This window comes from Roseomonas sp. USHLN139, assembly GCF_037145735.1.
Lineage (GTDB): Bacteria > Pseudomonadota > Alphaproteobacteria > Acetobacterales > Acetobacteraceae > Pseudoroseomonas.
Genome location: NZ_JBBCWY010000007.1, coordinates 167,678 through 222,674, shown reverse-complemented (window position 1 = coordinate 222,674; position 54,997 = coordinate 167,678). Strand labels below are relative to the sequence as shown.

General features: G+C 71.8%; 51 protein-coding genes (2 of these 51 cut by a window edge). 26 read left to right on the top strand and 25 right to left on the bottom strand.

Features of this window, described 5'->3' with window-relative positions:
- The 6 genes from WFI16_RS19385 to WFI16_RS19360 all read left to right on the top strand — a co-directional run.
- Positions 1 to 311 carry the end of an acyclic terpene utilization AtuA family protein gene (locus tag WFI16_RS19385; protein WP_419899502.1) on the top strand. The gene continues 1,051 nt to the left of window position 1, outside the view, so only the last 311 of its 1,362 coding nucleotides appear in the window; the start codon falls outside the window, past its left edge; its stop codon occupies positions 309 to 311.
- Positions 312 to 325: 14 nt separating this feature from the next.
- On the top strand, positions 326 to 643 hold the full coding sequence (locus WFI16_RS19380) for a DUF4387 domain-containing protein (protein ID WP_419899501.1): 318 nt from the start codon (positions 326 to 328) through the stop codon (positions 641 to 643).
- A 99-nt stretch (positions 644 to 742) separates the two neighbouring features.
- Entirely contained in the window at positions 743 to 1,984 is a 1,242-nt protein-coding gene (locus WFI16_RS19375) for an MFS transporter (RefSeq protein ID WP_419899500.1), read from the top strand.
- Positions 1,985 to 2,033: 49 nt separating this feature from the next.
- Entirely contained in the window at positions 2,034 to 3,671 is a 1,638-nt protein-coding gene (locus tag WFI16_RS19370) for a (2,3-dihydroxybenzoyl)adenylate synthase (RefSeq protein WP_419899499.1), read from the top strand.
- Between the two features lie 23 nt (positions 3,672 to 3,694).
- On the top strand, positions 3,695 to 3,943 hold the full coding sequence (locus WFI16_RS19365) for a phosphopantetheine-binding protein (RefSeq protein ID WP_419899498.1): 249 nt from the start codon (positions 3,695 to 3,697) through the stop codon (positions 3,941 to 3,943).
- Between the two features lie 5 nt (positions 3,944 to 3,948).
- Entirely contained in the window at positions 3,949 to 7,794 is a 3,846-nt protein-coding gene (locus WFI16_RS19360) for an amino acid adenylation domain-containing protein (protein ID WP_419899497.1), read from the top strand.
- 63 nt (positions 7,795 to 7,857) lie between these two features.
- Here WFI16_RS19360 and WFI16_RS19355 read toward each other — a convergent pair whose 3' ends face one another.
- Positions 7,858 to 8,925, bottom strand: a complete 1,068-nt coding sequence (locus tag WFI16_RS19355; protein WP_419899496.1) for a YncE family protein — start codon at positions 8,923 to 8,925, stop codon at positions 7,858 to 7,860.
- A 205-nt stretch (positions 8,926 to 9,130) separates the two neighbouring features.
- On the opposite strand from WFI16_RS19355, the gene WFI16_RS19350 reads away from it, so the two are divergent.
- The 5 genes from WFI16_RS19350 to WFI16_RS19330 are packed head-to-tail and all read left to right on the top strand — an operon-like array spanning position 9,131 to position 13,586.
- Positions 9,131 to 10,330, top strand: a complete 1,200-nt coding sequence (locus tag WFI16_RS19350) for an ABC transporter substrate-binding protein (protein ID WP_419899495.1) — start codon at positions 9,131 to 9,133, stop codon at positions 10,328 to 10,330.
- A gap of 4 nt (positions 10,331 to 10,334) precedes the next feature.
- Positions 10,335 to 11,207 carry a branched-chain amino acid ABC transporter permease gene (locus WFI16_RS19345; RefSeq protein WP_419899494.1) on the top strand — a complete coding sequence of 291 codons (873 nt, stop codon included), beginning with the start codon at positions 10,335 to 10,337 and terminating at the stop codon, positions 11,205 to 11,207.
- A gap of 23 nt (positions 11,208 to 11,230) precedes the next feature.
- Positions 11,231 to 12,142: a branched-chain amino acid ABC transporter permease gene (locus tag WFI16_RS19340; protein WP_419899493.1), complete on the top strand. Its 912-nt coding sequence runs from the start codon at positions 11,231 to 11,233 to the stop codon at positions 12,140 to 12,142.
- The gene (locus tag WFI16_RS19335) at positions 12,139 to 12,888 is read left to right on the top strand and encodes an ABC transporter ATP-binding protein (RefSeq protein WP_419899492.1); all 750 of its coding nucleotides are present in this window, start codon (positions 12,139 to 12,141) and stop codon (positions 12,886 to 12,888) included. Before WFI16_RS19340 ends, WFI16_RS19335 begins: the two co-directional genes overlap by 4 nt.
- A complete protein-coding gene (locus tag WFI16_RS19330; protein WP_419899491.1) occupies positions 12,885 to 13,586 on the top strand; it encodes an ABC transporter ATP-binding protein in 702 nt (233 codons plus the stop codon). The genes WFI16_RS19335 and WFI16_RS19330 overlap by 4 nt, the downstream gene beginning before the upstream one ends.
- On the opposite strand, the gene WFI16_RS19325 is transcribed toward WFI16_RS19330, so the two are convergent.
- From WFI16_RS19325 to WFI16_RS19290, 8 genes are all read right to left on the bottom strand, one after another.
- Positions 13,533 to 14,387, bottom strand: coding sequence for an alpha/beta hydrolase (locus WFI16_RS19325; RefSeq protein WP_419899490.1), 855 nt, complete (start codon positions 14,385 to 14,387; stop codon positions 13,533 to 13,535). The two genes, WFI16_RS19330 and WFI16_RS19325, sit on opposite strands and share 54 nt — an antisense overlap.
- Positions 14,388 to 14,391: 4 nt before the next feature.
- Positions 14,392 to 15,153, bottom strand: coding sequence for a 2,3-dihydro-2,3-dihydroxybenzoate dehydrogenase (locus WFI16_RS19320; RefSeq protein ID WP_419899489.1), 762 nt, complete (start codon positions 15,151 to 15,153; stop codon positions 14,392 to 14,394).
- A gap of 17 nt (positions 15,154 to 15,170) precedes the next feature.
- Positions 15,171 to 16,289, bottom strand: coding sequence for a YncE family protein (locus WFI16_RS19315; protein WP_419899488.1), 1,119 nt, complete (start codon positions 16,287 to 16,289; stop codon positions 15,171 to 15,173).
- 38 nt (positions 16,290 to 16,327) lie between these two features.
- Complete coding sequence (locus WFI16_RS19310; protein ID WP_419899487.1) at positions 16,328 to 16,651, bottom strand: DUF3325 domain-containing protein; 324 nt, start codon at positions 16,649 to 16,651, stop codon at positions 16,328 to 16,330.
- Complete coding sequence (locus WFI16_RS19305) at positions 16,648 to 18,210, bottom strand: PepSY-associated TM helix domain-containing protein (RefSeq protein WP_419899486.1); 1,563 nt, start codon at positions 18,208 to 18,210, stop codon at positions 16,648 to 16,650. The genes WFI16_RS19310 and WFI16_RS19305 overlap by 4 nt, the downstream gene beginning before the upstream one ends.
- Positions 18,207 to 18,524 (bottom strand): DUF3649 domain-containing protein, encoded by a 318-nt coding sequence (locus WFI16_RS19300; RefSeq protein ID WP_419899485.1) that lies wholly within the window; start codon positions 18,522 to 18,524, stop codon positions 18,207 to 18,209. The genes WFI16_RS19305 and WFI16_RS19300 overlap by 4 nt, the downstream gene beginning before the upstream one ends.
- A gap of 7 nt (positions 18,525 to 18,531) precedes the next feature.
- Positions 18,532 to 20,790 carry a TonB-dependent siderophore receptor gene (locus WFI16_RS19295; RefSeq protein ID WP_419899484.1) on the bottom strand — a complete coding sequence of 753 codons (2,259 nt, stop codon included), beginning with the start codon at positions 20,788 to 20,790 and terminating at the stop codon, positions 18,532 to 18,534.
- A gap of 351 nt (positions 20,791 to 21,141) precedes the next feature.
- A complete protein-coding gene (locus WFI16_RS19290) occupies positions 21,142 to 22,149 on the bottom strand; it encodes a Bug family tripartite tricarboxylate transporter substrate binding protein (RefSeq protein ID WP_419899483.1) in 1,008 nt (335 codons plus the stop codon).
- Positions 22,150 to 22,276: 127 nt separating this feature from the next.
- Here WFI16_RS19290 and WFI16_RS19285 point away from each other — a divergent pair, with 127 nt between their 5' ends.
- The 3 genes from WFI16_RS19285 to WFI16_RS19275 all read left to right on the top strand — a co-directional run bounded on the left by WFI16_RS19285 (position 22,277) and on the right by WFI16_RS19275 (position 25,531).
- Entirely contained in the window at positions 22,277 to 22,966 is a 690-nt protein-coding gene (locus WFI16_RS19285; protein ID WP_419899482.1) for a GntR family transcriptional regulator, read from the top strand.
- On the top strand, positions 22,957 to 24,060 hold the full coding sequence (locus WFI16_RS19280; protein ID WP_419899481.1) for an isocitrate/isopropylmalate dehydrogenase family protein: 1,104 nt from the start codon (positions 22,957 to 22,959) through the stop codon (positions 24,058 to 24,060). Before WFI16_RS19285 ends, WFI16_RS19280 begins: the two co-directional genes overlap by 10 nt.
- A gap of 88 nt (positions 24,061 to 24,148) precedes the next feature.
- Entirely contained in the window at positions 24,149 to 25,531 is a 1,383-nt protein-coding gene (locus WFI16_RS19275) for an autotransporter strand-loop-strand O-heptosyltransferase (protein WP_419899480.1), read from the top strand.
- A gap of 9 nt (positions 25,532 to 25,540) precedes the next feature.
- On the opposite strand, the gene WFI16_RS19270 is transcribed toward WFI16_RS19275, so the two are convergent.
- Complete coding sequence (locus WFI16_RS19270) at positions 25,541 to 27,064, bottom strand: putative bifunctional diguanylate cyclase/phosphodiesterase (RefSeq protein ID WP_419899479.1); 1,524 nt, start codon at positions 27,062 to 27,064, stop codon at positions 25,541 to 25,543.
- Between the two features lie 420 nt (positions 27,065 to 27,484).
- Between WFI16_RS19270 and WFI16_RS19265 the strand changes: the two genes are divergently transcribed.
- Both WFI16_RS19265 and WFI16_RS19260 read left to right on the top strand, forming a co-directional pair.
- Positions 27,485 to 27,796 (top strand): hypothetical protein, encoded by a 312-nt coding sequence (locus WFI16_RS19265; RefSeq protein WP_419899478.1) that lies wholly within the window; start codon positions 27,485 to 27,487, stop codon positions 27,794 to 27,796.
- Positions 27,797 to 27,908: 112 nt separating this feature from the next.
- A complete protein-coding gene (locus WFI16_RS19260) occupies positions 27,909 to 29,201 on the top strand; it encodes a DEAD/DEAH box helicase (protein WP_419899477.1) in 1,293 nt (430 codons plus the stop codon).
- Between the two features lie 98 nt (positions 29,202 to 29,299).
- Here WFI16_RS19260 and WFI16_RS19255 read toward each other — a convergent pair whose 3' ends face one another.
- The 4 genes from WFI16_RS19255 to WFI16_RS19240 all read right to left on the bottom strand — a co-directional run bounded on the left by WFI16_RS19255 (position 29,300) and on the right by WFI16_RS19240 (position 32,812).
- Positions 29,300 to 30,097, bottom strand: coding sequence for an enoyl-CoA hydratase/isomerase family protein (locus WFI16_RS19255; RefSeq protein WP_419899476.1), 798 nt, complete (start codon positions 30,095 to 30,097; stop codon positions 29,300 to 29,302).
- Between the two features lie 47 nt (positions 30,098 to 30,144).
- On the bottom strand, positions 30,145 to 30,927 hold the full coding sequence (locus WFI16_RS19250; protein WP_419899475.1) for an SDR family oxidoreductase: 783 nt from the start codon (positions 30,925 to 30,927) through the stop codon (positions 30,145 to 30,147).
- A gap of 4 nt (positions 30,928 to 30,931) precedes the next feature.
- The gene (locus tag WFI16_RS19245) at positions 30,932 to 31,915 is read right to left on the bottom strand and encodes a Bug family tripartite tricarboxylate transporter substrate binding protein (RefSeq protein WP_419899474.1); all 984 of its coding nucleotides are present in this window, start codon (positions 31,913 to 31,915) and stop codon (positions 30,932 to 30,934) included.
- Positions 31,916 to 31,996: 81 nt separating this feature from the next.
- On the bottom strand, positions 31,997 to 32,812 hold the full coding sequence (locus tag WFI16_RS19240) for an enoyl-CoA hydratase (protein ID WP_419899473.1): 816 nt from the start codon (positions 32,810 to 32,812) through the stop codon (positions 31,997 to 31,999).
- Between the two features lie 102 nt (positions 32,813 to 32,914).
- Between WFI16_RS19240 and WFI16_RS19235 the strand changes: the two genes are divergently transcribed.
- Complete coding sequence (locus WFI16_RS19235; RefSeq protein ID WP_419899472.1) at positions 32,915 to 33,640, top strand: GntR family transcriptional regulator; 726 nt, start codon at positions 32,915 to 32,917, stop codon at positions 33,638 to 33,640.
- Positions 33,641 to 33,873: 233 nt separating this feature from the next.
- A complete protein-coding gene (locus tag WFI16_RS19230) occupies positions 33,874 to 34,404 on the top strand; it encodes a hypothetical protein (RefSeq protein ID WP_419899471.1) in 531 nt (176 codons plus the stop codon).
- Between the two features lie 59 nt (positions 34,405 to 34,463).
- On the opposite strand, the gene WFI16_RS19225 is transcribed toward WFI16_RS19230, so the two are convergent.
- From WFI16_RS19225 to WFI16_RS19205, 5 genes are all read right to left on the bottom strand, one after another.
- On the bottom strand, positions 34,464 to 36,041 hold the full coding sequence (locus WFI16_RS19225) for an ABC transporter substrate-binding protein (protein WP_419899470.1): 1,578 nt from the start codon (positions 36,039 to 36,041) through the stop codon (positions 34,464 to 34,466).
- A gap of 31 nt (positions 36,042 to 36,072) precedes the next feature.
- The gene (locus tag WFI16_RS19220) at positions 36,073 to 36,828 is read right to left on the bottom strand and encodes an SDR family NAD(P)-dependent oxidoreductase (protein ID WP_419899469.1); all 756 of its coding nucleotides are present in this window, start codon (positions 36,826 to 36,828) and stop codon (positions 36,073 to 36,075) included.
- Positions 36,829 to 36,838: 10 nt separating this feature from the next.
- Positions 36,839 to 37,672 carry a polysaccharide deacetylase family protein gene (locus WFI16_RS19215; protein ID WP_419899468.1) on the bottom strand — a complete coding sequence of 278 codons (834 nt, stop codon included), beginning with the start codon at positions 37,670 to 37,672 and terminating at the stop codon, positions 36,839 to 36,841.
- Between the two features lie 27 nt (positions 37,673 to 37,699).
- A complete protein-coding gene (locus WFI16_RS19210) occupies positions 37,700 to 39,304 on the bottom strand; it encodes an ABC transporter substrate-binding protein (RefSeq protein WP_419899467.1) in 1,605 nt (534 codons plus the stop codon).
- An 82-nt stretch (positions 39,305 to 39,386) separates the two neighbouring features.
- On the bottom strand, positions 39,387 to 40,148 hold the full coding sequence (locus tag WFI16_RS19205; protein ID WP_419899466.1) for an SDR family NAD(P)-dependent oxidoreductase: 762 nt from the start codon (positions 40,146 to 40,148) through the stop codon (positions 39,387 to 39,389).
- A gap of 108 nt (positions 40,149 to 40,256) precedes the next feature.
- Between WFI16_RS19205 and WFI16_RS19200 the strand changes: the two genes are divergently transcribed.
- From WFI16_RS19200 to WFI16_RS19180, 5 genes are all read left to right on the top strand, one after another.
- Positions 40,257 to 41,051, top strand: coding sequence for an IclR family transcriptional regulator (locus WFI16_RS19200; protein WP_419899465.1), 795 nt, complete (start codon positions 40,257 to 40,259; stop codon positions 41,049 to 41,051).
- A 78-nt stretch (positions 41,052 to 41,129) separates the two neighbouring features.
- On the top strand, positions 41,130 to 42,212 hold the full coding sequence (locus tag WFI16_RS19195) for an ABC transporter ATP-binding protein (RefSeq protein ID WP_419899464.1): 1,083 nt from the start codon (positions 41,130 to 41,132) through the stop codon (positions 42,210 to 42,212).
- A 26-nt stretch (positions 42,213 to 42,238) separates the two neighbouring features.
- Entirely contained in the window at positions 42,239 to 43,525 is a 1,287-nt protein-coding gene (locus tag WFI16_RS19190) for an ABC transporter substrate-binding protein (RefSeq protein ID WP_419899463.1), read from the top strand.
- 23 nt (positions 43,526 to 43,548) lie between these two features.
- Positions 43,549 to 44,418 (top strand): carbohydrate ABC transporter permease, encoded by an 870-nt coding sequence (locus WFI16_RS19185; protein WP_419899462.1) that lies wholly within the window; start codon positions 43,549 to 43,551, stop codon positions 44,416 to 44,418.
- The gene (locus tag WFI16_RS19180; protein WP_419899461.1) at positions 44,415 to 45,236 is read left to right on the top strand and encodes a carbohydrate ABC transporter permease; all 822 of its coding nucleotides are present in this window, start codon (positions 44,415 to 44,417) and stop codon (positions 45,234 to 45,236) included. Before WFI16_RS19185 ends, WFI16_RS19180 begins: the two co-directional genes overlap by 4 nt.
- 6 nt (positions 45,237 to 45,242) lie before the next feature.
- Here the strand turns inward: WFI16_RS19180 and WFI16_RS19175 are convergent, their stop codons facing one another.
- The 5 genes from WFI16_RS19175 to WFI16_RS19155 all read right to left on the bottom strand — a co-directional run bounded on the left by WFI16_RS19175 (position 45,243) and on the right by WFI16_RS19155 (position 49,971).
- A complete protein-coding gene (locus WFI16_RS19175) occupies positions 45,243 to 46,049 on the bottom strand; it encodes an MBL fold metallo-hydrolase (RefSeq protein WP_419899460.1) in 807 nt (268 codons plus the stop codon).
- A 130-nt stretch (positions 46,050 to 46,179) separates the two neighbouring features.
- Positions 46,180 to 47,193, bottom strand: a complete 1,014-nt coding sequence (locus WFI16_RS19170; protein WP_419899459.1) for a Bug family tripartite tricarboxylate transporter substrate binding protein — start codon at positions 47,191 to 47,193, stop codon at positions 46,180 to 46,182.
- A gap of 74 nt (positions 47,194 to 47,267) precedes the next feature.
- Positions 47,268 to 48,158, bottom strand: coding sequence for an isocitrate lyase/PEP mutase family protein (locus tag WFI16_RS19165; protein WP_419899458.1), 891 nt, complete (start codon positions 48,156 to 48,158; stop codon positions 47,268 to 47,270).
- Between the two features lie 32 nt (positions 48,159 to 48,190).
- On the bottom strand, positions 48,191 to 48,691 hold the full coding sequence (locus WFI16_RS19160) for a LeuD/DmdB family oxidoreductase small subunit (RefSeq protein ID WP_419899457.1): 501 nt from the start codon (positions 48,689 to 48,691) through the stop codon (positions 48,191 to 48,193).
- Complete coding sequence (locus WFI16_RS19155) at positions 48,688 to 49,971, bottom strand: 3-isopropylmalate dehydratase large subunit (protein ID WP_419899456.1); 1,284 nt, start codon at positions 49,969 to 49,971, stop codon at positions 48,688 to 48,690. The genes WFI16_RS19160 and WFI16_RS19155 overlap by 4 nt, the downstream gene beginning before the upstream one ends.
- A gap of 176 nt (positions 49,972 to 50,147) precedes the next feature.
- Here WFI16_RS19155 and WFI16_RS19150 point away from each other — a divergent pair, with 176 nt between their 5' ends.
- The 3 genes from WFI16_RS19150 to WFI16_RS19140 all read left to right on the top strand — a co-directional run bounded on the left by WFI16_RS19150 (position 50,148) and on the right by WFI16_RS19140 (position 53,954).
- Entirely contained in the window at positions 50,148 to 51,266 is a 1,119-nt protein-coding gene (locus tag WFI16_RS19150; RefSeq protein WP_419899455.1) for a LacI family DNA-binding transcriptional regulator, read from the top strand.
- Positions 51,267 to 51,414: 148 nt separating this feature from the next.
- Positions 51,415 to 52,758 (top strand): NAD(P)/FAD-dependent oxidoreductase, encoded by a 1,344-nt coding sequence (locus tag WFI16_RS19145; RefSeq protein ID WP_419899454.1) that lies wholly within the window; start codon positions 51,415 to 51,417, stop codon positions 52,756 to 52,758.
- Positions 52,759 to 52,820: 62 nt separating this feature from the next.
- A complete protein-coding gene (locus WFI16_RS19140) occupies positions 52,821 to 53,954 on the top strand; it encodes a serine hydrolase domain-containing protein (protein WP_419899453.1) in 1,134 nt (377 codons plus the stop codon).
- 6 nt (positions 53,955 to 53,960) lie between these two features.
- Here the strand turns inward: WFI16_RS19140 and WFI16_RS19135 are convergent, their stop codons facing one another.
- A protein-coding gene (locus tag WFI16_RS19135; RefSeq protein ID WP_419899452.1) for an amidase crosses the window boundary here: on the bottom strand, positions 53,961 to 54,997 show its 3' portion. Its footprint extends 439 nt past the window's final position; 1,037 of the gene's 1,476 nt are visible here — the last part of the coding sequence; its start codon lies off the right edge, out of view; its stop codon occupies positions 53,961 to 53,963.

Here is a 54,997-nt window from a genome sequence, read left to right as displayed (position 1 = left end):
TCCGCACCTATGGCAAGGATGGCGTGATGGCCGCCTGGGAGCCGGTGAAGCAGATCACCTCGCACGAGCTCGGCTTCGTCATCGAGGTGATCGGCAAGACCCAGGACATCGCCAATGCGGTGATCGCCATGGCGCGCACCTCGATGCTGCATGCCGACTTCCCCGGGCGTTTGTGCAAGGAGGGCAACATGGCCTTCCCCTTCAGCCCCTCGGATATCGAGCTCGGCCCGATGTTCCGCTTCAGCGTCTTCCACACGGTGGCGCCGAAGGATCCCTGCGAGATGTTCCCCATCGAATACGAGACCGTCTGAAAAGGCCCGGAAGAATGCCCCGCATCCGCGACATCGCGCAGATCTGCAAGAGCAAGAATGCCGGCCCCTTCATGGTCACCATCGACGTGCTGTTCGAGGACCATGAGCGCTACCGCCAGGTGAAGGCCACCGGCGTGCTGAACGCCGCCCTCTTCGCCCGCCTCTACGGCGTGGCGGAGGCGGATGTGCTCTTCACCCCCTACGACACGGCGGCCGCCTTCAAGGCGACGCTGCCGCGGCTGGTGCCGGCCGGCGACATCGGCGACACCGATGTCTATGGCGCGCAGCAGCACGCCCCGCTGCTGGATGTCGAGGTGCCGATCACCCTCTGACCCACCGCGCGGCGGCGGCAGCCCCGCCGCCCCGCGCTGTTGCGAATGGATCGCATCCAGGGCTATAGCCCGCCCGGCATGACGGGAAAGGATGCGACCATGGCGGACCCCGCGGATGCCGCCCCGCCGCCGCGGCTGCGCGACCCGGTGCTGCTGGCGCTGATGGTCGCCACCTTCTCCGGCAGCCTGGCGATGATGGCCTTCGTCGCGCTGATCGGCCCGGTAGCCCGCGTCGCCGGCCTCGCCCCCTGGCAGGCCGGCCTGGCGGTCACCGCCTCGGGCATCCTGTGGATGCTGGGGGCGCGGCCCTGGGGCCTGGCCAGCGACCGGCTGGGCCGCCGCCGGGTGCTGCTGATCGGCGCCACGGGCTTCACCCTGGCCTATTGGGCGCTCTGCCTGGTGATCGACGCGGCGCTGCGCTGGCAATTCCCGGCCTGGCTGGCGCTGCTCGGCCTGGTCGCCGGCCGCGCTGCCGTGGGCGGCACCTATGCCGCCATCCCCGCCGCCAGCGGCGCGCTGATCGCCGACCGCGTCGCACCCGCGCACCGCGCCGGGGCCATGGCGCTGCTCGGCACCGGCAGCGGCGCCGGGCTGGTGATGGGCCCGGCCGTCGCAGCGGCCCTGGTCCCCTACGGGCTCAGCACCCCGCTGCTGGCCACCGCCGCGCTGCCGCTGGTGGCGCTGCTGGCCATCCTGATCCTGGTGCCGGCCGAGCCGCAGCAGACGCGCCCGCCCCGCAGGGCGATCAGCCTGCGCGACCGGCGGCTGCGCCATCCGCTGGCGATCGGCTTCAGCGCCATGTTCAGCGTCGCCATCGCCCAGGTCAGCATCGGCTTCTTCGCCCTCGACCGGCTGGGCCTGCCGCCCGAGGCCGCGGCGCAGGCCGCCGGCAGCGCGCTGATGCTGGTGGGCGTCGCGCTGGTGCTGTCCCAGGCCATTGCCGTCCGGCTGCGCCTGCCGCCGCGGGTGATGATCGGCAGCGGCGCGGCGGTGGCCGGGCTCGGCTTCGGCGCGGTCGCCCTGGCCGGCGATGCCGTCGCCCTCGGCGCCTGCTATTTCGTCGCGGCCGCCGGCATGGGCTGGGTCTTCCCGGCCTTCCAGGCGATGACCGCCAATGCGGTCGGCCCCGGCGAGCAGGGCGGCGCCGCCGGCGCGGCGGGCGCGGCGCAGGGCCTCGGCATGGTGGCCGGGCCGGTGGCGGGCAGCCTGCTCTACATGGCCGGGCCGACGCTGCCCTACCTGCTGGTGGCCGGGCTGCTGCTGGCGGCCTCGGCCTCGGTCTGGCTGACCCGCGGCGGCCGCGCGGCGCCGCCCCTTGCCCGGCCGGGGCCCGGGGCTTAATGATAATGACTATCAATTCGCGTCCCGCCCCGCGCCCCTAGGAAGACGGATGTCCGCCCTGCTGCCGCTGAACCAGACCTGGCCCGCCGCGTTCGCGGCACGCTACCGGGCCGCCGGCTACTGGCGCGGCGAGACCTTCGTCTCGTTCCTGCGCGACCGGGTCGCGGCGCATCCCGACCGGATCGCCATCGTCGGCGGCGGGCAGCGCTGGTCCTATGCCGGGCTGGCGGCGCGGGCGGAGAAGGCGGCGGCCGGCTTCCTGGCGCTGGGGCTGCGGCCCGGCGACCGGGTGGTGGTGCAGCTGGGGAACATCCCGGAATTCTTCGCGGCGGTCTTCGGCCTGTTCCGCGCCGGGCTGGTGCCGGTCTATGCCCTGCCGGCGCACCGCCTGACCGAGATCGCGCATTTCGTGCGGAAATCCGAAGCCGCGGCCTATCTGGCCGCCGCCCGCGGCGTCGACGGCTTCGACCATGCCGCCCTGGCCCGCGCCCTGCCGGAGGCCGCGCCGACGCTGCGGCATGTGGTGCTGGTCGGCGAGGCCGGCGAATTCACCGCCTTCGACAGCCTGGACGGCGACCGCGCCACCCTGCCGGCCGATCCCGACCCGTCCAGCGTCGCCTTCCTGCAGATCTCCGGCGGCACCACCGGCCTGTCGAAGCTCATCCCGCGGACGCATGACGACTACATCTACAGCTTCCGCGCCAGCAATGCGGTCTGCGATGTCACCGGCGACAGCGTCTATCTGGTGGCGCTGCCGGCGGCGCACAACTTTCCGATGAGTTCGCCCGGCCATATGGGCACGCTCTATGCCGGCGGCCGCGTGGTGCTCAGCCCGCTGCCCAGCCCGGACACCGCCTTCCCGCTGATCGCCGCCGAGAAGGTGACCATCACCGGGCTGGTGCCGCCGCTGGCGCTGCTCTGGGCCCAGGCGGCGACGGGCACGCGGCACGACCTGTCGAGCCTCGACGTGCTGCTGGTCGGCGGCGCCAAGCTGACGCCGGAGGCCGCCCGCCGCCTGCGCGCCGCCCTGTCCTGTAGGCTGCAGCAGGTCTTCGGCATGGCCGAGGGGCTGGTGAACTACACCCGCCTGGACGACCCCGAGGCGGTGGTGCTGGAGACCCAGGGCCGGCCGCAGAGCCCGGGCGACGAGGTGCTGATCCTCGACGATCTGGGCCGGCCGGTGCCCGAGGGCGAGCCCGGCCACCTGCTGACCCGCGGCCCCTATACCATCCGCGCTTACCACAATGACGACGCCGCCAATGCGCGCTCCTTCACCGCGGACGGCTTCTACCGCACCGGCGACATCGTCCGCCGCACGGCCGAGGGCAATCTGGTCGTGCAGGGCCGCGCCGGCGACCATATCAACCGCGCCGGCGAGAAGATCTCGGCGGAGGAGATCGAGGATCATCTGCTGGCGCATGATGCGGTGTTCGACGCCGTCGTCGTCTCCGTCCCCGACGAATTCCTGGGCGAGCGCAGCTGCGCCTTCGTCATCCCGCGCGGCGCGGCGCCGAAGGGCGCGGCGCTGAAGGCCTGGATGCGCGGCCGCGGCATCGCCGAGTTCAAGGTGCCCGACCAGGTCGTCATCGTCGATGAATTCGAGACCACCGCCGCCGGCAAGATCAGCCGCAAGGAGCTGCGCGCCCGGCTGCGCGCCCGCCTGCTGGCCGAGGAAGCCGCCGGCTGACACCCAGGGAATCTCTTTCCGTCATGACCGAACACCTGCCCCTGACCCGCGAGCGCATGCGCGACGACATCGCCAGGCTGCTGCGCATGCCCGCCGGCGAGATCGGCGATGATGACGATCTGGGCGATCTCGGCCTGGATTCGATGCGCGCCATGGCGCTGCTGCAGCGCTGGACCGAGGGCGGCCTGGCGCTGGACTTCGCCGAGATGGCCGAGCGCCCGAGCCTGGCCGCCTGGTGGGCGGTCGCCGGGCGCGCCCAAGCGAAGGACTGACAGCGATGGCTGACGGGGGCGCCGCGGCCCGGCTGGACCTGCCGCTGACCGAGGCGCAGGAGGGGCTGTGGTATGCGCAAGCCCTCGACCCCGGCAATCCGCTGTTCAACACCGGCCAGTATATCGCCCTGACCGGCCCGCTGGAGGTCGACGCCTTCCACCGCGCCGTCGACGGCATGGTGGCCGAGGCCGATGGTCTGGCGCTGCGCATCGCCGAGACGCCCGAGGGCATCCGCCAGCGGCTGGACGTGACCCAGCGCCCCTGGCTGCAGATCGTCGACGTCTCTGCCGAGGCTGATCCCCTCGCGGTCGCGCGGCAGGACATGCTGGCCGACATGGCGACGCCGGTCGATCCGGCGCGCGGCGGGCTGGCGGCGGAGCGGCTGTATCGCCTGGGGCCCGACCGCCATCTCTGGTACCAGCGCGCGCATCATCTGGTGCTGGACGGCTTCGGCACCGAGCTGCTGGTCAGGCGCGTCGCCGAACTCTATGCCGGCACCCCCGGCCGCCCGCTGGCCGGCTATGCCGCAACCGCCGAGGCCGATGCCGCCTATCGCGCTGGCCCCCGCCGGGCGGAGGATGCCGCCTATTGGCGCGCGCTGATGCAGGGCGCCCCGGACAGCCCCGTCGCCGGCACCGCGCTGACCGGCCGCGCCGCGCATCGTGCCCATGCCATGATCGGCGACGAGGCCGGCGCCGCCCTGCGCCGGGTGGCCGAGGCCCTGGAGCTGGCCTGGCCGGACCTGCTGACGGCGCTGCTCGGCGCCTATTGCCGCCGCCTGACCGCCGAGCCGGAGGCGGTGATCGGCGTCACCTTCATGAACCGCTTCGGCAGCGCCGCGGCGCGGGTGCCCTCGACGCTGATGAACGTTCTGCCGCTGCGCATCCGCTTCGACGAGGACCTGCCGCTGGCCGAGGCGGTCGCCGATGTCGCCGACCAGCTGGCCCGGCTGCGCCGCCATGGCCGCTACCGCGGCGAGCAGCTGCGCCGCGACCTCGGCCGCATCGGCGGCGGGCGGCGGCTGCATGGCGCCATCGTCAACATCCAGCCCTACCATGCCATCCCGCCCTTCGCCGGCCTCACCGCCGAGCTGCATCTGCTCGGCACCGGGCCGGTCGACGACATCACCTTCGACCTGCGCACCGATCCCGGCGCCTCCCGCCTGCGGCTGGATGTCGAGGCCAATCCCGGCCTGCACACCGCCGAGGAAGCCGCCGCCCACGCCCTCCGCGCCGCTGGCTTTGTCGAGGCCGTGTTGGCCGCCGGCCGCTTCGACACGGTGCCGCTGGCGACGCCGGCGGAAGCGCAGCGCTTCGTCCATGACGTCAACGCCACGGCGCATCCGTTGCCGGAGACCACCCTGGCCGCGCTGATGGCCGAGACGATGGCCGCGCATTGCGACGAGGTCGCGCTGGTCTTCGAGGGCGCCACCCTCTCCTATGCCGAGCTCGACCGCCGCAGCGCGGGCCTGGCCGCGGCGCTGGCGGCGCGGAACATCGGCCCGGGCGCGCTGGTGGCGGTGGCGCTCGACCGCTCCTTCGAGCTGGTCGTCGCCCTGGTCGGCGTGCTGCGCGCCGGCGCCGGCTACCTGCCGCTCGACCCGGCGCATCCGCCGGAGCGGCTGGCGCGCATCCTGGCTTCCGCCCAGCCGGCGCTGATCCTGTCGGCCACGGCGCTGACCGGGGCCGTGCCGACCCTGCTGCCCGATGCCTGGCCGGCCGAAGGAAGCGCCCCGGCAGGCCCGGGCGTCGATGACGTGGCCTATGCGCTCTACACTTCCGGCTCCACCGGCGAGCCGAAGGGCGCGGTCATCACCCACCGCGCCATCGTCAACCGGCTGCTCTGGATGGCGGCGCAATATGGCGTCACCCCGGCGGACCGCATCCTGCAGAAGACCGCCGCCACCTTCGACGTCTCGGTCTGGGAGTTTTTCTTACCCCTCATCACCGGCGCGCGGCTGGTGCTGGCCGCACCCGGCGCGCAGCGCGACCCGGCGGCGATCGCCAGCCTGATCCGCGGCCAGGACGTCAGCATCGCGCATTTCGTGCCCTCGATGCTGGCCGCCTTCCTGGCGCATCCGGACGCCGCCGGGCTGCATCTGGGAAAAGTCTTCTGCTCGGGCGAGGCGCTGACCGACGAGCTGCGCGACCGCTTCCACGCCACCATGACCGCCGAGCTGCACAACCTCTACGGCCCGACCGAGGCTGCCGTCGATGTCAGCCACTGGCCCGCCGGCCCCGCCGACCGCAGCCGCCCGCTGCCCATCGGCTTCCCGGTCTGGAATACCTTTCTGTACATTCTGGACGAGGCGTTGCGCCCGTTGCCGCCCGGCGTCACCGGCCATCTGTTCATCGGCGGCGTGCAACTGGCGAAAGAATATCTCGGCCGCCCCGACCTGACCGCGCGCGCCTTCATCGCCGATCCCTTCCGCCCCGGGCAGCGGATGTACCGCACCGGCGACCTGGCGATGTTCCGCGCCGACGGCGCCATCCTCTATCTCGGCCGCTCGGACGGGCAGGTGAAGCTCAGAGGCTTCCGCATCGAGCTGGGCGAGATCGAGGCCGCCATCGCCGTCTTCCCGACCGTGCGCCAGGTCCGCGTCATCGCCCGCGAAGACCGCCCCGGCGACCGGCGCCTGGTCGCCTATCTGGTGGTGGCCGCCGGCCATGACCCCGAGGCGCTGCGCGCCCATCTGGCGGCGCGCCTGCCCGACTACATGATCCCGGCCGCCTTCATGCCCCTGGCCGAGCTGCCGGTGAACAGCAGCGGCAAGCTGGACCGCGCCGCCCTGCCCGCCCCGGATCTCGCCACCCCGCCCGGCCGTGCGCCGGAGGGCGAGACCGAGACCCGCCTCGCCGCGCTCTTCGCCGCGACGCTGGGGCTGCCGACCATCGGCGCCGAGGACGACTTCTTCGCCCTCGGCGGCCATTCGCTGCTGGCCGTCGAGCTGACGCAGAAGATCCGAAAAGAATTCGGCCGCGACCCGGGCCTCGGCGCGCTGTTCGAGCGGCCGAGCGTCGCCCGCCTCGCCCGCCTGCTGGACAGCAGCGCCCTGCCGCCCAGCGATGACGGGCTGCGGCCGCTGCTGCGCCTCGGCAGCGGCGAGGCCGCGGCGCCGCTCTTCGTCATCCACCCCGCCGGCGGCATCGCCTGGTGCTATGGCGGCCTGGCCCGGGCGCTGGCCCCGGCGCGCAGCACCTTCGGGCTGCAGGCTCCCTCGCTCGATGCCGCTGTGCCCCCCCCGGCCGACATGGCCGCGCTGGCCGAGGACTACGCCACCCGCGTCGCCGAGGCCCAGGCAGAGGGCCCGATCCATCTGGCGGGCTGGTCGGTCGGCGGCATCATCGCCCAGGCCATGGCGGTCGCGCTGCAGCGGCGCGGGCGGCAGGTCGGGCTGCTGGCGCTGCTCGACGCCTATCCGGCCGATGCCTGGCGCGCCGAGCCCGAGCCCGACCCGGCCGCCATCTACCGCGCCCTGCTGGTGATTGCCGGCCACGACCCGGCGCAGCATCCCGACCTGCCCCTGGAACGCGCGCCCGTCATCGACTTCCTGCGGCGCGGCGGCACGCCGCTCGGCCGGCTGCCGGAGGCGGCGCTGGACGGCGTGGTGCGGGTGGTCGAGGGCAACAACCGCCTGGTGCGCGGCCACCACCATGCCCGCTTCGACGGCCGGCTGGTGCATTTCCGCGCGGCCCATGACCATGCCGGCCGGGCGCTGGCGCCGTCGATGTGGGCGCCCTATGCCACCACGCTCGAGGTGATCGACATCCCGGCGCTGCATGGCGAGATGATGGGCGCCCGGGCCACCGCCCTCATCGCCCCGGCCCTGCTGCGGCGCATGGCCGGGTGACGCCCGGACAGGCCAGGGGACAGCCCAGGGGACGGGCCAACGGCCCGCCCCGGCCGACAGAAATCAGGCGCGGATCAGGCTGACGGTGTCGCCGTTCGGATCCTCGACCGGCGGCTGGCCGCGGGGTGCCGAGCGCGCCTTGTTGGTGACATAGGCCAGGCCCGAGCGGCGATCGACGGCCACCGTGTTGGGCTGCGACCCCGTCGCCAGGTTTGCCTTCAGGTCGAGCGCCTTGGCGTCGATCACGCTGACGGTGCCCGCACCGCGGTTGGCGACATAGGCCAGCGACCCGTCGCCCGAGAGGGTGACGCCCAGCGCGCCGGCGCCGGTCTCCAGCGCCTTCACCACCTGGCCCGAGGCGGCATCCAGCACGGTCAGCTGGCCGCTCTTCTGGTTGGTGACGAACAGCCGCTGGCTGCCGGCCTGGAAGGCGATGTTGATGGCGCCCTCGCCGCCCGAGGCGAAGCGGCGGATGCCGGCCTTGCGCGACAGGCTGACCTCGACCACCTCGTTCGACTGCAGCGCCGTGGCGAACAGCCGGTCGCCGGCCGGATCATGCGCCACGCCGATGATGCCGCCTTCCAGCCCCTCGGTGATCACCGAGGCGATCCTGTTGGCGGCGGTATCGACCACCCAGATGGCGCTGGGCTTGTCGCGCGCGCCGAAGACGGTGACGAAGGCCCGGTCATTCGCCTCGTCGACGATCACCTGGCGCAGATGCGCGCCCTCGCCCTCGGCGATGCGCGCCTTCACCGCCCCGGCCTTCGGATCGATCACCAGCAGCGTGCCGGCCCGCGTGCCGGTGGCGAACAGCATCCCGCTGCGGTCATTGGCGGCCAGGCCGAAGGCGGCCTCCTCGCCGAGCTCGATGGTCGCCTTCACCTCCAGCGTGCGCGGGTCGAGGCCGAGGATCTTCGCCTCCTTCGCGCCGCGCGGCCCGGCGGCGGCGACATGCACCAGCCCGGTGGCATGGCTGACGACGAGCTCGTAGAGGCCGCCGGGGGCCAGCTTCACGGTCTTCTCCACCGCCGCGGCGGCAAAGGCCGGGCGGCAGGCGAGGGTCAGCGCGCCGGCGCCGAACAGCGCCAGGGCGCCGCGGCGCGACAGCTTAGGGGCAAGGGAGAGCGACATGGTGCCTGGTCCTTCCGGGCAGTCCTGAGAATGGTTCTCATTATCGCCCGACCGGGCGGCCAGGGCAATCGGGCGGCGGCGCGGCGCATGACGCGGCGGACAGGGCCGGCGGCCGCCGCCCGGCTTGCCAGGGCCGGATGCCGCTGTCAGAAGAGCATGCAACTCATTCGCAGCCAGTGACGGCGCCGGCCGGCAGGGGATCTCAATGCCGCAGCATTGCCAAAAGAACATCTTCTCGCCCGGCCGTCGCGCGCTGCTGGCGGGTGCCGCCGGCCTGGCGCTGGCCCGCCCTGCCCTCGCCCAGGCCGCGCCCTTGCGCATCGGCATGGTCACCTCGCTCTCCGGCCCCTTCACCGCGCTGGGCGAGAGCATGCGCGCCGGCATGCAGCTGCTGCTGGCGCAGGCGGACCAGAGCATCGCCGGCCGGAAGGTGGAATTCCTGGTCGAGGACGACCAGGCCCGCCCCGAGGAAGGCGTGCGCAAGGCGCGCAAGCTGATCGGCCAGGACAAGGTCGACCTGCTCTGCGGCGTCATCAGCTCCGGCGTGGCGCTGGCGCTGCGCGACGTGGTGACCGAGGCGCGGATGCCGACCTTCCTGCTCGGCTCGGCCAACGACCTGGCGCGGAAGGCGGCCAGCCCCTTCATCCTGCGTCCGACCAAGACCAACTGGATGCTGGGCGACACCGCCGCCCGCTGGACCTATGAGAAGGTCTCGAAGTCGAAGGTGCTGACCGTCGGCTCCGACTATGCCGCGGGCCGCGAGTATATCGGCGACTTCGCCGAGGGCTATCGCCGGCTCGGCGGCAGCATCGGCCGGCAGCTCTGGACGCCGCTGGGCAGCGCCGATTTCGGCCCGCTGCTGACCAGCATCGCCTCCGAGCGGCCGGAGGTGGTCTATGGCTTCTTCGCCGGCAGCGACGCCGTCCGCTTCCTGCGGCAATGGAAGGAATACCGCCTGGCCGGGCGCGTGCCGCTGGTCGGCACCGGCGCCTTCTTCGACCAGGAGGATGTGCTGCCGGCCGTCGGCGACGCCGCGCTTGGCGCCGTCAACACCTTCCACCAGTCGCCCACCGCCCCGGCCAGCGCCGCCTTCATCGAGGCCTATCGCGCGACCGGCAAGCCGCTGCCCGGCGAGTTCAGCACCACCGGCTATGTCTGCGGCCAGGTGATCAAGGCGGCGCTGGAGCGCGGCCATGGCGACCTCGCCGACTGGGAGAAGATCCGCGCCGGGCTCTTCGCCGCGCCGGTGGAGACCGCCTTCGGCCCGATGCCCTTCGACCCGCGCAACGGCCAGGCGATCCTCGACATCCATGTCAACGAGGTGACGCGCGGCAGCGACGGCAAGCTGGTCAACACCGTGCGGCACACCTATGCCCAGGTGCGCGACCCCGGCATCCCCGCCTGATCCCATGCCGGGCTATGCCGCCATCCAGGTGCTGAACGCGCTGTCCTTCTCGGCGCTGCTGCTGCTGACCGGGCTGGGCCTGTCGGTGGTGCTCAGCCTGATGAATTTCGTCAACCTGGCGCATGGGTCCTTCTATCTGCTGGGCTCCTATATCGCGGTCCACTGGCTGGCCTCCGGCGCGCCCTGGTGGATGGCCTTCCCGGTGGCCTTCCTGGCCACCGCCCTGGCCGGCGCGCTGCTGGAACGCTTTCCGCTGCGCGCCTTCTATGCCCGGCCGCATCTGATGCAGGTGCTGCTGACCTATGGCCTCTCGGTGATCTTCGCCGACCTGATGCGCTGGGGCTTCGGCGCGCAGATTCTCTCCCCTGAACTGCCGGAAATGCTGCAGGGCGTCCTCTTCCTGTTCGACATGCCCTTCCCGATCTACCGGCTGTTCATCATCGGCGCCGGCTTCGCCCTGGCGCTCGGCCTGTGGCTGCTGTTCGACCGCACGATGTGGGGCGCCGTGGTGCGCGCCGCCGTCAGCGACCGCGGCATCCTCGAGACGCTGGGCATCGACACCCGCCGGCTGTTCGCCGCCGTCTTCATGCTCTCGGCCGGATTGGGCGGCCTCAGCGGCGCGCTCGGCGCGGGCATGCTCGCCGCCTATCCCGGCCTCGACGAAGAGGTGCTGATCCTGGCCCTGATCACCGTGGTGGTCGGCGGGCTGGGCAGCTTCGGCGGCACGGTGCTGAGCGCGCTGGTCGTCGGCTTCGCGCTGACCTTCAGCAAGGTCTGGTTCCCGGAATTCGCCAATCTCGCCGCCTTCTCGGCGATGATCGCGCTGCTGCTGGCCCGCCCCAACGGCCTGGTCGCGCCGCCACTGCGCCAGCTATGATTCCTTTCCGGTCTGCCCTCCCGATGGTCGGGCTGGCGGTCATTGCCATTGTCGCGGCCCTGGCCGGCGATTTCCACCTGCGCTTCCTGGCGGAGATCCTGATCATCGGCACCGCGGTGCTCAGCCTCGACCTGCTGATCGGCTTCGGGGGCCTGATCTCGCTCGGCCATGCCGCGCTGTTCGGCTCCGCCGCCTATGCCGCGGCCATCGCCGCCCAGCAGCTCGGCGCCTCGCTGCCGCTGATGCTCGGCATCGGCATCGCCATGGGCACCGCGGTCGCGGCGCTGATGGGCCTGGTCATCCTGCGCGCCGGCAGCCTCTTCCTGCTCATTCTCGCGCTGCTCTTCGGCCAGATCGTCTGGGAGATCGCTTTTCACTGGCGCGCGGTCACCGGCGGTGCCGACGGGCTGCGCGGGCTGCCGCCGCTGTCGCTCGGGCCCTGGGCGCTGGGCGATGCGCGCGCGCTCTTTGTCCTCGCCGGGCTGCTGGCGCTGGGCAGCCTGAGTGTCGCGCGCAGCTTCGTCGCCTCCCCGCTCGGCCGCGCGCTGATCGGCACGCGGGAACAGCCGATCCGCCTGCAGGCCCTGGGCTACAATCTCTTCTCCGTGCGCTTCCGCGCGCTGCTCGTCGCCGGCGCCATGGCCGGTGCGGCGGGGTCGCTCTACCCCTTCGTCAACCTCTATATCGGGCCGCAGAGCGTGCATTGGACGCTGTCGGCGACGATGATCATCATGCTGGTGATCGGCGGCGTCGGCTCGCTCTGGGGCGCCTTCCTGGGCACGGCGGTCTATCTGGCGCTGCAGACCTATGTCGGCGCCTGGACCGATCGCTGGCAGCTCTGCGTCGGGCTGCTGTTCGTGCTGACCGTGCTGGTGATGCCGCAGGGGCTGGCGAGCGGCGTTCGGCGGCTGGCCCGCAGGGAGCCCCGGCCATGACCGCGCTGCTGCAGGTCGACGGCGTCGCCAAGAATTTCGGACAGTTTGCCGCCGTCAGCGATGTCTCGCTCGACCTGCGGGCTGGCGAGACGCTCGGGTTGATCGGTCCGAATGGCGCCGGCAAGACCACGCTGTTCAACATGATCACCGGCTTCCTCAGGCCCGACAGGGGGAGCGTGCGCTTCGACGGCGCCGCCATCGACGGCCTTTCGCCGGCGCAGCGCGTGGCGCGCGGTCTGGTGCGCAGCTTCCAGAAGCCGATGCTGTTCCCGGCGCTCAGCTTGCGCGAGAACATCGCCATGGCGGCGCGCCAGCAGGCCGGGCGCGGCCTGTCCTGGTGGGGCGGCGCCCGCGCCAGCCGCGCCGCGAATGACCAGGCCGACCGCCTGCTGGCCGAGGCCGGGCTGCGGCAGCGTGCCGAGGCCCGCGTCGCGGACCTGGCCTATGGCGAGCAGCGCATGGCCGACCTGCTGATCGCCCTGGCCCTGCGGCCGCGCCTGCTGCTGCTGGACGAGCCCACCGCCGGCCTCGCACCCGAGGAAGCGCGCCGCCTGCTGGCCCTCATCCGCCGGCATGACCAGGGCAGCGCGGTGATGCTGATCACCCATGAGGTGGAGATCGCCTTCGCCAGCTGCGACCGCATCGCCGTGCTCGATCTGGGACGGCTGCTCTGCCTCGACCGGCCGGAGGCCGTGCGGGCGCATCCGGCGGTGCGCGAAGCCTATCTCGGGGCGCTGGCGGCATGATGCTGGAGCTCGACAGCCTCTCCGCCCATTACGGCAGCGTCGAGGTTTTCTCCAATGTTTCGCTGCGCATCGCCGCCGGCGAGAAGGTGGCGCTGCTCGGCCGCAACGGTGCCGGCAAGACGACGCTGGTGCAGGCGCTGTTCAACCTCGGCCCGCGCCTGTCCGGCACCATCCGCCTGCGGGGCGAGGCGGTGCAGGACTGGCCGACGCACCGCATCGCGCGGCGCGGCATGGCGCTGGTGCCGCAGGGGCGCGGCCTGTTCCCGACGCTGTCGGTGACGGAGAATCTGCGCCTCGCCACGCTGCGCCAGCCGCGCGGCGAATGGACACTGGAGAAAATCTTCGAGACCTTCCCGCGGCTGGCGGAGCGGCGGCAGGCCTCCAGCAGCGCGCTCAGCGGCGGCGAGCGGCAATTGCTGGCGATCGGCCGCGCCCTGCTGACCCAGGCGCCGCTGCTGGTGCTGGACGAGCCCAGCGAAGGCCTGGCGCCGATGATGGCGGAAGAAATCATCGTCCAGCATGTGGGCCGCCTGGCCGAGGCCGGGCTGACCGTGCTGCTGGCCGAGCAGAATGCGGCACTCGCCTTGCGCCTCTGCCCGCGCGCCCTGGTGCTGTCCGGGCGGCGGCTGGTCTTCGACGGGCCGTCAGAGGCGCTGCTCGCCGACCGCGCGCTCCTCCAGGAACACCTGGGCGTCTGAGGCCAGCAGAAAGCGCAGTGACCGCAGCAGCCCGAGCGGCAGCATCGAGGCATGCGTCTCGCCGGCGCAGACTTCCGCCTGGATCCGCGCCTGCGGCAGGCAGGAGCCCAGCACCGTCGCCATCTCGCGCAGATTGCTGACCATGCCACGCCGCCCGCGCCGCGCGGCGATCTCTTCCGCGCCCGGCAGCCCGGCTTCCCAGGGGGCGAGGCCTTCCTCCCATTCGCCGACGGCCAGGAAGACATCCGGCCGGGCATCGGCGGTCTTGGCGAGCCCGCGCAGCAACCGCGGCCGGTCCCACCAGATCGAGGGGCTGAGCGCGCCATAGCCGCTGAACAGGGCGCGGTCATGCGCCAGCAGGTCCAGCACCAGATTGCCCGCCAGGGAATGGCCGATGATGATCTGCCGCGCCGGGTCGATCGGCGCCTGCCGCGCCACCAGCGGCCGCGCCAGGTCGCGCAGCATGTCGCGGAAGCCGTCGCGCCCGCCGGAGGCGCCGCGATGCGGCTCCTCCGAGGGTGGCCCGGCGGTGTAGTCGAAGCCGCGGCGCGCGCGGTCGAAGCCCCCCTCGGTCGGATAGGCGATGCCGGCCAGGATGGCGGGTGCCATGCGCGTCACCTTCTGCCGCGCGGCCGAGATGCGCAGGGTCTCCAGCGCCGTGCCGAAGCAGGCATTGGCGTCCAGCAGCCAGACCACGGGAAATCCGGCCGGCGGTGCGGGCGCATCGGGCACCGCCAGCCAGAGCTGCCAGCCGCCCGGAATCTCGAGAACCTGCGTGCCCGGCAGGGAAACCGGCGGCACCGTCTCAGCCCCGCAGCGTCGCGCCGCCATCGACCAGGATATCGGTCATGGTGACATGCGCGGCGCGGTCGGAGAGCAGGAAGAGGACGGCATCGGCGACATCCTCGGGCGTCGCCAGCTTGCCGAGCGGAATGCCGGGTTTGTAGGCCTCGGGCAGGCCAGCGATGACGCGGGCGGCGCCGTGCTCGTCGGCCCACATCCCCGTCTGCATCGGCGTCAGGGTCGAGCCGGGGGCGACGATGTTGCAGCGGATGCCATGCGGCGCCAGCTCCAGCCCGAGGCAGCGGGTGAACATGCTAGCCGCCGCCTTCGACGCCGCATAGGCCGCCATGCCGTGCCGCGGCACGCTGGCGGCGTTGGAGCTGACGGTGACAAAGGCGCCGCGCTGCCGCGGCGTCATGCGCTGTGCCAGGGCGCGGCCCAGATGGAACACGCCCTGGGCATTGATGGCGAAGACGCGGTCCCAGTCGGCATCACTGGTCTCCGCCACCAGGCCGGTGGCCAGCACGCCGGCGACGCTGACGCCGTAGTCGATCGCGCCCCATTCCGCCTCGACCCGCGCCACCAGCGCCTCGACGGCCGCGGCATCGGTGACGTCGAGCGGCGCGCGCCAGACGCCGTCGAGCGCCGGAATGCCGTCGATGCGCAGATCGGTCGCGACGATGCGCGCGCCTTCCTCGTGCAGCGCGCGGACCAGCGCCGCGCCGATGCCGCCCCCCGCCCCCGTCAGGAAGGCGATCCGTCCCTCGATGCCGCTGGCCCGCATGGCACTGCTCCCGCTGCTCAGAAGGCGATGCGTGCCACGCTCTCGGCCGAGTTGCGCGGCATATCCCGCCCGTTCTTCACCGAGACATAGAGCAGCTGGCCCGCCGCGTCGAAGGCCAGGCTGTTCGGATGCGTTGGCAGGGCGATTGTCGCGCGGCTGGCGAACGTCGCGGCATCCAGCACGGCGATGGCGCCCGCCTCGCGCGAGGCGACGAAGAGCCGGCCGCCGGGCGCGTCCAGCAGCAGCGAGATCGGGCCCTTCGGTGCCGGCGCCTCGGCGACCAGGCGGCCATCGGCGGGATCGAGCCGCGCCACCCGGTTGCCCGGATGCTTCGAGGTGAAGCCCGGCTGCATCTTCGCCTGATAGCCGGGCATGCCCTCCAGCCCCTGGTCGACCGCCAGCAGCTGGCCGTTGGCGGCATCGAATTCCAGGTTCATCGGCTGCTCCAGCCCGCCGGCGGCAACGTCGCGGGCCAGCGTCATCGCCTTCGCGTCCACGGTGTAGAGCCGGCCGAGCAGTGACGACAGGAAGACGCGCTGATGGACGGAATCGATGGCGATGCCGATGGCGCCCGGCCCCATGCCGGTCACCGTGCCCTTCAAGGTCATCGCCTTGGCGTCGACAACGTACAGCACACTGTTCTCGGTGCTGAAGCCGGGGATGTAGAGGGTCGCGCCCGTCGCATCGAGGCGCAGCTCGCGCAGGCTATAGGGTGCGCTCTCCTTGCCGTCGGCGCCGCGCAGCTTCTCCGCCAGGCGCAGCGTGCCGAGCAGCCTGTTGCCGGCGATGTCGACGACGCTGACCGCGGCCTCGGTGCTGTGGCCGATATAGAGGCGGCCGGCTTCGTCATCGAGCGCGACGCCGAAGCCCTTCAGCGTCAGCGGGATCTCGGCCTGCACCGCCAGCGTCGCCGGATCGAGGCGCAGCACGCGGCTGTCCACCGCATTCTCGCCGAAGCCGCCGGAGGCGGCGACGAAGACCGCCTTCTGCCGCGCGCTATGGGCGAGCTCGTAGAGGCCGACGCCGATCTCGCGGCGGGTCATGGCCGGCTCGGCGGCGCGGGCCGGCAGCGGGAGCAGGCCGAGCGCGGCGAGGCCCAGCAGCGGCCGGCGACCCAGGGCGGGAACATGCGGCATGGCGCGATCCTTTCGTTCATTCCGTGGCCCTCAATGGCTCACAGCAAGGCGAACAACCCCGCCGGCAGCGGCGCGGCGCCGAGGCACAGCGCCAGCCGCGGGGCATAGCACAGCAGCAGCGCCAGCGGCATGGCCGCGGCGGTCAGCAGTCCGGTCCAGGCGACCAGGCCGAGGCCCCAGCCGAAGTCGGCGACCAGTGGCCAGAGCGACAGCGCCAGCAGCAGCCAGCCGCCCCAGAAGCAGAGCCGTGCGCGCAGCACGGGGATGCGGCGGCTGGCAAAAACCTGCTCATGGTGGCGTTCCATGGCGAGCGCCAGCGACAGGAAGCCGGCATAGGCCAGTGCCAGGCCGAGCAGAATCATGGCGTGGCCTCCGCCGCGCGGGCGGCGCGGGCCGGGCGACGCGCCGCCAGCGGCACATGCCGCGCGACCTTCACCGCGATGGCCGCCAGCGCCGCGCCGCAGAGCAGCAGGCCGAGGTCGAAGCCGACCCGCACCCCGTCGCCGGCGTTGGCCGAGGCGACCAGATGCGCGTCGGTGACGATGAAGTTCAGCACCGGCAGCAGTGCGAAAGCGGCTGCCCCGGCCGCCAGCTGGTCGACCCAGGCGCGACGTCCGCGGCGTAGGAGCGGATGCAGCAGGCACAGCCCCCAGACACCAAAGAAAAAATGGATCTCCCAGGCGGCGCGTTGCGGCAGGTCGGGCGGCAGCAGGCGGTTGGCCCAGAAGAACCCCGCCATGGCCAGCGGCATGCCGGCGATGGCGGCGATGTTCAGATGCTCGACCAGATGCGTGCCGAAGCCGACGCGGCCCGCCTTCGCCGCCTGCTGCCGCTGCTTCACCGCCCAGTGGATGCAGCCGGTCGCCACCATCACCGTGCCCGCGATCCCGGCCAGCAGGAACAGCGCGCGCAGTGCGGGTCCGGCGAAGCGCGCCAGATGCAAGCCGTAGAGCACGCCATGCAGCTGCGCGACCGGACCCGCCTCGCCGGACTGCGCGATGACGGCGCCGCTGACGCCGTCGAAGGTCAGGCTCTGCGCGCTGGTCGAGATGCGCTGGCTGCCGCTGCGCAGCAGCTGCACCGTGGCCTGGGCGTCGCCCGGGTTGCTGACGGTGATGCGGCCCGGCGTGCCGCCCTGCCAGCGCCGCGCGGCCTCTTCCAGCATCGGCGCGACGGGGGCCAGCGGCGCCGGCACATTGGCGCGCGGGCGCGGGGGCGGGCTGCCGGAGAGCTCGGCGTTGAAGCCCTGGCGCTGGTTCGGATAGGCGCGCTCGATGCCCCAGGGCATGGCCATCGCCATGAAGATCACCAGCCCGCTATAGGTGATCATCAGGTGGTAGGGCAGCGCCAGCACCGCCGTGACGGCATGGCCGTCCAGCCAGGAACGCTGGCCCTTGCCGCTGCGGAAGGTGAAGAAGTCGGCGAAGATGCGCCGATGCGTGATGATGCCGCTGATGATCGCTGTCAGCATGAAGGCCGTGCAGACGATGATGATCCAGCGTCCCCAGAAGACGCTGAGGTAGTGAAGTTCAAAATGAAACCGGAAGAAGAACTCGCCGCCCTGGGTGTCGCGCGCGGCGACCGGCTCGCCGCTGTCGGGATGCAGGGTCGCGCTGCGGAAGCCGCGGCCGCCGGCGGCGGGGTCGCGCCAGAAGACGCGGATGGAATTCTCCCGCGCCTCGGGCAGGGTGATGAACCAGCTGGGGGCGCGCGGCGCCAGGCGCTGCATCGCCGCGATCGCCACCTCGGCATTGTGCGGCCCGGGCGTCGCGGCGGCGAGCTCGGGGCGCATCCAGTGCGAGATCTCCGGGCGCAGATAGGCCGCTGTCCCCGTCAGGAAGACGGCGAAGAGGATCCAGCCGACCAGCAGCCCGCTCCAGGTGTGCAGCCAGGCCATGCTCTGGCGGAAACCGTCCTTCATGCGGGCGCTCCCTGCAGCCAGAGCAGCAGCGCCAGAAAGGCCGCCGGCAGCGCGATGCCCAGCACGGCGCGCCAGGCACGGCGCGCGGCGAAGGCCCAGACCAGGCAGCAGACCAGCACGACAAAGGACAGGAGACCGCCCAGCAGGACGGCCTCCACGCGCGGCATCGGCAGGCTGGTGGCCAGCCAGGCGCTGGACAATCCGGCGAGCGCATAGCCGCCGCCCGCACCCGCCAGCGTCCGGGTCACGATGCCGGCGACACGGCGCGCCTCGGCGCCGCGCGCTGGCTTCCCCCGGGTGGCCGCCGCGCTCATGCCGCGCTCAGAACCGGTAGCGGAGGCTGCCGGTGACGGTGCGGCCATAGCCGTACCAGCACCAGGCATAGCCCGCGCAGCTGTTGATGTAGCGGGTATCGGCAAGATTGGTGACATTGACCGACGCCAGCATGCCTTCGAGGTTGCGGCCGAGCTGGCCCAGGTCGTAGCGCAGCGCCATGTCGAACAGCGTGGCCGCGCGCACCTTGAAGGTGTTGGCGTCGTCGCCGTAGCTGGAGCCGAGATAGCGCACGCCGCCGGCGACGCCCAGGCCCTGCAGCCGGCCTTCCGGCGCGGTATAGTCGAGCCAGGCCGAGGCGCTGGTGCGCGGCTGGCCGGCCGGCGTCTTGCCCTGCAGCGGCACGCTGCCGCCCGAGGCGCGGCCCTCGATGGCATAGTCGATATTGGTTACGTTGTTGCTGCGGCTGTATTCGACATCCTGCAGGGTGAAGGCCGTGGTCAGGCGCAGCCCCTCGGCCAGGCTGGCCTTGGCCTCGAGCTCGAGGCCGCGCGTCGTGGTCTCGCCCTGCTGCGTGTTGAATTGCGGGTTCACCGCATCGGTCGACAGCACGTTCTGCCGCAGCAGGTCATAGGCGGCGATGCTGAAGGACAGGCTGGTGCCCGGCGGCTGGTAGCGCAGGCCGACCTCGTACTGCCGGCCGGTGGTCGGCTCGAAGGGGTTCAGGAAGCGGTCGGTGCCCGACTGCGGCTCGAAGCTCTCGCTGTAGCTGACATAGGGCGCGACGCCGTTGTCGAAAAGATAGACGGCGCCGAGCCGCACGGTCGCGGCATGGTCTTTCTGCCGCGCGGTCGTGGTGCGGCGCTGCGTCGCGACGGCGCTGTTCTCCGTCGTGCTGTCCGACCAGTCGAGCCGGCCGCCGGCCAGCAGCACCAGTTGGCCGATCTTGATCTGGTCCTGCAGGTAGAGGCCGAGCTGGTTCTGACGCTGGCTGCTGTAGGAGGCGAAGCCCGGCCAGACGCTGCCCTGGTTGGCATAGCGCGGGGTGAACAGGTCCTGCTGCAGCGTGCGGCGGCCGGCGGCGGTGTTGTAGGCGGCCGAGCCGGTATAGACGTCGTTCAGCACGCGATAATAGTCGAGGCCGGCCAGCAGGGTGTGCTGCGCCGGGCCGGTGTGCAGGGTCAGCTGCGCCTGGTTGTCGACGGTGAAGGCGTCGAGATTGGCGTCGGTGCCGTAGATCGAGCGCTGGGTGCGGCGCAGATCGGCCGAGGTCAGCGAGTGATAGACGCTGCGGTATTCGCCCTGGGTGTGCAGGTAGCGGAAGTTCTGGCGGAAGGTCAGCGCGCTGTTGACGCGGTGCTCGGCCAGCCAGCCCATCATGTAGTGGGTGCGGTTGGAACGCTCCAGATTGGGATCGCCGTCGTAGAAGCGCATGCCGATGCGGCCATTCGGATTGGGCAGCACCGAACCCCAGGACGGCACGCTGCCATAGGAGGCGGATTCCGGGTCGCGCTGGTAGTGGCCGAAGAGGGTGACGCTGGTCTCCGCATCCGGCCGCCAGGTCAGCGCGCCGGAGAAGAAGTAGCGGCGGGTGCGCGTCTCATCGAGCTCGCCATCGGCCTCCGCATAGGAGCCGATGATGCGGCCGAGGAACTGGCCTTCGCTGTCCAGCTTGCCGCTGAGGTCGCCGGCGAGGCGGCGGCTGTCGCGGTTGCCGCCCTCGACCAGGATCTCGCGCAGCCGCTCCTCGGTCGGGCGCTTGGTGACGACATTGACCATGCCGCCGGGCGGCGTCGTGCCGTAGAGGACCGAGGCCGGGCCGCGCAGCACCTCGACCCGCTCCATGCGATAGGGATCGATGCTCGGATTGGCGTCGCGCCCGCCGGCGATGCGCATGCCGTCGAGGAAGGTCGCCGGCGAATAGCCACGGATCGACATCTGGTCGAGGCGCACCGCGGTATTGCCGCGCGGCTCGACCGTGAGGCCGGGGGTGTAGCGCAGCACCTGGGTCAGGCTGCGGGCATTGCGCGCCTGGATCTCGTCGGCGGTGACGACGGAGATCGATTGCGGCGTCTCGATGATCGGCGTGTCGGTCTTGCTGGCGGTGGCGCTGACCCCGGCGACGAAGCCCGGCACCGGGCTGTGGCCGCGCTCGACGCCACCCTGCACGCTGACTTCCGGCAGGGCGATGGCGGTGCCGTCCTGGGCCAGGCCAGCCTCCAGCGGCAGCACCATGGCGCCGGCGACCAGGGGAGCGAGAAGGGTGCGCTGGCCGCGCCGGATGTTCCTGGGTGCTTGCCGAGCCATGGTCCTGCAGTCCTTACCAGCCAATCGAGAATGAGTCGCAAATGCGAAGCGATCGCATATCCGCCTCATGAAATTCCGGCAAGGGCTGGGGTAACACTTTGTCGAATTTCGCGGCCGCGGCAGCGGGGCAGCGCCGCCGCAGGCGATCCAGACTGGCCGCGTCAGCGGGGATCCGGCGGGAATACCCCGATCGCGCCAATCATCCTCGTCGCTGTCGGGATCAGCATCCGCCGCGAATCGCGACGGGGCGCAGCCGTGCCACGCGCCCCGGCGGCGTCATGCCGCCGGCCCCGCGCGTGGCGCCGGTGCGGCATGACGGCCCGGTCAGGAAGGCAGGCGTGACCCGCCGCCTCAGCTGTCGAGGCGGATCCCGGCCTCGCGCGCGACCTGCCGCCACTTGGCGATCTCGGCACGGATGAAGGCGCCGAATTCCGCCGGGGTGCCGGGGTCGGGGAAGCCGCCGAGCTCCAGCATCCGCGCGGCGACCGCCGGGTCGCGCAGGATGGCGACGGCATCGGCGTTGATCTTCGCGACGATCTCCGGCGGCGTGCCGGCGGGGGCCACCAGGCCGGACCAGCCCAGCGCCTCGTAGCCGGGCAGCCCGCTCTCGGCGATGGTGGGCGTCGCGGCCAGCTGCGGCGGGCGCGCCTTGCTGGTCACCGCCAGCGCCCGGGCGCGGCCGGACTGCACCTGCGGCAGGGCGCTGGCCAGGCTGTCCATCATCAGCGGCACATTGCCGGCGATCAGGTCGGCCATGGCCGGGCCGCTGCCGCGATAGGGCACATGGGTCAGCTTCAGCCCGGCGCGATGCGCCAGCATCTCCATCGCCATGTGCTGCGCCGTGCCCGGCCCGGCCGAGGCGTAGTTCTGCGCGCCCGGGTTTTCCTTCGCACGAGCGACGAAGGCGGCGAAATCGGCGGGTCCGGTGGCAGGATGCGCCACCAGCACCAGCGGCAGGGTGAAGATATTGGTGATGGCGACGAAATCGCGCTCGGCGTCATAGGGCAGCTGCGCCATCACCGAGGGGTTCACCCCGAGCGTGCCCGAGGTGCCGACCACCAGCGTGTAGCCATCCGGCGCCGAGCGCGCGCCGGCCTCCATGCCCAGCGCGCCGGCGCCGCCCGAGCGGTTCTCCACCACCACCCGCTGCGGCCAGCGCTTCGACAGCTCGTCCGCCACCAGGCGGCCGAAGAGGTCGGCGGCCTGGCCCGGCGGGAAGGGCACGATCAGCCGCACCGGGCGGGACGGCCAGGCGGGGTGGAGGGTGGCCGGCTGGGCGATGGCGGGCTGGGCCAGGACGGGGGTGGCGAGGATGGCGGGCGCCATGGCCAGCAAAGGCCGTCGAGCGATCTTGGGCATAGTGAAAGAAGCCTCCCTGGGGCCCTTCTGCCGGGGGTGGCGGGGCCGTTCCTGCTTGACGGCGGCATCCTGCCTTTGCCAACAATGCATACGCAAACGAATTCACCAGCGAGGTCCAGGAATGGCGATGCCGGCCGATCGCGCCGCGGAGGAACCCCGCGCGCGCAGCGCCGCCGAGACCGCGCATGCGGCGCTGAAGGCGCTGATCCTGGACAATGCCCTGCCGCCCGGCAGCCAGCTTCTGGAGAGCGAGCTGGCGCTGCAGCTCGGCCTGTCGCGCACCCCGGTGCGGGAGGCGATGGTGCGGCTGCAGCAGGAAGGGCTGGTCGCCATCACCCCTCGCCACGGCATGCGGGTGCTGCCGATCGCCGCGGGCGACATGCGCGAGATCTATGCCGTGCTGACCGCGCTGGAGCCGATGGCCGCCGAGCTGCTGGCCCGCCGCGCCGATCCGGCCGCCGGGCTGGAGCGGCTCTCGGCCGCCTGCGACGCGATGGAGGCGGCGCTGGCCGCCGAGGACCGTCCCGGCTGGGCCGCGGCCGACGAGGCCTTCCACCTGGGCCTGGCCGAGCTCTGCGGCAACCGCCGGCTGGCGGGGATGGTGATGCAGGTCTGGGAGCAGTCGCACCGGGCGCGGCTCTTCACCCTGCAGCAGCGGCCGCTGCCGGCGCGCAGCACCGCCGAGCATCGCCGCGTGCTGGAGGCCATCGCCGCCGGCGAGGCCGATCGCGCGCGCAGTCTGTACCACCGGCACCGCGCCCGCAGCGGCGCCGAGCTGGTTTCCCTGATCGAGAGGAGTGGTCTGGCATGGCTTTGAGCAACGCGCTGCGGATCGCGCTGATGCCGGGCGACGGCATCGGCGTGGAGGTGACCGAGGCCTGCGTCGCGGTGCTGCGCCCGCTGGCCCGCCGCCACGGGCTGGGGCTGGATTTCGACGAATTGCGCGCCGGCGCCATGGCCTATCGCGACACCGGCACGGCGATGGACGAGGCGAGTTTCGAGCGGGCAAAGGGCGCGGATGCCATCCTGCTCGGCGCCATGGGCTGGCCGGGCATCCGCTATCCGGACGGCACCGAGATCGCGCCGCAGCTCGACCTTCGCTTCCGGCTGGGCCTCTTCGCCGGCGTCCGGCCGATCCGCGCCCTGCCCGGCCTGCCGACGGTGCTGGCCGATCCTCGCGCCGCCGGCATCGATCTCGTCATCCTGCGCGAGAGCACCGAGGGCCTGTTCGCCGCGCGCGGCCGCGGCGAGATCATCGAGGATCGCGAGGCGCGCGACACCATGGTGATCACCCGCGCCACGACCGAGCGCCTGTCGCATTTCGCCTTCGACCTCGCCCGCCGGCGCGCGGAGAAGCGCGGGCGGCCGGGCAAGGTGACGCTGGTCGACAAGGCCAATGTCTTCACCGGCTTCGCCTTCATGCGGAAGGTCTTCTACGAGGTCGCGGCCAGGCACGCCGATGTCGCGGCCGGCGACCATTATATCGACGCCATGGCGCTGGACCTGCTGCGCCGCCCCTGGGAGTTCGACGTGCTGCCGACCGAGAACATGTTCGGCGACATCCTCTCCGACCTCGGCGCCGGGCTGATCGGGGGGATGGGCTTCGCGCCCTCGGCCGATATCGGCGAGGGCCATGCCGTGTTCCAGCCGAGCCATGGCACCGCACCGGACATCGCCGGGAAGGGGGTCGCCAACCCGACCGCCATGCTGCTCTCGGCGGCGATGATGCTGGACTGGCTGGCCAGCCGCGGCGCCGGGCCGGCCTGGGCCGAGGCGGCGGCCGAGCTGGAGGCGGCGGTCGACGCGGTCTTCGCCGCCGGGCTGCGCACCCCGGATATCGGCGGCCGGGCCGGCACGGCCGAGGTGGCGCAGGCGGTGCTGGAGAGGCTGCAGCAGGGCGCGCTGGCCTGAACGCCCGCTTCCTCCGGCGCAATCGCATTGCCGCTGCCGCCGGTTTTCGGCAAAAGGCACGATAAAGTGTGCGGGACAGGATGGCCGGATGAACCAGGATCAAGCGAAGCCCGAGGCGGCGACCTCGGGCGTGGCGGCAGCCTCGGCGGCGAAGCCGGCGGCCGCCGCCTTGCCCGCGGTGGCATCGTCGGCGGCCTCGTCAGCGGCGGCCCCCCGCCCGCCCTACCAGCCGCCCTCCACCCGGCTGACGCAGGCCGGCCCGGCCGGGGTGCGCTTCGACTTCAACCAGGGGGCGCGGATCATGCTGCCGCCCGGCACGCCGCGCGCCGTGCGGCTGTGGGATGCCGATACCGGCAGCGTTCTGTTCCGCAGCACCACCGAGGGCGTGGTCGTGCATTCCTCGAAGCGCTTCTTCGTGCGCTTCCGCCTGGAGATCTGGGACGGGGCGGATGCCTCGGGGCCGCCCTCCTTCACCCATGACTACGATGCGCGCGACCGCGAGGTGCTGATCCAGTTCCCGGTCGGCACGCTGGGCGACAGCCTGGCCTGGTTCCCCTATGCCGCGCGCTTCGCCGAACAGCATGGCTGCCGCCTGACCTGCAGCCTGTCCGGGCTGATCATCCCGCTGCTGCGCGACGCCTATCCGCACATCACCTTCATCACGCCGGAGCAGCTGGCCGAGGGCAAGCTGCGCGACAGCTTCTACGCCACCTATTGCCTGGGCCTGTTCTTCGACGATGCGAAGAACGCGCTGCAGCCGACCGATTTCCGCCTGGTCGGGCTGCACCGCACCGCCGGCTATATCCTGGGCGTCGATCCGTCCGAGATGGCGCCGGCGATCAGCTTCGACGATCCCGGCCCGCCGATCGACGAGCCCTATGTCTGCATCGCCGTGCAGTCCTCGACCCAGTGCAAGTACTGGAACAATCCCGAGGGCTGGCGCCAGGTTGTCACCGCGCTGAAGCAGGCCGGCTTCCGCGTCGTCTGCATCGACCAGAAGCCGGTGCATGGCCAGGGCATCGTCTGGAACCACATGCCGCATGGCGTCGAGGACGAGACCGGCAACCGCCCGCTGACCGAGCGGGCCCGCTGGCTGCGCCATGCCGCCTTCTTCATCGGCACCAGCTCGGGCCTGGCCTGGCTCGCCTGGGCGACGGGCACGCCGGTGGTGATGATCAGCGGCTTCACCCATCCCACCAATGAATTCACCACCCCCTACCGGGTGATCAACTGGCACGCCTGCAACAGCTGCTGGAACGACCCCAAGCACCGCTTCGACCACCGCGACTTCCTGTGGTGCCCGCGCCATGCCGGAACGCCGCGGCAGTTCGAATGCTCGCGCCTGATCACGGCCGAGCAGGTGCTGTCCACCATCGCCCGCGTCCCGGCCTGGCAGGCGATGCAGCGCCGGAAGGCGGCGCCGGCCGCCCTGGCCGCGCCGCCGGCGGCAGCCCTGGCCGCCGCGCAATAGGCGGGCCGCTCACCGCCCCAGCGCCGCCGGCTGGGCGGCGCTGCGGGCGGCGGGGGCCGAGAGCAGGGCGAGCACCGCCGCGACCGGCATCGGCCGGCCGAACAGCCAGCCCTGGCCGATGGCGCAGCCGAGATCGTCCAGCAGCGCCGCCTCGGCCTCGCGCTCGACACCCTCGGCCACCGTCGCCATGCCCAGGCTGGCAGCCATGGCGATGACGGCGGCGACGATGCTGCGGCATTCCGGCTGCTCGCTCATCCGGCCGACGAAGCTGGCATCGATCTTGATCTTGTCGAAGGGCAGCGCGCGCAGATGGCTCAGGCTGGAATGGCCGGTGCCGAAATCGTCCAGCGCCAGCCGCAGGCCGCGCTGCTTCAGCCGCAGCAGCACGGCGCGGGCGCGGTCCAGATCGCCGATCAGCACGCTCTCGGTCAGCTCCAGCTCCAGCCGGGCCGGGTCCAGCCCGGTTTCGACCAGGATGTCCTCCAGGCGCGGCGTCAGCCCTTCATCCGACAGCTGCAGCGCCGAGAGATTGACCGCGATGCTCAGCGGCAGCGGCCAGTCGCGCGCCGCCAGGCAGGCGCGGCGCAACAGCGCCTCGGTCAGCGGGCCGATCAGCCCGGCCTCCTCGGCCAGCGGGATGAAGCAGGCCGGCGAGATCATGCCGCGCTGCGCATGCGGCCAGCGCGCCAGCACCTCGAAGCCGATCAGCCGGCGCGCCGGCAAGGCCACCAGCGGCTGGAAATAGGGCTCGATGGCGCCCTGCTCGATCGCCTCCGGCAGCTCGGCCAGCAGTTCGGCGGCGGCCTGGGCGGCGGCCTCCATGCCCGGCGTGAAGCGGCGCAGGCTGCCGCGCGCCTCGGCCTTGGCGCGCTGCAGCGCCAGCTCGGCGCGGTGCTGCAGCAGCCCGGCCTGCTGCCCGTCGGCCGGGGCCAGGGCGATGCCGATGCTGGCGCTCAGCCGCAGCCGCTGCCCCTGCAGTCGGAACGGCCGGCGCAGCAGGGCCGCCAGCCGCCGCGCCATGGTCTCGGCGGCGGCCGCGCTGTCGCAGGGCATCAGCAGCAGGAATTCGTCGCCCCCGACCCGGGCGACCAGGCCCGAATCGGGCAGGGCCGCGCGCAGCCGGAGGGCGACCTGGCGCAGCAGCCGGTCGCCGAGCGCCGGGCCGTGCAGGTCGTTGACCAGCCGGAAGCGGTCCAGGTCGAGGCGGTAGAGCGCCAGCGGCACGCCGCTGGCCAGCCGCGCCACCAGCGCCTCGGACAGCTGGCGGCGGTTGGGCAGGCCGGTCAGCGGGTCCTCGGCCGCGGCACGCCGCAGCGCCGCCTCGGCACGGTGGCGGCTGGCGCGTTCCCGCCGCTGTTCCCGGTTGCGCCGCAGCGCATAGGCCGCCAGGCCGAAGGGCAGGATGAAGGCCAGGGTCAGCAGCTCGTCGAGCTGCCAGTCCTCATGGGCCTCGACGAAATGCTGGATCGCCTCATAGGCGTCGAGGCTGCTGGCCAGCCCATAGGCGGCCAGGCAGACGGCCAGGATCAGCATCAGGTCGCGGCGCGCCCGGCTGGGACGCAGCGCCTTGCGGAAGGCCCGCCGCCGCAGGCGCCGCGCAGGCCCGGCAGACGATCCGGGCAAAGGGTGGGCCTGGACGGGCATCTCGTCTCATTTTTGACCGATCTTCTGATTGTCTAAGACGGATTGTTTAACGCTTACTGAAGCGTTGGACGGCGCCGCGGGGCCGGCCTCCTTGAAGCCCGGCGGCGGCTGCCCGCTCTGCGCCGGGGCGCCCTGCCTTCGGAAGAAGCGAGGCCGGTCGCCTAGTTGTTTGTTTGACCGCGTGATTCAGGCTTTTCGGTGATTCCCCCTGCGGCCATCACGCTCTAGCATCGCCCCAGGGCTTCGACGGACAGCGTGCCGGAAGGACATCAGCGTGAGCGTCAGCAGCAGCACCAGGGTCCCCGCCGGATGAGCGCCGAGGCGCCACCGGCACCGGGACACAGCGTCTCCAGCCTCAGCCGGGCGCGCGAGGACCGGATGTGGGCGGTCGTCGCCGCCATCGGCCGCCGCACCCGCATCGCCGAGATCTATCCGAGCCGCGCCGCGGCGGATGCCGACCGCAGCTGGCGCGAGCAGCAGATCCGCGCCTATGCCGGCTTCCTGCGCAGTGCCAGCATGCCGATGCCGAGCTACAGCGTGACGCCAATCCGCCGTGCCGACCTGCCGCGCGGCTGGCGTCCCCTGCCCGCCCTGGGCTTTCTGCGCGGGCAGTTCGGCTGAGGCCGCTTTGCGTTTGACGCAGCGCAGCATGGCCCGGTAGAAGCGCGCCTCCCCCACGCCTGCCAGCCTGAACCGGCGCAGCCCTGATCCGCGCCGGAGGCGCCGCACGACCATGTCCCCGACCTTCCAAGAGCTCGGTCTCGCGGCCCCGCTGCTGCGCGCGCTGGACGAGGCCGGCTATGCCCGCCCCACCCCGATCCAGGCGCAGTCGATCCCGCTGCTGCTGGCAGGCCGCGACCTGCTGGGCCTGGCGCAGACCGGCACCGGCAAGACCGCCGCCTTCGCCCTGCCGCTGCTGCACCGCCTGGCCGCCGATCCCAAGCCCGCGCCGAAGGGCGGCGCCCGCGTGCTGGTGCTGGCGCCGACGCGCGAGCTGGTCTCGCAGATCGCCGACGGCTTTGCCCAGTTCGGCCGGCACCAGGCGCCGAGCGTCGCCACCGTCTTCGGCGGCGTCAGCCAGTTCCACCAGGTCAATGCGCTGCGCGACGGCGTCGACATCCTCGTCGCCGCGCCGGGCCGGCTGCTCGACCTGATCGGCCAGGGGCTCTGCGACCTGTCGCAGCTCGAGGCGCTGGTGCTGGACGAAGCCGACCAGATGCTCGACATGGGCTTCGCCCGGCCGATCGAGCGCATCGTCGCGACGCTGCCGAAGGACCGCCACACCCTGCTGTTCTCGGCGACCATGCCCAAGTCGATCGCGACCCTGGCGGAGAGCCTGCTGCGCGACCCGGCCAAGGTGGAGATCGCGCCGCCCTCGACCACCGTCGACCGCATCGCGCAGTCGGTGATGTTCGTCGACGCCGGCGACAAGCAGGCCGCGCTGCTCTCCCTGCTGGCGACGCCGGGCATCGGCCAGGCCGTCGTCTTCACGCTGACAAAAAACATCGCCAACGAGGTCTGCGGCTTCGTCACCGAGGCCGGCTTCACCGCCGAGGCGCTGCACGGCAACAAGTCGCAGGGCCAGCGCGAGCGGGCGCTGGAGGCCTTCCGCGCCGGCACGGTGCAGGTGCTGGTGGCGACCGACATCGCCGCCCGCGGCATCGACGTCGACACGGTGACCCATGTCTTCAACCACGACCTGCCGGCCGTGGCGGAGAGCTATGTCCACCGCATCGGCCGCACCGGCCGCGCCGGGCGCAGCGGCGTCGCCGTCACCCTCTGCGACGCCGAGCAGCGCGCCTGGCTGCGCGATGTCGAGCGCGAGATCGGCCGCGCCCTGGACGTCCAGGCCGACCACGCCTGGCATTCCGAGGCGGCGCGGCTCTCGACCCTGCGCCCGCCAGTGCTGGGCGGCGGCCCGGTCAAGGAGATCAAGCCGCAGGAGAAGCGCGAGCGGAAGGTCTGGACCGAGGAGGAGAAGCTCGCCGCCCGCGAGGCCGCGATGGCCGCCAGGAAGGCCGCCTGAACCAACCTGCCTTCAAGAGACGAAGGCAGGTTGGTTCAGGACTTTGTTTGATCGCGTGGTTCAGGCTTTTCGGTGATTCCACCTGAAGCCATCACGCTCTAACGGCCTTTGAAGCTGGGCTCGCGTTTCCCCAGGAAGGCGTCGCGGCCTTCCTGGAAGTCCTCCGTGGTATAGAGCAGGCCCTGGAAATCCGCCTCGGCCGCCAGCGATTCCGCCAGCGTGCCGGTCGAGCGGTTCAGCAGCGTCTTGGCGAGCGCGTTGGACAGCGGCGCCCTGGTGGCGATCTGCCGGGCCATCGCCCGCGCCGCCGCCAGCGCCTGGCCGGGCTCGGCCAGCTGGTCGACCAGGCCGAGGGTCGCCGCCTCCTCCGCCCCCATCGGCGCGCCGACCAGCATGACGCGCTTGGCCCGTCCCAGCCCCATCCGCCGCTGCAGCGTCCAGGCCAGGCCCAGGTCGGGCACCAGCCCGACGCGGTTGAAGGAGCAGGTGAAGACCGCCGCGCGCGAGGCGACGACGATGTCGCAGGCGGCGGCGACCGAGATGCCGGCGCCGGCGGCATGGCCTTCGACCGCGGCGATCACCGGCTTCTCGCCTTCGGCCAGCAGGCGGATCATGCGGTGGCCCCAATGCAGCCGCGCCCGCCCACCCATGCCGGTGATGCCCTGCATGCCGGAGATGTCGCCGCCGGCGCAGAAATGCCCACCCTCGCCGGCCAGCACGATGGCGCGGCACTCGGGATTGGACAGCGCCGCTTCCAGATGCGCCATCAACGCCTCGCGCAGCGCCGGGGCGAGGGCGTTGCGGCGGCGCGGATAAGACAGGGTCAGCTCCAGCACGCCGTCTTCCAGGCGGGCATGGGTGGTGGCTTCGGCGGCCTCGTCGACGATCTTGTCCATGGTTTCCTCCGTGTCGGCGGCGAGGCTAGACGCAGAAGCCGCGCGCGTCACACCCCCCGGCTGAGGCCGCCATCCACCGCGATCGCCTGGCCGGTGACATAGGCCGCGACCGGGCTGGCCAGGAAGGACACCATGGCGGCGACCTCGGCCGGGGTGCCGAGCCGGCCCATCGGGATGTCGGAAGCGACGCGGGCCAGCACCTCGGCCTCGGTGATCCCCTCATCGGCGGCCATCTGCTTCGCCCGCGACTGCCAGAGCGGCGTCAGCGCGCGGCCGGGCGAGACGCTGTTCACCGCGATGCCTTCCGCCGCCAGCTCCAGCGACAGCGTTTTGGCGAGTGCCAGCACGCCGGCCTTGTGCACGTTGGAGACCACCTGATGCGCCGTCGGCTGGCGCGCCGAGACGGCGCCGAGCAGCACCACCCGCGCGTCGCCAGCGGCGCGCAGCATCGGCAGCAGCGCGCGCACCGCCCGCACCGTGCCGAGGATGTTGAACTCGTAGTTCTCCAGCCAGGCCTCGTCGGAGAGATCGCCGAAGGCGCTGCGCCGGCTGCCGCCCGCCGCGCAGACCAGCGCGTGCAGCGGCATGCCGCCCAGGCGCTCGACCAGCGCCGCCAGCGAGGCCGGGTCGGACTGGTCGCAGACGATGGTCTCCGGCGCCGTGCCGGCCTCCTGCATCAGCGTGGCGGCGGCGCTGGCCAGGCGCGCGGCGTCGCGCCCGGCGATGGCGACCCTCGCCCCCTCCCGCAGCAACTGCCCGGCGGTCGCCAGGCCGATGCCGGAGGAGCCGCCGATCACCAGGGCGAGACGCCCCTGCATCCCCAGATCCATTCGATCACTCCACCTTGGCGCCGGTGGCCCGCACGATCGGCGCCCATTTCTCGGTCTCGAGCCGGATGAAACGGGCCAGCTCCTCGGGCGAGCTCGGCACCGGCTCGACCCCCTGGCCCTCCAGCGCGGCGGAGACGTCCGGGTCGGCCAGGGCCTCGCGCATCGCCGCGTTCATCCGGGTGACGATGGCGGGCGGCAGGCCCTTCGGCCCGACCAGGGCGTACCAGTTCTGCACCTCGTAGCCCGGCAGGGTCTCGGCCACCGTCGGCACCTCGGGGCGCGCCTTGATGCGCTGCGCCGTCGGCACCGCCAGCAGCCGCAGCCGCCCGGCCTGCACCTGCGGCAGGGCGGTGGGCGCGGTGGAGAAGGCATAATCCACCTTGCCGCTCATCAGGTCGGTCATCATCGGCCCGCCGCCGCGATAGGGGACATGGACCGTCTTCACCCCGGCCATCTGGTCGAGCAGCGCGCCGGCCAGGTGCCCGGCGCCGCCGATGCCGGAGGAGCCATAGGTGATGGTCTCCGGCGCCGCCTTGGCCGCGGCGATCAGATCGGCGACGCTCTTCCACGGCCGGTCGACCGGCACCACCAGCACGTTCAGCACATTGCCCGACATGGCGACCGGCGTCAGGTCGGCCTGCGGGTCGAAGGGCATGCTGGCATAGAGGCTGGGATTGATCGCCAGCGCGCCGATGGTGCCCATCAGGAAGGTGGCGCCATCGGCGGGCGAGCGCACCACGATCTCGGTGGCGAGATTGCCGCCGGCGCCGGGGCGGTTCTCGATCAGCACCGGCTGGCCGAGCAGCGCGGTCAGCCGCGGCTGCATCACCCGCGTGCTGATGTCGGTGGCGCCGCCGGCGGCGAAGCCGACGACGATGCGGATCGGCTTGCTGGGCCAGGCTTCCTGCGCGCGGAGCAGCCCGGGCCTGGCCAGGGTGAGGCCAAGCCCCCCCAGCCCGGCGCCCAGCAGGGTGCGGCGGTCGATCATCGGACTTCCTCCTCCGGCGGCCGCGGCCGGGCCCGTCTGTCGCGGGTCCTCTGGCCGGGCCGGGTCCCTTGTTCCGAGAGGTCAGCTCCCGGTGAATTGCGGGGCGCGCTTCTCCATGAAGGCGCGGCGCCCTTCGATATAATCCTGGCTGGCGAAGCAGCCGCGCACCAGGCGGTCGCAGAGCGCCTCGTCCGGGTCGGGCTTCAGCGCCTCGGCGACGATGGCCTTGACCGAGGCGACGGTCAGCGGCGCGTTGCCGGCGATGGTGGCGGCGTAATCCTCGACCAGCGCGTCCAGCGCGTCATCGGGCACCACGCGGTTGACCAGACCCATGACGCGCGCGTCTTCCGCCGAGAACTTCTTCGCACTGAAGAAAAGCTCCTTGGCGAAGGAGGGGCCGACGAGGTGCACGAGGCGGCGGATGCCCTGCAACGGATAGCCCAGGCCCAGCTTCGCCGCCGGGATGCCGAAGGAGCTCTTCTCGGTCGCCATGCGCATGTCGCAGCAGACCGCCAGCGCCGAGCCGCCGCCGATGCAGTGGCCACGGATGGCGGCGATGGTCGGCTTGGGGAAATCGGCCAGCGCCTCATAGACCTTGGCGGTCTGCGCCTGGTAGGCGGCGACCGCCTCGGCCGAGCCGCGTTCGCTCTCGAATTTCGAGATATCGGCGCCAGAGACGAAGGCCTTGCCGCCCGCGCCGGTGACGACCAGCACGCGCACCTCCGGGTCGGCCGCGAAATCGGCAAGAATCTGCTCGGCCGCCAGCCACATCTCCATGGAGACCGCGTTGTGGCGCTCCGGGTTGTTGAAGATCATCCAGCCCACGCCGCCCGCCTTGCGGGAGAGCATCTTGTCGGTGCCGGGCGCCGGATGGGCGGGCGGGAGCATGTCGGGCATGGCGGGCGTCTCTTTCGCGATCCGATCCGCAGGCTGCGGGCTGCCGCCGGGGCTGTCAACAGCCTGTTGACAGGGCGGCGGCCGGCATGATGCCTTGCCGCCATGGACATTCCCCCTGCCCTCCTCCCCCAGGGCTTGCCCGCCAGCCTGCCCGACAGCCTTCCGGACGGTCTTCCCCTGGCCGAGCGTGCCCGTGCCGGGCTGGAGGCGCTGATCCTGGCGGGCGAGCTGGCGCCCGGCAGCCGGCTGAACGAGGTGGCGCTGGCCGCCCGCCTCGGCCTGTCGCGCGGGCCGCTGCGCGAGGCGCTGCGCGGGCTGGAACGCGACGGGCTGGTCGCCGCCGGCCCGGCCGGCCAGGGGATGAGCGTGCGCCGCCTCGAGCCCGAGGAAATGGCAGAGCTCTACGACATGCGCGCCCTGCTGCAGGGCTTCGTCCTCGCCCGCCTGGCGGAGCGGCACGCGGCCGGTCGCCTGGACGCGGCGACGATGGACGCGCTGCGGGCCGATGTCGCGCAGATGCAGGAGGATGCCGAGGCCGGGCGCGCCGCCGGCTACTACGCCCGCAACCTGGCCTTCCACGACGCGCTGCACGCGGCGGCCGGGCATCGCCGGGCGGCGGCGCTCTACGGCTCGCTGCTGAAGGAAAGCCACCTGGCGCGGCAGCGCGCGCTGTCACAGGCGGCCGCGATGCGCGAGAGCAATGCCGAGCATGCCGCCATGCTCGACGCGGTGGCCGCCGGCGACGCCGTCCGCGCCCGCCAGCTGGGCGAGGCGCATGTCTCGGAAGGCGGCAAGCGGCGCTGGCTGGAAGCGCTAACGGGCGGGTGAGAGCGGTCGCGGCGCGACCCTCGCCGCGGCTGGCCACTCTCCCTCGTCCTCCACGCTGCCGACCGCCAGCCTGACCGCCGGACGGGGCAGCAGCATCCTCCCACCGGGGTCGAACAGCGTCACAGGGATCCCGGGAAAGCACGGCACGTCTTTCGCATCCTCTCCTTCCTTGATGATGCTGACAGCAAGATCTCGCACCGGCCGGCTGCCGCCACGGTGATCAGCGCGATTTCTTGCTTCATCACAAGATAGCGAGAAAAAATCTGCGCTTTGCGCCCATCGCAATCGGCTTGTTGCGTTGCAACAACCCGATGCAGGCGAGACTTGGCCGCAGGCTGCGAAAGCTTGGTGGAAAACGCAGCGGCCTTGCGCAACCACACCCCGCAAGCCTGCCTTCCCGTCTGGAATTTGCTGCAGAGCACAACATGCATCGCGGGAAAATGCCGGATGCGGGCGCGCCATCCGACGTGGCCTCGCCCGATTGCATCGGGCTTCAGAGCCGGCTTAACGTTTTCGTCATGATCGCTTCCGTTCTCATGGATCGCCTCTGGGAGCTCGCCCTCGACGGGGACGTTGACTCCATCCGCTCCGAAACGGAGCGGTACCTTCTCACCCAGCCCGATACGGTCAAGGCGAGGGCGCATGAGCTCGAACAGGCCTGGATCGAGAAGATCGAGACGCCGGAAGTCGGTGGATATGCCTCGAGCGAGCCGGAGCGCGTCGCCTTCGAGGAAGCCCGCAGCGTCGTCGCGCAGTATCTGTAGCCAGCCTCATCGAGGAAGCCCGAGGACGGCGCCGCGCGCCGCCCTCGCCGCCCGGCTGGTCAGACCTTCCTGACGTTCCAGAAGACCGGGAAGCCGCGCACCACATCCTGCAGCTTCGCCGACTGCGCCGCCGCCTGCAGGAACTGGCCGGTCGGGATATAGGGCAGGTCCTGCATGGCCTGCAGCTGCAGCCTGCGCGCCACCGCCTGCTGCGCGGCCAGGCCCTCGGCCGCGAACCATTCGCCGACCAGCGCCTCGAGCTCGGGCAGGTTGGGCCAGCCATACATGGCCTTGTCGCCATTGCCGCGCAGCGCCAGCTGCAGCGCCGGATTGGCCATGTCGACGCCGGTCAGCGCGGTCATCAGGCAGCTCCAGCCGCCCTTCTCCACCGGCTCGCGGCTGAGGCGCCGCGCGGTCAGCGTGCCCCAGTCGGACATCTGCAAATCGACATTCATCCCGGCCTTGCGCAGCATGTCGGCGGCGACCTCGGCCAGCGTGCCGATGAAGGCCGGATCCGAGGCGCCCAGCAGCACCACCTTCTCGCCCTTGTAGCCGGCGGCGGCGAGCTCGCGCTTGACCTTGTCGTAGTCGCGCGGGCCCTTGAAGACCTCCATCCCGGCGTCGCTGGCCATCGGGCTGCCCGGCGTGAAGAAGCCGATCGGCGCATGCCACATGGCGGGATCGGCGCCGGCGACGGCCTGGACGAAATCCGCCTGGTTCACCGCACCCAGCAGCGCGCGGCGGATCGCCGGATTGTCGAAGGGCGGCTGCAGATGGTTCATGCGCATCAGCGTGATCATGCCGCTCTGCTCCTGCACCGCCACCTTCAGGCTGCGGGCGCGGGCGAGCAGCGGGATCACGTCATTGGCGGCGAATTCGAGCCAGTCCTGCTCGCCGCTGCGCATGGCGGCGGCCGCCGTCGCGCCATCGGGAATGGTGGTCCATTCGACGCGGTCGACATGCACGACCTTCGGCCCCGCCGTGCCATCGGCGGTGCCGCCGCTGCGCGGCACATAGCCGTCGAAGCGGGCATAGGCGACGCGGACGCCGGAGACGCGCTCATCGGCCAGGAAGCGGAAGGGGCCGGAGCCCACCATCTCGGTGACCTGGGTGAAGGGGTCGGTCTTCGCCAGCCGTTCCGGCATCATCACCGGCACCAGCGACGGCATCTTTCCCAGGGCTTCCGGCAGCAGCGGAAAGGGCGCCTTCAGGCGGAACTGGATGGTGCGGTCGTCGGGGGCGGAGAGCTCTTCGGTCGCCGCCATCAGCCCCTGGCCGAAGGCATCGCGCACGGCCCAGCGGCGGATCGAGGCGACGCAGTCGCGCGCCAGCACGCGCTCCCCGTCATGCCACTTCAGCCCCTCGCGCAGGATCAGCTTCCAGAGCCTGCCACCATTCTCGACGACATGGCCCTCGACCATCTGCGGCGTCACGCGGAACTGCGTGTCGGTGCCATAAAGCGTGTCGAAGACCATGTAGCCATGGTTGCGCGTGGCATAGGAGGCGTTGATCACCGGGTCGAGCACGGTGAGGTCGGTCTGCGGGATGAAGCGCAGCACGCGGTTCTGCTGGGCATGGCCGATAGCGGGGGCGGCCAGCAGGCCAGCGCCAGCGGCAAGAAAGGTGCGACGCTTCACGGCATCGGTCTCCGGTGAATGAAGAAAGGGATCAGGAGGGCAGCGGGGCGTTGCGCGCCACCAGCCAGCCGCCATCGACCACCAGCACCTGGCCGGTCATGAAGGAGGCGTCGTCGGAGACCAGGAAGGACACCACCGAGGCGATCTCCTCCGGCCGGCCGGCGCGGCGCAGCGGCGTCGGCGCCAGCATGTTCTGCCGGTAGTGCGGGTTCTGCAGGTGGTTCGCCGTCATCGGCGTCTCGATCACCCCGGGGGCGATGGCATTGACCAGGATGCCGTCCGGCCCGAGGTCGCCGGCCAGCTGCCGGGTGAATTGCGCGACGCCGGCCTTGGCCACCGCATAGGCCGTGGTGCCCGGATAGCCGACCAGGCCGAAGATCGAGGAGAGGTTGACGATCCGCCCGCCCGGCCGGGTCAGATGCGGCAGCACGTCGCGGGTGACGCGCAGCACCGCCTTGAGGTTGGTGTCGACGAAGCGGTCGATCAGCTCGTCATCGGAATCCGACAGCTTCTTCGCGCCACCGATGCCGGCATTGTTGACCAGGATGTCGATGCGGCCATGCGCCTCCAGCGCCGCCCTGGCGAGTTGCTTCCCCGCATCGGCCACGTTGATGTCGAGCAGCAGGGGCACCGCGCCCAGCGCCGCGGCGGTCTCGATCACCGCCTCGTTGCGGTCGGCCAGCAGCAGCCGGGCGCCGTCCTCGGCCAGGCGCCGGGCGGTCGCCGCGCCGATGCCGGTGGCGGCACCGGTGACGATGGCGACGCGGCCTTCGAGCTTGCGGGTCATCGCGATCCCCTCAGCCGGCCTGGCGGGCGCGGAAATCGCGCTGGATCTGGTCCAGCGTGCAGAATTCGGCGCCGCGCTGGGTCAGGCCGTCGATCAGCTTTTCGAGGAACAGCATGCGATGGCCGCGGCCGACCACATAGGGGTGGAAGGTATAGACCAGCATGCCCTGCTCGGTGGTGCGCTGCATGTAGTCGAAATCGGCCAGCCAGTTCTCCAGCACGTCATTGGCATTGGCCAGGCCAGGCATGACGCCGGCCTTGGTGCGGAAGAACTCGAAATGCGGGTGGTCGTCCAGCGACCAGCTGATCGGCACTTCCACGAGATTGGTGGTCTCGCCGAAGATCAGCGGGCCATCGACGGTCACCTTGTCGCCGCGCCGCGCGAAATAGGCCTCGCAGTCATGGCCCATCATCGAGCTGTCGTATTCGCAGCCATGCTGCAGCATCAGGTCGATGCTGCGGTCGGACAGATCCCAGGCCGGCGAGCGGTAGCCCTTCGGCCCGGCACCGGTCAGTTTCTTGATGCTCTCCACGGCGCGGGCGAATTCCTCCGCCTCCACCTCGGCGGACAGCTCGGCCGGCGGCACATGGCTCCAGCCGTGATGGCCGACCTCGTGACCCGCCTCGACGATGCGGGCGCAGATCGCCGGATAGGTCTCGATCACCACGCCGGGGATGTACCAGCTGGCCTTGATGCCGCGGCTGCCCAGCAGGTCGAGAATGCGGCCGGCGCCGATGACGCCGAACTCGCCGCGCGAGACCGGCGTCGGCGTCAGCATGCCGCGCGCGGCGAAGCCGGAGAAGGTGTCGAAGTCGAAGGACAGGCAGGCGACATGGCGCGGCATGGGAAGGCCTCCTTGGCAGAAGAAGAATCAGCGGGCGCGGCGGATGTTCCACAGCACGGGGAAGCCGACATCGATCACCCCCTGCAGCTCGCTGCGCCAGGCCGCCGGGGCGGAGAACTGGCCGGTCAGCGGGAAATTGACATTGGCCAGGGCCCGGCGGTTGATCTCGGCGGCGAGCGCGCGGCGCGCTTCCAGATCGCTGCCCGGCGTCGCCTCGAAGCGCTGCAGCAGCGGCGTCAGCGCCTCGTCGCAATAGTTCCAGGGCGCGCCGCCGGTGCAGTTGTAGCCGATGCCCATGTTGCTCAGCGGATCGGCCAGGTCGAAGCCGGTATAGACCACCGGCACCGCGCTCCAGCCGCCGCGCTCGACCGGCTCCCGGCTCGACCAGCGCTGCGCCACCACCGCCCAGTCCATCAGCTGCTGGTCGACATTCAGCCCCAGCCGCTTCATGCGGTCGACCACCACCATGGCCATCGGGTTGATCAGCGCCGAGGTGGCCGAATGCAGGAAGACCACCCGCTCGTTGTTGTAGCCGGATTCCTTCAGCATCTGCCGCGCGCGCTCGAGATTCGGCTGGCGGAGCGCCTCCGACCCGGCCTCGCTGGCATAACGGGTGCCGCAGAGCGTCATCGACTGGCAGAGCGGCAGCGACATGCCGTCCGGCAGGCCATGCGCGGCGACGATCTCCGACTGGTCCAGCGCCATCTGTAGCGCCTGGCGCACCTTGATGTTGTCGAAGGGCGGCTGGGCGTGGTTCAGCGCCAGCCCGCCCATCAGCTGGGCGACGCCGCGGGCGCTGGCGACGGTCAGGCGGCGGTCGCGGGTCAGCAGCGGCAGGAAGTCGACGGGGGCGTATTCGAGATAGTCGACCTCGCCATTCTGCAGCGCCGCGGCGCGGGTCGCGGCATCGGCGATGTTGATGAACTCGGCGCGCTCGACATGCACCTGCTTGGCCCCGGCCAGCCCGTCCGCCGGCTCGGCGCGCGGGACGTAGCGCGGGTTGCGGCGGAAGGTCGCCTTCTCGCCCGGCACCCACTCGCTGGCGTTGAACAGGAAAGGGCCGCTGCCGATGATCTCGGGCACCGGCGTGGTCGGCGGCGTCGCCGCCAGCCGCGCCGGCATGATGAAGGGCACATGCACGCTGGGCTTGGCCAGGGCGTCGATCACCCCGCCGAAGGGGCGCGACAGCACCAGGGTGAACTGCGTGGCATTGTCCGCCGTCAGCGAGGCGGTCGCCGCCAGCAGCCGGCGCCCGGTGGAATCGCGCGCGCCCCAGCGCTTCAACGAGGCGACGCAATCCTCCGCGGTGACCGGCTTGCCGTCATGCCATTCCAGGCCCGGACGCAGGGTGAAGCGCCAGGTCAGCCCGTCCGCGCTGCTGCTCCAGCCTTCCAGCATCTGCGGCCGCGGCTCGCCCTGGCTGTCCTGCGCCACCAGCGTGTCGAAGACCATGTAGCCGAAATTGCGGGTGATGAAGGAGGGGCTGGTGATCGGGTCCAGCACCTGCAGCCCGGCGCTGACCACCAGCCGCAGCGGCTTCTCGGCCGCGCCCTGCGCCAGGGTGGGCGCCGTCAGCGCCAGGGCCAGCGCGGAGGCCAGCAGCCCGCGCCGAACGATGTTTGCCAGATTCATCCCGGAAATCCCCCAGACCCGTTGCAGCCGCAGGCACCCTTCCCTGTCGGGCGGGGGCTCTGCGTCCCCTCGCCCGGCGTCGTCACGCGAGGCGGCCGCCATCGACCGGCAGGCAGACGCCGGTGACGAAGCTGGCCGCGTCGCTCAGCAGATAGAGCACGGCATCCGCCACCTCGCCGGCCTGGCCGAAGCGGCCCAGCGGATGGCGGGCGCGGAACAGCGCCCGGCGCGCCTCCTGCGCCGCCGCGTCGCCGGCGGCGTCGAAGGTCGCGGCCAGCATCGGCGTCTCGATCGAGCCGGGGCAGACGCTGTTCACCCGGATGCCCTGCGGCGCATGCGCCAGCGCCAGGCTGCGGGTCAGCATCACCACCGCGCCCTTGCTGGCCGAATAGGCCTGCAGCTGCGCCGAGCCGGTCAGCCCCGCCGCCGAGGCCATGGTCACCACCGCGCCGCCGCCGGCCGCCTGCATCTGCGGGATGAAGGCCGCCGCCGCCGCCCAGCTGCCCTTGACGTTGACGGCGAAGGTGCGGTCCCAGTCTTCCTCGCTGGCCTCGATGGCCGGGCCGGTGGGGCCGAGGATGCCGGCGCCGGTGACCAGCAATGTCGCCGGACCCAGCTTCGCCAGGCTCTCGGCCGCAGCCTGCCGCAGCGCCTCGGGGCGCGTCACGTCGCCCTGCCAGGCGAGGCTGCCCGGACAGTCCTGCAGGGTCGCGGCCAGGCCGGCGGCGTCGCGGTCGAACAGCAGCAGCCGCGCGCCCTCCGCGGCCAGCGCGAGGGCGGTGGCGCGGCCCAGGCCGGACCCCGCCCCGGTGACGGCGCCGATGCGCCCCGCGAAACGCTGCATGCCGAGCCCCTCCCCGTCGCGGCCTCCGCCGCTTCCATCCAGCGAAAAATGCCGCTATATCGCTGAGCGATACGGTCGCATTGCCGGCGAAAAGGTTAGGAAGCACGGATGAAGGTGTCAACGGCGGAGCCCGGCACCGCGGTTCCCGCAGCGGTGGATGACCGCCTGTTCCTGCAGGGGGTGCAGCGCACCATGCAGCTGCTGGAGGCCTTCAGCCGGCATCCCCGCCCGCTCAGCCTGGCCGAGCTGGCCGCCGCCGCCGGGCTGGACAAGAGTTCGGTGCAGCGCATCGCCCATACCCTGCAGGCGCTAGGCTACCTCGACCGCCAGCCCAACGGGCTGGCGCCGGGCAAGAAACTGCTGGACCGGGGCTTCGACTTCCTGCGGACCGAACCGCTGATCGAGCGCGCCGTCCCCGTGCTGCACGAGCTGCGCAAGGCGATCCCCGAGCGCGTCGATCTCAGCCTGTTCGACGACACCAGCGTCATCTACGCCGTCCGCCTGCAGAGCAAGCGCGAGACCTTCTCGGCCACGCTGGTCGGGCGGCGCATGCCCACCTTCTGCACTTCCGGCGGCCGCGCCATCCTGGCCGCGCTGCCGGAGGCCGAGGCCGAGGCGGTGCTGGCGCGCTCCGACCGGACGCCGCTGACGCCCTCGACCATCACCGACCTGCGCGGCCTCCGCGCCAGGCTGGCGGAGGCGCGGCGCGACGGCTTCGCCCTGTGCCTGGAGGAATCGCTGCGCGGCGAAATCACGCTGGGTGCCGCGGTGCGCGATGCGGAGGGCCGGCCGGTCGCCGCCATCCATGTCGCCGCCTCGCTGGCGGAATGGGAACCGGCCGCCTTCCGCCGCCTGGCGCCGCTGGTGCTGCACGCGGCGGAGGCGCTCAGCCGCATGCGCTGAGCGGCGCAACCCGCGCTTCATCGAACTGCCACGCAACCGTCATCGGGACGACGCACGAAGCCGTTACCTCGCGGCGCCATGACAGCGGCCCCCGGTCCCGCGGATGCCATCCGCCTCGACAGCCTGCGCAAGCAGTTCGGCAGCAGCACCGTGCTGCACGACATCCACCTGCGCGCGGCGCGCGGCGGCTTCGTGGTGCTGCTCGGCCCCTCGGGCTGCGGCAAGTCGACCCTGCTGCGCGTCATCGCCGGACTGGAACGCGCCGATGCCGGCCGCGTCGTGCTCGACGGGCGCGACGTCGCGGACCTGCCGCCGGCGGCGCGCGGGCTGTCGATGGTCTTCCAGTCCTATGCGCTGTTCCCGCATCTCGACGTCGCCGAGAACATCGTTTTCGGCTTGCGCGCCCGTCGTGTCGCGGCGGCCGAACGTGAAGCCCGCCTGTCCCGCGCCGCCGCCCTGCTGGGGCTGGAGAAGCTGCTGAAGCGGCGGCCCTCGCAATTGTCCGGCGGCCAGCAGCAGCGCGTCGCGCTGGCGCGCGCCATCGTCGCCGAGGCGCCGATCTGCCTGATGGACGAGCCGCTCTCCAACCTCGACGCCAAGCTGCGCGGCGAGATGCGGCGCGAGATCCGCGCGCTGCAGCAGCGGCTCGGCCTGACCATGGTCTATGTCACCCACGACCAGGCCGAGGCGATGAGCATGGCCGACCAGGTCGTGCTGATGCGCGACGGCCGCATCGAGCAGGACGCGACGCCGGCCGAGATCTATGCGCGCCCCGCCAGCGCCTTCGTCGCCGGCTTCATCGGCACGCCGCCGATGTCGCTGCTGCCGCTGGTGGCGCATGCCGGCGGCGCCGGCCTGGCCGGCCTGCCCGACCATATCCTGGCGCCCGCCGCGGCCGCCGGCGCGCTGCTCGGCATCCGTCCGGAAGAGGTCACGCCGGCCGAGGACGGCCTGCCCGCCTGCGTCACCGCCGCCGAGTTCCTGGGCGCCGAGACGGTGCTGGCCTGCGCGCTGGGCAGCGGCGGCGCCGTGCTGCAGGTGCGCATCCCCGGCCACCACGCCCTGCCGCCGGGCAGCCCGATCCGGCTGCGCCTGCCGCCCCTGGCGCATCTGTTCGACGCCGCCGGCGGCCAGCGCCTGCCGCTGCCCGCCGCCGCATGATCCCGCTTCAACCGGAGACCGATCCGATGCCGATCACCCGCCGCGCCGCCCTGGGCGCCCTGGCCGCCTCGCCCTTCCTGGCCGCCCCGGCCGTCCGCGCCCAGGCGCCGGTCGAGCTGACCTTCAACTATCCGATCGCCGTCGGCGGCCCGATCGCCAGGATCATCGACGGCTATTGCGACGACTTCCAAAAGGCCAATCCCGGCATCCGCATCCGCCAGGTCTATACCGGCAGCTACCAGGATTCGATCACCAAGGCGCTGACCGCGACGCGCGGCGGCGATGCGCCGGACATGGCCTGCCTGCTGTCGACCGACATGTTCACCCTGATCGACGAGGATGTCGTGCTGCCCTGGGACGGGCTGCCGGGCGCCGAGGCCGCCTGGATGGACCGCTTCTATCCGGGCTTCATGGAGAACAGCCGCAGCGGCGGCAAGACCTGGGGCATTCCCTTCCAGCGCTCCACCATCGTCATGTACTACAACAAGGAGGCTTTCAGCGCCGCCGGGCTGAACCCGGAGGTGGCGCCGGCCAACTGGACGGAGCAGGTCGAGTTCGCGCAGAAGCTGACCCGCCGCTCGGGCGACAACGTCAGCCAGTGGGGCCTGCAGATCCCCTCCTCCGGCTTTCCCTACTGGCTGTTTCAGGCGCTGACCACGCAGAACGACGTGCGCCTGATGAACGAGGCCGGCAACCAGACCTTCTACGCCGATCCGAAGGTCGCCGAGGCGCTGCAGTACTGGCTGGACCTGGCGCAGAAGCACAAGGTGCACCCGGCCGGCATCGTCGAATGGGGCACCACGCCGCGCGACTTCTTCGAGCGCAAGGTGGCGATGATCTGGACCACCACCGGCAACCTGACCAACATCAAGACCAACGCCCCCTTCGCCTTCGGCGTCGCCCAGCTGGCCGCCGGCCGCAAGCCCGGCAGCCCGACCGGCGGCGGCAATCTCTACGTCTTCAAGGCGGCGTCGGAAGCCAAGCGCGAGGCGGCGGTGAAGTTCGCCCGCTTCCTGACCGAGCCGGAGCGCGCGGCGCAATGGGGCATCGACACCGGCTATGTCGCGACCTCGCCGGAAGCCTGGGAGACGGCGAAGATGAAGGACTACGTGGCCGGCTTCCCCGCCGCCGCCGTCGCCCGCGACCAGCTGCGCCATGCGGTCGCCGAGCTGTCCACCCATGAGAACCAGCGCGTCACCAAGGCGCTGAATGACGGGCTGCAATCGGTGCTGACCGGCCGCAGCCAGCCGCAGCCGGCGATGACCGCGGCCCAGGCCGAGGCCGAGCGCATCCTGCGCCGCTACCGCGGCTGACCCCGAAGGCCGGGCCCCTGCGCATGCCCCGCTCCCTGCATGCCTGGCTGATGCTGGGCCCGGCCCTGCTGCTGCTCGCGGGTTTCACCCATGTGCCGGCGCTGGCGACGCTCTGGCATTCGCTGTTCTCGACGCCGATGCCGCGCCGGCCGGCGGTCTTCGTCGGTCTCGACAATTATGCCGCGCTGGCAGAGGACCCGATCTTCTGGCAGGCGCTGTGGAACAATCTTCTCTATGCGCTGGGCACGGTGCCACTGTCGATCGCACTGGCCCTGGCCATGGCACTCTGGGTCAATGGGCGGCTGCGCGGCCGCACGGTCATGCGCATCGCCTTCTTCACGCCGACCGTGCTGCCGATGATCGCGGTGGCCAATCTCTGGCTGTTCTTCTACACGCCCGATTACGGGATGATCGACCGCGTCACCCGCCTCCTGCTCGGCTGGGGGCCGACCAACTGGATCGGCGCGCGCGAGACGGCACTGGGCGCCATGATGGCCATCGCCGTCTGGAAGGAAGCCGGCTTCTTCATGATCTTCTACCTGGCGGCGCTGCAGGCCATCCCGCCCAGCCTGCTGGAGGCCGCTGCCCTCGAGGGCGCCTCGCGCGGGAGAATCTTCTGGCGCGTGACGCTGCCGCTGCTCGGGCCCACCACCCTCTTCATCGCGGTCAATGCCGTGATCAACAGCTTCCGCCTGGTCGACCATATCCTGGTCATGACCCAGGGCGGGCCGGACAATGCGACGGCGCTGCTGATGACCTATATCTACGAGACCGGCTTCCGCTTCTGGGACACCGCCCAGGCCTCAGCGCTGACCGGCGTGCTGCTCGGCGTGCTGGCGGTGATCGCCGCGCTGCAGTTTTCCCTCCTGGGCCGTCGGACGCATTACCGGTGACGCGCTGGATCCCCCGCCTCGGGCTGACGCTGGAGACGGCAGCGGCCTGGCTGCTGGCGCTGCTCTGGGCGGCGCCGGTGCTCTACGCCCTCTGGGCCGCCTTCCATCCGACCGGCTATGCGACGCGCTTCGAACTGACCGCGCCGCTCACCCTGCAGAACTTCCTGTCAGCCTGGGAGGCCGCGCCGTTCGGGCGCTACTTCCTCAACACCCTGGTGCTGGTCTGCTTCGTCACCGGCGGGCAGTTCGTGCTCTGCACCCTCGCCGCCTTCGTCTTCGCCCGCAGCCGGTCGCGCTGGATGAGCGCCCTCTTCGCCATCGTGCTGGTGCAGCTGATGGTCATGCCCGACATGCTGATCGTCGAGAATTACCGGACCATGCGCGCGCTCGGCCTGGTCGACACGGTCTTCGGCATCGGCCTGCCCTATCTCGCCTCCGCCTTCGGCATTTTTCTGCTGCGACAGACCTTCCTGCAGATTCCCGCCGAGCTGGAGGAGGCCGCGCGGCTGGAAGGCTGCGGGCCCTGGGCGATCCTGTGGCGGCTCTACGTGCCCTTGGCCAGGCCGACCTACCTGGCCTATGGCCTGACCTCGGTGGCCTATCACTGGAACAACTTCCTCTGGCCGCTGGTCATCACCAACAGCGTCAGCACGCGACCGCTGACGGTGGGGCTGGCGGTCTTCGCCTCCACCGACCAGGGCATCGACTGGGCCATCATCAGCGCCGCCACCCTGCTGACCGCGGCGCCGCTGCTGCTCGGCTTCCTGCTGTTCCAGCGGCAGTTCGTGCAGTCCTTCATGCGCGCCGGCATCAAGTAGCGGGCATCAGGTCGCGGGCGCCTCCAGCAGCCGCCGGTAGCGGGCGGCGCAGGCGGCCACCATGGCCTCGCCGCCCTGCGCCACCTCCTGGCCCAGGAAGGCGCCGTAGATCCGCTGGTAGCGCCAGGGCGCCAGCCGGTCGGTCAGCTGGCGCAGCCGGGCCGCCGACAGCGGCAGCATGTTGGGATAGCTCCACTGGAAGGAGACGCCGCGCGCGCCCGGCGTCACCTGGACAATGTCGCCCACCAGCAGCACGCCCTCGCCCTCCGCCCAGTGCAGCACGGTGCCGCCGGCATAATGCCCGCCGGCGCGGACCAGCGTCAGGCGCTCGGCCAGTGGCAGGCTGTCGCCCTCCCAGAAGCGCAGCCGGTCGTCGGGGCGGACGACATGGGCGCGGTCGGCGGCGTGCAGATGCACCGGCACGTCGAAGGCGGCGGCCCAGTCCTGCATGGTGGTGTAGTAGTGCGGATGCGACAGCGCGATGCCGGCCAGCCCGCCCAGCGCCGCGATGATCTCCCGCGTCGCCTCGTCCAGCAGCGCGATGCAGTCCCACAGGATATGGCCCTGCGGCGTGCGGACCAGGAAGGCGCGCTGGTTGATGGCGAAGGCGGGGACCGTCTGCAGGCTGTACAGCCCGGGCTGGTGCCGGCGCCAGGCATTGCGGTGCCCGGCCGCCAGCGCCGCCGTCGTGGTCCAGGCCTGGCCGCCGGCCGGGACATACTGCCGCTCCTCCTCGCAGATCGGGCAGGACCGCGGCGGCGCGGCGGCGGGCGCGAAGGAGGTGCCGCAGGTGGCGCAGAGATAGGTCGGCATGGCGGGCAGCGGGCTCCGGGGCGCTCCCGCCCGTCAGGATGCGGCGCGCGGCGAGGCGTCGCGGCAGACTAGCCGCTGCGCGCCCGCCGGTGCACCCCCGGCGGCGAGCGGCCGCCGGAAGGGCATCCCCTCACTCGACGCGGATGCCGCCCTCCTGGATCACCGGCGCCCAGCGCTCATGCTCGCGCTTGAGGAAGTCGGCGAATTGCTGGCGCGGCCCGGCGACGATGCTGCCGGCCTGGCTCTCCTCCACCGCGCGACGCACCTCGGGCACCGCGGCGACGCGGTTGAACACCTCGTTGATGCGGTCGGCCAGCGCCGGGTTCATGCCGGGCGGGGCGGCGACGCCATACCAGATGGCGACGTCGAAGCCCGGAATGGTGTCGCGCATCAGCGGCGCCTCGGGCGCCTGCGGGCAGGGGCCGCCGCCCATGGCGATCACCCGCAGCTGCCCGCCGCGCACCATGCCGAGCACCGAGGACAGCGTCGGGAAGCAGAACTGCGTCTCGTTGCGCATCACCGCCAGCGCGGTCTCCGACCCGCTGCGGTAGGGGATGTGCACCATGCTGATCTTCGCCTGCCGCTCCAGCAGCGCCATGAACAGGTGGCTGCCATTGCCGACGCCGGCCGAGGCATAGACCAGGCTCTCCGGCTTGGCGCGCGCCGCCTGGATCAGCTCGGCGACGGTCTTCTGCGGCACCTGCGGATTGGTCACCAGCGCCGCGTGCAGGTTGGCGCCGTGCATGATCGGCGTGAAGCCGGTCATCGGGTCGTAGCTGAGCTGGCGGTTCAGCAGCTTGCCGATCGCGTTGGCGCCGATATCGGCCATCATCAGCGTATAGCCATCGGGCTGCTGGCCGGTGACATAGGCGCCGGCCACCATGCCGCCGGCACCCGAGCGGTTCTCGATCACCAGCGGCTGGCCATTGGCGAATTCGGGGAAACGCGCGCCGAAGCTGCGCGCCAGCGTGTCCACCGCGCCGCCGGCGCCGAAGGGCACCACCATGCGCACCGGCCGGTCCGGCCAGGCGGCGGCGGCGGTGTTGCCCAGCGCCGGCCGGGCCAGCGCCGGCGCCAGCAGCAGCCCGGCCGCCAGCCCCCCCAGCCCGCGCCGGGTGGCCTTCGGTTCTGCGAACTCGTTCATCGGACGTCCCTGTTTCTTCTTGGCAGATGCTTCTTGGAAGATCGTGCGGCGGCGCCGGCCGGCGCCGCCACGGATCACTCGGCGGCTTTGGCGGCCTCGGGGCGGGCCCAGCGGCGGTCGAAGTCCCAGACCTCGGCGAAGCCCATCAGCTCGTTCATCCGGGCGAAGTCGTAGAGCACCTCGTCGCCCAGGCCATGCGTCACGCCCTGCGCCTTCAGATGCGCGAAGGAACGCTCGAGCGCCGCGGCCACCGTCAGGAAGCCCAGCGCCGGATAGATGGCGATGTCGTAGCCATAGCTGGCCAGCGTCTCGGCCGAGAGGATCGGCGTGCGGCCACCGCCATCGACATTGTTGGCCAGCAGCGGCGCATCGATCTCCTGGCCGATGCGCTTCATCTCGTCCTCGCTCTCCGGGCTCTCGATGAAGACGATGTCGGCGCCGGCGCGGCGGTACAGCTTGCCGCGGCGGATCGCCTCATCCAGGCCGAGCGTGGTGCGCGCATCGGTGCGGGCAATGATCAAAAAGTCGTCGCTCTTGCGGGCCTCGACGGCGACCTCGATCTTCAGCGCCATCTCCTCGGCCGGGATGACGCGGCGGCCCGGGGTATGGCCGCATTTCTTCGGCACTTCCTGGTCCTCGAGCTGGATCGCGGCGATGCCGGCGGCCTCGTAGCCCATCACCGTATGGCGCACGTTGAGCAGCCCGCCATAGCCGGTATCGGCATCGGCGATCACCGGCGTCGCCGAGCCCTGGGCGAAGCGGCCCATGCGGCCGACCATGTCGCTGAAGGTGGCGATACCGGCATCCGGCAGGCCGAGATGCGAGGCGACCGTGCCATAGCCGGTGGCGTAGAGCGCGGTGAAGCCCATGCGGTCGGCGATGCGGGCGGAGATCATGTCGAAGATGCCCGGCGCGACGATGAACTGCTTCGCCGCCAGGGCTTCCTTGAGACGCTTATCGGCCATTGTTCTGGTCCAGTCCTGCTATCGAAAGAAATCTAGGCGGCGGCGCCCAGCGCCTGGCGCACGCGCGGCACCAGCCCGCCGGCGGCCAGGATGGCGCGCACCTCGTCGCCCAGCGCTGCCGCCCGCCACGCCTGCCCGGCCTGCGCGATCGCCATGGCGTCCAGGTCGATGCTGGCTTCCTCGCCCTCGCGCAGCGCGCCGGCGGCCTCGGCGCAGAGCAGCACCGGCAGGCCGAGATTCACCGCGTTGCGGAAGAAGATGCGCGCGGCGCTGACCGCGACGATGCCGGCGACACCGGCCGCCTTCAGCGCGATCACCGCATGCTCGCGCGACGAGCCGCAGCCGAAATTGCGGCCGACCGCCAGGATGTCGCCCGGGCGGACGCGATGGATGAAATCCGGGTCCAGCCCCTCCAGGCAATGCCGGCCCAGCTCCTCGGGCTTGCGCAGCGCCAAATAGCGGCCGGGCAGGATGACGTCGGTGTTCACCTCGTCGCCGAAGCGGTGGACGCGGCCGGTGATCAGCGCGCTCATGCCGCGATCTCCATCGCCACCACCTCGTCGGGCGGGCAGATCTCGCCGGCCACCGCCGCCGCCGCCGCCACCCAGGCATTGGCCAGGAAAACCTGGCTGTCGGGATGGCCCATGCGGCCGCGGTAGTTGCGGTTGGTGGTGGCGATGGCGGTCTCGCCCGCCGCCAGGATGCCCATATGGCCGCCGAAGCAGGCGCCGCAGGTGGGGGTGGAGATCGCCGCGCCGGCGGCCGAGATGGTATCCAGCAGCCCCTCGGCCATGGCCTGGCGCCAGATCTTCTGGGTCGCCGGCACCACCACCATGCGCACCCCGGGCGCCACCTGGCGGCCGCGCAGCACCGCGGCCACCTGGCGCAGGTCGGTCATGGTGCCGTTCGAGCAGTTGCCGACATAGACCTGGTCGACCCGCTGGCCACGCAGCGCGCCGACCGCGACGCCGGAGGCCGGCGAGGGCGGCCGCGCCACCATCGGCGACAGCGCACCCAGATCGATGCGGATCACCGCGCGATAGGCGGCATCGGCATCCGGCAGCACGGCAGCGGCCGGCGCCATGCCGCGGCGGACCATGTCGGCCGCCGATTGCGCGTCGCCCTCGAAGACGCAGCAATCGGCGCCGGCCTCGACCGCCATGTTGGCCACCGCCATGCGCTCGTCCATGGTCAGCGCCGCGACGCCGGGGCCGCCGAATTCCAGCGAGGCATCGGCGGCGCCATCCGAGCCGATGCGGCGGATCAGCTCCAGGATGACATCCTTGCCGGTGACATAGGCGGAAGGCGTGCCGCCGAGCTCGACGCGGATGCTGTCGGGCACCCGCATCCACAGCCGGCCCAGCGCCAGCGCGCCGGCCAGGTCGGTCGAGCCGAAGCCGATCCCCAGCGCGTTGAAGGCGCCCGCCGTGCAGGTATGGCTGTCGGCGCCGAAGACGATGCCGCCATGGCCGATCATGCCGAGCTCGGCCAGCAGCGTGTGCTCGATGCCGCCGCGGCCGGGCTCGTAGAAATGCGCGATGCCGTGGCGGCGGGCGAAGTCGCGGGTCATGGCGATGGCGCCGGCCGCGGTGACGTCCGGGGCGGGGGCGAAGTGGTCGGCCACCAGCACGATGCGCGACGGGTCGAAGGGGCGGGTCGCGCCCATGGCGTCGAACTGCTCGAAAGCCAGCGGGCCCGAGACGTCGTTCAACAGCACCACATCGGGCCGCACGGTGATGATGCTGCCCGGTTCGGCCCGGCCTTCGACCGCATGCGCGGCGAGGATCTTCTCGGTGATGCTGCGGCCGGTCATGGCCGCGCGGCGCCGTCTGGCATGCTGTTCTGCTCCCGCCCATCGCTGCGACCGGTCTCTCCGCCGGTCGCTTGTGCAATCGTTAGCACAGAAATTTTCCCTGGAAAGCCGATTCCTGCCGATGCTGCAACGCGGCATCGTTTGCACCAGGAATTCCCCCATGCTAGCCGGAAGCCATGGATGATGCCGACACCCCGCCCCGCCGCCCTGCCCGCGCCGCCGGGGCCAGGGCGGGCTCGGGGCGCGCGACCATTGCCAGCCTGGCGCAGCGCGCCGGGGTCGCGGCCTCCACCGTCTCGCGGGCGCTGCGCGACGATGCGCGGATCTCGCCAGAGGTCAGGGCGCGCATCGCCGCCCTGGCGGCCGAGGCCGGCTACACGCCCGACATCCTCGCCCGCACCCTGGTGCTGGGCCGCTCCGGCCTGATCGGGCTGGTGCTGGGGCCGGTGGAGAACCCCTTCTATGCCGAGCTGCTGCAGCAGGCGGTGCGGCTGGCGGCGGCGCGCGGCTGCCGGCTGCTGCTGCTGCATGCCGGGCCCGGCCCGATCGAGGACGCCACCACCGAGGCGCTGCTGCAATACCGCGTCGATGGCTGCCTGGTGACCTCGGCCGAGCTTTCTTCCAAGGCCGCGGCGATCTGCGCGGCCAACAACGTGCCGCTGGTGATGATCAACCGCGTCGCGCGCGAGCATGGCTCGGCCGTCTCCTGCGACAACCGCGCCGGGGCGGAGGCGCTGGCCGGGCTGCTGCTGCAGGCCGGGCACCGGCGGCTGGCGGTGGTCACCGGCAATGCCGCGACCTCGACCGGGCGCGAGCGTGCCGAGGGCTTCTGCCAGTTCGTCGCCGCCGCCGGCGGCGACCTGCCGCTGCTGGTCACCGGCGGCGCCAGCCATGCCGCCGGCTTCGCCGCCGGGCAGCGGATCGCCGCCCTGCCCGCCGCCGAACGCCCCGACGCCATCTTCGCGGTGGCCGACATCCTGGCGATGGGGGTGATCGACGCGCTGCGCGAGGCGGGGCTCACGGTGCCCGGCGATGTCTCGGTCGTCGGCATGGACGGCATCGCGCTGGCCGACCGCCCGCCCTACCGCCTGACCACCGTGGTGCAGCCGCTGGAGGTCATGGTGGCGCGCGGCCTCGACCTGCTGCTGGCCGGCATCGAAGGCGGGGCCGGCGCGGCGCCGCAGGAGCGCGTGCTGCTGCGCGGAAGGCTGCGCCTCGGCGCTTCCTGCCGGCTGCCCGAGTCATCGCTTCCGCTGATCGGAAGCACGGCGCAGGCGCTGCCGGCGGCAGAGTGATCTGCCGCCGGCCGCGGCACGAACGGCAGGATCTGCGCCGCGCCGGGCCTGGCATCGGCCTGCCCCTTGCCAGCCCGGCCCGGCTGCAGGAGGCTGCCCTTCCGCTACGCCGCCGCGCCCGCCAGCGCAGATCAGGAAGTGCCGCGCCATGTCTCCTCCCGTCGATCGCGTCCAGGATGATGCGGCGCTGCCGGCCGATGCCGATGTCGTGGTGATCGGGGCCGGCGTCGCCGGCATCACCGCCGCCTATTTCCTGGCCCAGGCCGGCCAGCGCGTCGCGGTGCTCGAGAAGGGCATCGTCGCCGGCGAGCAGTCCAGCCGCAACTGGGGCTGGTGCCGCGTGCAGAACCGCGACGAGCGCGAGATCCCGCTGGCCCAGCGCAGCCTGGAGCAGTGGGACAAGCTGGTCGCCGAGACCGGCGCCGATCTCGGCTTCCGCCGCACCGGCCTGACCTATGTCACCGACAGCCCGTCGGAGCTGGCCACCTGGCAGAAATGGGTCGACATGGCCCGCACCTACCAGCAGCACAGCCGCATGCTGACCGGCGACGAGGCCCGCGCGATGACCCCGGGCAATACCCAGTCGCATCGCTGGATCGGCGGCGTGCATTCGCCGAATGACGGCATGGCCGAGCCCGCCAAGGCCGTCCCCGCCATCGCCGAGGCCGCCCGCAGGCTGGGCGCCACCATCCACCAGCGCTGCGCCGTGCGCGGCCTGGACACCACCGGCGGCCGGGTCAGCGGCGTCTTCACCGAGCGCGGCCGCATCCGCGCGCCCGTGGTGCTGCTGGCGGCCGGCGCCTGGTCCTCGATGTTCCTGCGCCGCCACGACATCGACCTGCCGCAGTCCAGCGTGCGCTCGACCATCTTCGCGACCGAGGTGGCGCCGCAGGTGACGCCGGGCGGCTTGTCGACGCCGGGGGTCACCATCGGCCGCCGCCGCGACGGCAGCTACATCATCGCCGCCGCCAATCGCGGCCAGATCGAGCTGACGCCGCAGGGCATCCGCTACGCCCGCAAGTTCTGGCCGACGCTGATGGAGCGCCGCAAGAGCGTCACCTGGGGCTTCGGCGGCTCCTTCTTCCGCGGCCCGGGCGCGCATTACGGCAAGTGGTCCTTCGACAAGCCGACGGTGTTCGAGCAGGAAGACATGCGCACGCTGGACCCGACGCCGAACACCTCGATCATCCCGGCGGCACTCGACAAGATCGCGAAATCCTGGCCCGACTTCGCGGGGGTGAAAATCCGCCAGAGCTGGGGCGGCTGGATCGACAGCACGCCGGACGCGGTGCCGGTGATCGACCAGGTCGCCGCCCTGCCCGGGCTGTGGCTGTCGACCGGCTATAGCGGGCATGGCTTCGGCATCGGCCCGGGCGCCGGCCGCTTGACCGCCGACCTGATCCTGGGCAAGCCGCCGATCGTCGACCCGACGGCCTTCCGCTACGCACGCCTGGTCGACGGCAGCCCCATCCGCCGCCCCGGCATGTTCTGATTCTTCTTTCGGTGCTGCCGCGCTCGATGGCGCGGCAGGGTCGCGATACGGGGCGGAAAAGAATGTCCGAGGCGAAGCCGCAGTTCCACATCCCCGCCGGCGGCGAATTTCTGCTCTTGCCGCCGACGCAGCAGGCCTTCGCCTATCGCAACGTGGACCGGATGTTCGCGACGCGCGCCGTGACGCGCGGGCCGGCGGTGCGCGAGTTGCCGCGCGGGCCGGAGGTCGCGCCGCGCTACAGCGTCGATGGCGTCGAGCACGGCGTGGACGAGTATATCGACCGCGCCTGCATCGCCGGGCTGCTGGCCATCAAATCGGGCCGCATCGTGCTGGAACGCTATGCGCTGGGCCTCGAGGAATCGACGCGCTGGTCGACCATGTCGATGGTGAAGTCGCTGACCTCGACGCTGGTCGGCGCGGCGCTGCGCGACGGCGCCATCGGCAGCCTGGACGACAAGGTGTCTTTCTATGTCCCCGCGGTGCGGGGCTCGGCCTATGACGCGGTCGCGGTGCGCGACCTGCTGACCATGTCCTCCGGCGTCGCCTGGAGCGAGGACTACACCGACCGCCATTCCCATGTGAACCGCTACAGCCGGAGCCTCGGCGACAAGGTGCCCGGCGGCGTGCTGAAGCTGCTGGGTGAGCTGCGGCCGGAGCACGTCCCCGGCACGCGCTTCCTCTACAATACCGGCGACACCTATCTGCTCGGTTGCCTGCTCTCGGCGGCGACCGGCTCGACCATCGCCGACTACATGACCCGCCGCGTCTGGGCGCCGCAGGGCATGGAGTTCGACGCCTTCTACACGCTGGAATCCGAGGGCGGGCAGGAGATCGGCGGCAGCCGCGCCGGCATGGCGCTGCGCGACCTCGGCCGCTTCGGCCTGTTCCTGCTCGAGGGCGGCCATGGCATGCTGCCGGAGGGCTGGCTGCAGGAAGCCTCCCGCCCCGCCTTCACCCTGAACCCCGCGGAAAACTCCTTCGGCGCCACCGGCTATGGCTATAGCTGGTGGCTGCAGGAGGGGGTGATGGCGGCGGTGGGCTTCGCCGGGCAGAGCCTCTGCCTGGACCCGGCGGAAGAGCTGGTGGTGGTCACCCTCTCCGCCCGGCCGCAGCCGCCCTATGCGGCCGCCTATCCCATCGACATGAAGGCGGAGCGCGCCGCTTTCCACGCCGCGCTCACCGCCGCCCTGCGCTGAGCCGCCTCAGGCGGTGACGTGGACCCCGGGGCGGCGCCCCTGGTTCCACTGGCCGCCCAGCGCCCGCTCGATCTGCGCCGAGAGCTGCAGCAGCAGCCCGTCGCCGCCCTGCTTCGCCTGCGCCTGGATGCCCAGCGGCAGCCCATGCGCCTGCTCCGCCATCGGCAGCGAGATGCCCGGAATGCCGCAGAGATTCGACAGCGGCGTATAGGCGAAGAACTTCCAGAGATTGCCGAACCAGTCATAGACGTCCGGGTTGTCGCTGATCGTCAGGTATTCCGTCGTCCCCACCTTCGGCGTCGGCAGCGCGGTGATCGGGGTGAGCAGGATGTCCCATTCCTCGAAGAAGGCACCGAAGGCGCGCGAGGTGCTGTTGAACACCGCCTGCATCTTCGTCCGCTCGGAATAGCTGGCGCCGATGCCGGCCTGCCAGATGCGGATGTTCATCGGCTCGATGAGCTCGGCCGGTGGCGGCGCGCTGCGGCCGACCTGGGCCAGCAGGGTCTCGATGGTCTGGGCGAAATTGGTGATGTAGCAGGTGGTCTGCGCGGCATAGGCGGCGCGGAAATCGACCTTGGGCACCATCCATTCGACATGGTGGCCGAGGCCCTCCAGGAAGCGCCCCACCCGCTCCAGCTCGGCGACGAATTCCGGGATGGCGCGATAGTCGCCCCATTCATGCGACAGCGCGATGCGCAGCCTGGACGGGTCGCGCTTGATGAGCTCGGCATAGGGCTCGGGCGCGGTCCAGTAGGGCATGAATTCGCCGGGCGCGCCGCCGCGGCAGGCATCGATGAAGCTGGCCATGTCGCGCACCGTCCGCGTCTGGCAGCCCTGGGTCGAGACCACGCCCATCAGGTCGGAGCTGTAGGGCGCGACCGACAGCACGCCGCGCGACGGCTTCAGCCCGACATTGCCGCAGACCCCGGCCGGGATGCGGATGGAGCCGCCGCCATCGGTCGCGTGCGAGATCGGCGTGACGCCGGCGGCGATCGCCGCCGCGGTGCCGGCCGAGGAGCCGCAGGTGGTATAGTCCAGGTTCC

What these genes read in the sequence shown, in the direction of transcription:
- WFI16_RS19300 (WP_419899485.1), bottom strand. Translation starts at nt 18,524, where the DNA reads ATGAGCGCGGCGGCCACCCGGGGGAAGCCAGCGCGCGGCGCCGAGGCG.
- WFI16_RS19270 (WP_419899479.1), bottom strand. Translation starts at nt 27,064, where the DNA reads ATGCTGATCCTGGCCGTCTGCCTGGCCGCCTATGGGCTGGCCAGCAGC.
- WFI16_RS19330 (WP_419899491.1), top strand. Translation starts at nt 12,885, where the DNA reads ATGATGCTGGAGCTCGACAGCCTCTCCGCCCATTACGGCAGCGTCGAG.
- WFI16_RS19315 (WP_419899488.1), bottom strand. Translation starts at nt 16,289, where the DNA reads ATGCCGCATGTTCCCGCCCTGGGTCGCCGGCCGCTGCTGGGCCTCGCC.
- WFI16_RS19355 (WP_419899496.1), bottom strand. Translation starts at nt 8,925, where the DNA reads ATGTCGCTCTCCCTTGCCCCTAAGCTGTCGCGCCGCGGCGCCCTGGCG.
- WFI16_RS19145 (WP_419899454.1), top strand. Translation starts at nt 51,415, where the DNA reads ATGTCTCCTCCCGTCGATCGCGTCCAGGATGATGCGGCGCTGCCGGCC.
- WFI16_RS19175 (WP_419899460.1), bottom strand. Translation starts at nt 46,049, where the DNA reads ATGCCGACCTATCTCTGCGCCACCTGCGGCACCTCCTTCGCGCCCGCC.
- WFI16_RS19250 (WP_419899475.1), bottom strand. Translation starts at nt 30,927, where the DNA reads ATGGATCTGGGGATGCAGGGGCGTCTCGCCCTGGTGATCGGCGGCTCC.
- WFI16_RS19185 (WP_419899462.1), top strand. Translation starts at nt 43,549, where the DNA reads ATGCCCCGCTCCCTGCATGCCTGGCTGATGCTGGGCCCGGCCCTGCTG.
- WFI16_RS19380 (WP_419899501.1), top strand. Translation starts at nt 326, where the DNA reads ATGCCCCGCATCCGCGACATCGCGCAGATCTGCAAGAGCAAGAATGCC.
- WFI16_RS19370 (WP_419899499.1), top strand. Translation starts at nt 2,034, where the DNA reads ATGTCCGCCCTGCTGCCGCTGAACCAGACCTGGCCCGCCGCGTTCGCG.
- WFI16_RS19205 (WP_419899466.1), bottom strand. Translation starts at nt 40,148, where the DNA reads ATGCAGCGTTTCGCGGGGCGCATCGGCGCCGTCACCGGGGCGGGGTCC.
- WFI16_RS19280 (WP_419899481.1), top strand. Translation starts at nt 22,957, where the DNA reads ATGGCTTTGAGCAACGCGCTGCGGATCGCGCTGATGCCGGGCGACGGC.
- WFI16_RS19255 (WP_419899476.1), bottom strand. Translation starts at nt 30,097, where the DNA reads ATGGACAAGATCGTCGACGAGGCCGCCGAAGCCACCACCCATGCCCGC.
- WFI16_RS19170 (WP_419899459.1), bottom strand. Translation starts at nt 47,193, where the DNA reads ATGAACGAGTTCGCAGAACCGAAGGCCACCCGGCGCGGGCTGGGGGGG.
- WFI16_RS19165 (WP_419899458.1), bottom strand. Translation starts at nt 48,158, where the DNA reads ATGGCCGATAAGCGTCTCAAGGAAGCCCTGGCGGCGAAGCAGTTCATC.
- WFI16_RS19140 (WP_419899453.1), top strand. Translation starts at nt 52,821, where the DNA reads ATGTCCGAGGCGAAGCCGCAGTTCCACATCCCCGCCGGCGGCGAATTT.
- WFI16_RS19305 (WP_419899486.1), bottom strand. Translation starts at nt 18,210, where the DNA reads ATGAAGGACGGTTTCCGCCAGAGCATGGCCTGGCTGCACACCTGGAGC.
- WFI16_RS19310 (WP_419899487.1), bottom strand. Translation starts at nt 16,651, where the DNA reads ATGATTCTGCTCGGCCTGGCACTGGCCTATGCCGGCTTCCTGTCGCTG.
- WFI16_RS19360 (WP_419899497.1), top strand. Translation starts at nt 3,949, where the DNA reads ATGGCTGACGGGGGCGCCGCGGCCCGGCTGGACCTGCCGCTGACCGAG.
- WFI16_RS19295 (WP_419899484.1), bottom strand. Translation starts at nt 20,790, where the DNA reads ATGGCTCGGCAAGCACCCAGGAACATCCGGCGCGGCCAGCGCACCCTT.
- WFI16_RS19265 (WP_419899478.1), top strand. Translation starts at nt 27,485, where the DNA reads ATGAGCGCCGAGGCGCCACCGGCACCGGGACACAGCGTCTCCAGCCTC.
- WFI16_RS19190 (WP_419899463.1), top strand. Translation starts at nt 42,239, where the DNA reads ATGCCGATCACCCGCCGCGCCGCCCTGGGCGCCCTGGCCGCCTCGCCC.
- WFI16_RS19365 (WP_419899498.1), top strand. Translation starts at nt 3,695, where the DNA reads ATGACCGAACACCTGCCCCTGACCCGCGAGCGCATGCGCGACGACATC.
- WFI16_RS19260 (WP_419899477.1), top strand. Translation starts at nt 27,909, where the DNA reads ATGTCCCCGACCTTCCAAGAGCTCGGTCTCGCGGCCCCGCTGCTGCGC.
- WFI16_RS19235 (WP_419899472.1), top strand. Translation starts at nt 32,915, where the DNA reads ATGGACATTCCCCCTGCCCTCCTCCCCCAGGGCTTGCCCGCCAGCCTG.
- WFI16_RS19345 (WP_419899494.1), top strand. Translation starts at nt 10,335, where the DNA reads ATGCCGGGCTATGCCGCCATCCAGGTGCTGAACGCGCTGTCCTTCTCG.
- WFI16_RS19200 (WP_419899465.1), top strand. Translation starts at nt 40,257, where the DNA reads ATGAAGGTGTCAACGGCGGAGCCCGGCACCGCGGTTCCCGCAGCGGTG.
- WFI16_RS19215 (WP_419899468.1), bottom strand. Translation starts at nt 37,672, where the DNA reads ATGCCGCGCCATGTCGCCTGCCTGTCCTTCGACTTCGACACCTTCTCC.
- WFI16_RS19340 (WP_419899493.1), top strand. Translation starts at nt 11,231, where the DNA reads ATGGTCGGGCTGGCGGTCATTGCCATTGTCGCGGCCCTGGCCGGCGAT.
- WFI16_RS19195 (WP_419899464.1), top strand. Translation starts at nt 41,130, where the DNA reads ATGACAGCGGCCCCCGGTCCCGCGGATGCCATCCGCCTCGACAGCCTG.
- WFI16_RS19290 (WP_419899483.1), bottom strand. Translation starts at nt 22,149, where the DNA reads ATGCCCAAGATCGCTCGACGGCCTTTGCTGGCCATGGCGCCCGCCATC.
- WFI16_RS19275 (WP_419899480.1), top strand. Translation starts at nt 24,149, where the DNA reads ATGAACCAGGATCAAGCGAAGCCCGAGGCGGCGACCTCGGGCGTGGCG.
- WFI16_RS19150 (WP_419899455.1), top strand. Translation starts at nt 50,148, where the DNA reads ATGGATGATGCCGACACCCCGCCCCGCCGCCCTGCCCGCGCCGCCGGG.
- WFI16_RS19155 (WP_419899456.1), bottom strand. Translation starts at nt 49,971, where the DNA reads ATGACCGGCCGCAGCATCACCGAGAAGATCCTCGCCGCGCATGCGGTC.
- WFI16_RS19245 (WP_419899474.1), bottom strand. Translation starts at nt 31,915, where the DNA reads ATGATCGACCGCCGCACCCTGCTGGGCGCCGGGCTGGGGGGGCTTGGC.
- WFI16_RS19240 (WP_419899473.1), bottom strand. Translation starts at nt 32,812, where the DNA reads ATGCCCGACATGCTCCCGCCCGCCCATCCGGCGCCCGGCACCGACAAG.
- WFI16_RS19320 (WP_419899489.1), bottom strand. Translation starts at nt 15,153, where the DNA reads ATGCGGGCCAGCGGCATCGAGGGACGGATCGCCTTCCTGACGGGGGCG.
- WFI16_RS19335 (WP_419899492.1), top strand. Translation starts at nt 12,139, where the DNA reads ATGACCGCGCTGCTGCAGGTCGACGGCGTCGCCAAGAATTTCGGACAG.
- WFI16_RS19160 (WP_419899457.1), bottom strand. Translation starts at nt 48,691, where the DNA reads ATGAGCGCGCTGATCACCGGCCGCGTCCACCGCTTCGGCGACGAGGTG.
- WFI16_RS19285 (WP_419899482.1), top strand. Translation starts at nt 22,277, where the DNA reads ATGCCGGCCGATCGCGCCGCGGAGGAACCCCGCGCGCGCAGCGCCGCC.
- WFI16_RS19220 (WP_419899469.1), bottom strand. Translation starts at nt 36,828, where the DNA reads ATGACCCGCAAGCTCGAAGGCCGCGTCGCCATCGTCACCGGTGCCGCC.
- WFI16_RS19375 (WP_419899500.1), top strand. Translation starts at nt 743, where the DNA reads ATGGCGGACCCCGCGGATGCCGCCCCGCCGCCGCGGCTGCGCGACCCG.
- WFI16_RS19350 (WP_419899495.1), top strand. Translation starts at nt 9,131, where the DNA reads ATGCCGCAGCATTGCCAAAAGAACATCTTCTCGCCCGGCCGTCGCGCG.
- WFI16_RS19210 (WP_419899467.1), bottom strand. Translation starts at nt 39,304, where the DNA reads ATGAATCTGGCAAACATCGTTCGGCGCGGGCTGCTGGCCTCCGCGCTG.